The 57164-nt window shown below is 62.5% G+C and carries 52 protein-coding genes, 1 pseudogene and 1 riboswitch (1 of these 54 running past the window's edge); of the genes and pseudogenes, 33 read left to right on the forward strand and 20 right to left on the reverse strand.

Going from position 1 to position 57164, the window contains the following annotated elements:
* Nucleotides 1-146: 146 nt before the first annotated feature.
* Nucleotides 147-551 carry a DUF5319 domain-containing protein gene (locus R4P64_RS05880; protein ID WP_033231326.1) on the reverse strand — a complete coding sequence of 135 codons (405 nt, stop codon included), beginning with the start codon at nucleotides 549-551 and terminating at the stop codon, nucleotides 147-149.
* A 245-nt stretch (nucleotides 552-796) separates the two neighbouring features.
* Here R4P64_RS05880 and guaB point away from each other — a divergent pair, with 245 nt between their 5' ends.
* From guaB to guaA, 4 genes are all read left to right on the forward strand, one after another.
* A complete protein-coding gene (guaB, locus tag R4P64_RS05885) occupies nucleotides 797-2320 on the forward strand; it encodes an IMP dehydrogenase (RefSeq protein WP_033231537.1) in 1524 nt (507 codons plus the stop codon).
* Nucleotides 2321-2361: 41 nt separating this feature from the next.
* Nucleotides 2362-3501, forward strand: a complete 1140-nt coding sequence (locus R4P64_RS05890; protein WP_033231325.1) for a GuaB3 family IMP dehydrogenase-related protein — start codon at nucleotides 2362-2364, stop codon at nucleotides 3499-3501.
* A 176-nt stretch (nucleotides 3502-3677) separates the two neighbouring features.
* Nucleotides 3678-5420: a GMC family oxidoreductase gene (locus R4P64_RS05895; protein WP_317819774.1), complete on the forward strand. Its 1743-nt coding sequence runs from the start codon at nucleotides 3678-3680 to the stop codon at nucleotides 5418-5420.
* 104 nt (nucleotides 5421-5524) lie between these two features.
* Nucleotides 5525-7096 carry a glutamine-hydrolyzing GMP synthase gene (gene guaA, locus R4P64_RS05900; protein WP_317819775.1) on the forward strand — a complete coding sequence of 524 codons (1572 nt, stop codon included), beginning with the start codon at nucleotides 5525-5527 and terminating at the stop codon, nucleotides 7094-7096.
* Between the two features lie 70 nt (nucleotides 7097-7166).
* On the opposite strand, the gene R4P64_RS05905 is transcribed toward guaA, so the two are convergent.
* On the reverse strand, nucleotides 7167-7403 hold the full coding sequence (locus tag R4P64_RS05905) for a hypothetical protein (protein WP_045070771.1): 237 nt from the start codon (nucleotides 7401-7403) through the stop codon (nucleotides 7167-7169).
* Nucleotides 7403-8731, reverse strand: a complete 1329-nt coding sequence (locus R4P64_RS05910; RefSeq protein WP_033231321.1) for a PspC domain-containing protein — start codon at nucleotides 8729-8731, stop codon at nucleotides 7403-7405. Before R4P64_RS05910 ends, R4P64_RS05905 begins: the two co-directional genes overlap by 1 nt.
* 105 nt (nucleotides 8732-8836) lie before the next feature.
* On the opposite strand from R4P64_RS05910, the gene R4P64_RS05915 reads away from it, so the two are divergent.
* From R4P64_RS05915 to R4P64_RS05925, 3 genes are read left to right on the forward strand one after another with little or no spacing between them, the layout of a single operon-like run.
* Complete coding sequence (locus R4P64_RS05915) at nucleotides 8837-10156, forward strand: PspC domain-containing protein (RefSeq protein WP_317541213.1); 1320 nt, start codon at nucleotides 8837-8839, stop codon at nucleotides 10154-10156.
* Entirely contained in the window at nucleotides 10153-10812 is a 660-nt protein-coding gene (locus R4P64_RS05920; protein WP_033231319.1) for a response regulator, read from the forward strand. Before R4P64_RS05915 ends, R4P64_RS05920 begins: the two co-directional genes overlap by 4 nt.
* Nucleotides 10813-10852: 40 nt before the next feature.
* Nucleotides 10853-12307, forward strand: a complete 1455-nt coding sequence (locus R4P64_RS05925) for an MFS transporter (protein ID WP_033231536.1) — start codon at nucleotides 10853-10855, stop codon at nucleotides 12305-12307.
* An 8-nt stretch (nucleotides 12308-12315) separates the two neighbouring features.
* On the opposite strand, the gene R4P64_RS05930 is transcribed toward R4P64_RS05925, so the two are convergent.
* From R4P64_RS05930 to R4P64_RS05955, 6 genes are all read right to left on the reverse strand, one after another.
* Nucleotides 12316-13521 carry an MFS transporter gene (locus tag R4P64_RS05930; RefSeq protein ID WP_317819779.1) on the reverse strand — a complete coding sequence of 402 codons (1206 nt, stop codon included), beginning with the start codon at nucleotides 13519-13521 and terminating at the stop codon, nucleotides 12316-12318.
* Nucleotides 13522-13607: 86 nt separating this feature from the next.
* Nucleotides 13608-15014 (reverse strand): HAMP domain-containing sensor histidine kinase, encoded by a 1407-nt coding sequence (locus R4P64_RS05935; RefSeq protein ID WP_317819781.1) that lies wholly within the window; start codon nucleotides 15012-15014, stop codon nucleotides 13608-13610.
* Complete coding sequence (locus R4P64_RS05940) at nucleotides 15011-15709, reverse strand: response regulator transcription factor (protein WP_045070762.1); 699 nt, start codon at nucleotides 15707-15709, stop codon at nucleotides 15011-15013. Before R4P64_RS05940 ends, R4P64_RS05935 begins: the two co-directional genes overlap by 4 nt.
* A 53-nt stretch (nucleotides 15710-15762) precedes the next feature.
* Nucleotides 15763-16404, reverse strand: a complete 642-nt coding sequence (locus R4P64_RS05945) for a phosphatase PAP2 family protein (protein ID WP_317819784.1) — start codon at nucleotides 16402-16404, stop codon at nucleotides 15763-15765.
* Nucleotides 16405-16406: 2 nt separating this feature from the next.
* Entirely contained in the window at nucleotides 16407-17021 is a 615-nt protein-coding gene (locus R4P64_RS05950) for a M15 family metallopeptidase (protein WP_411742641.1), read from the reverse strand.
* A 111-nt stretch (nucleotides 17022-17132) separates the two neighbouring features.
* Nucleotides 17133-17810, reverse strand: a complete 678-nt coding sequence (locus R4P64_RS05955) for a winged helix-turn-helix transcriptional regulator (RefSeq protein ID WP_045070756.1) — start codon at nucleotides 17808-17810, stop codon at nucleotides 17133-17135.
* Nucleotides 17811-17936: 126 nt separating this feature from the next.
* Between R4P64_RS05955 and R4P64_RS05960 the strand changes: the two genes are divergently transcribed.
* Together R4P64_RS05960 and R4P64_RS05965 are read left to right on the forward strand one after the other, a co-directional pair.
* Complete coding sequence (locus R4P64_RS05960) at nucleotides 17937-18788, forward strand: class I SAM-dependent methyltransferase (protein ID WP_233363590.1); 852 nt, start codon at nucleotides 17937-17939, stop codon at nucleotides 18786-18788.
* Entirely contained in the window at nucleotides 18785-20188 is a 1404-nt protein-coding gene (locus R4P64_RS05965) for an FAD-binding oxidoreductase (RefSeq protein WP_033231311.1), read from the forward strand. Before R4P64_RS05960 ends, R4P64_RS05965 begins: the two co-directional genes overlap by 4 nt.
* Before the next feature lie 7 nt (nucleotides 20189-20195).
* Here the strand turns inward: R4P64_RS05965 and R4P64_RS05970 are convergent, their stop codons facing one another.
* Complete coding sequence (locus R4P64_RS05970; RefSeq protein WP_045071208.1) at nucleotides 20196-21395, reverse strand: serine/threonine-protein kinase; 1200 nt, start codon at nucleotides 21393-21395, stop codon at nucleotides 20196-20198.
* 297 nt (nucleotides 21396-21692) lie between these two features.
* Between R4P64_RS05970 and R4P64_RS05975 the strand changes: the two genes are divergently transcribed.
* From R4P64_RS05975 to R4P64_RS06000, 6 genes are all read left to right on the forward strand, one after another.
* On the forward strand, nucleotides 21693-22418 hold the full coding sequence (locus R4P64_RS05975; protein WP_317541688.1) for a hypothetical protein: 726 nt from the start codon (nucleotides 21693-21695) through the stop codon (nucleotides 22416-22418).
* Nucleotides 22415-23968, forward strand: a complete 1554-nt coding sequence (locus R4P64_RS05980) for a DNA polymerase Y family protein (RefSeq protein WP_033231310.1) — start codon at nucleotides 22415-22417, stop codon at nucleotides 23966-23968. The genes R4P64_RS05975 and R4P64_RS05980 overlap by 4 nt, the downstream gene beginning before the upstream one ends.
* 21 nt (nucleotides 23969-23989) lie before the next feature.
* On the forward strand, nucleotides 23990-24745 hold the full coding sequence (locus tag R4P64_RS05985; protein WP_045070748.1) for an alpha/beta fold hydrolase: 756 nt from the start codon (nucleotides 23990-23992) through the stop codon (nucleotides 24743-24745).
* A 178-nt stretch (nucleotides 24746-24923) separates the two neighbouring features.
* Entirely contained in the window at nucleotides 24924-26531 is a 1608-nt protein-coding gene (locus R4P64_RS05990; protein WP_411742655.1) for a sulfatase-like hydrolase/transferase, read from the forward strand.
* A gap of 66 nt (nucleotides 26532-26597) precedes the next feature.
* Complete coding sequence (locus R4P64_RS05995) at nucleotides 26598-27554, forward strand: R2-like ligand-binding oxidase (RefSeq protein WP_045070744.1); 957 nt, start codon at nucleotides 26598-26600, stop codon at nucleotides 27552-27554.
* Nucleotides 27555-27658: 104 nt separating this feature from the next.
* The gene (locus R4P64_RS06000; RefSeq protein ID WP_317819794.1) at nucleotides 27659-29149 is read left to right on the forward strand and encodes an HNH endonuclease signature motif containing protein; all 1491 of its coding nucleotides are present in this window, start codon (nucleotides 27659-27661) and stop codon (nucleotides 29147-29149) included.
* On the opposite strand, the gene R4P64_RS06005 is transcribed toward R4P64_RS06000, so the two are convergent.
* Nucleotides 29122-29952, reverse strand: coding sequence for an alpha/beta hydrolase (locus tag R4P64_RS06005; protein WP_317819796.1), 831 nt, complete (start codon nucleotides 29950-29952; stop codon nucleotides 29122-29124). The genes R4P64_RS06000 and R4P64_RS06005 overlap by 28 nt on opposite strands.
* Before the next feature lie 116 nt (nucleotides 29953-30068).
* Here R4P64_RS06005 and R4P64_RS06010 point away from each other — a divergent pair.
* The 3 genes and pseudogenes from R4P64_RS06010 to R4P64_RS06020 all read left to right on the forward strand — a co-directional run bounded on the left by R4P64_RS06010 (nucleotide 30069) and on the right by R4P64_RS06020 (nucleotide 32119).
* Nucleotides 30069-30606, forward strand: a pseudogene (locus tag R4P64_RS06010) (hypothetical protein).
* Complete coding sequence (locus tag R4P64_RS06015) at nucleotides 30606-31178, forward strand: YdeI/OmpD-associated family protein (RefSeq protein ID WP_033231305.1); 573 nt, start codon at nucleotides 30606-30608, stop codon at nucleotides 31176-31178. Before R4P64_RS06010 ends, R4P64_RS06015 begins: the two are co-directional and overlap by 1 nt.
* Nucleotides 31179-31192: 14 nt before the next feature.
* Nucleotides 31193-32119 carry a sucrase ferredoxin gene (locus R4P64_RS06020; protein ID WP_317819799.1) on the forward strand — a complete coding sequence of 309 codons (927 nt, stop codon included), beginning with the start codon at nucleotides 31193-31195 and terminating at the stop codon, nucleotides 32117-32119.
* A 13-nt stretch (nucleotides 32120-32132) separates the two neighbouring features.
* Here the strand turns inward: R4P64_RS06020 and R4P64_RS06025 are convergent, their stop codons facing one another.
* From R4P64_RS06025 to R4P64_RS06035, 3 genes are all read right to left on the reverse strand, one after another.
* Nucleotides 32133-32255 (reverse strand): hypothetical protein, encoded by a 123-nt coding sequence (locus tag R4P64_RS06025; protein ID WP_255285219.1) that lies wholly within the window; start codon nucleotides 32253-32255, stop codon nucleotides 32133-32135.
* A gap of 112 nt (nucleotides 32256-32367) precedes the next feature.
* Nucleotides 32368-34488 (reverse strand): MMPL family transporter, encoded by a 2121-nt coding sequence (locus R4P64_RS06030; protein WP_317819802.1) that lies wholly within the window; start codon nucleotides 34486-34488, stop codon nucleotides 32368-32370.
* Nucleotides 34489-34625: 137 nt separating this feature from the next.
* The gene (locus tag R4P64_RS06035) at nucleotides 34626-35126 is read right to left on the reverse strand and encodes a hypothetical protein (RefSeq protein ID WP_033231302.1); all 501 of its coding nucleotides are present in this window, start codon (nucleotides 35124-35126) and stop codon (nucleotides 34626-34628) included.
* Nucleotides 35127-35264: 138 nt separating this feature from the next.
* A riboswitch (cobalamin riboswitch) is annotated at nucleotides 35265-35412 on the forward strand.
* Between the two features lie 175 nt (nucleotides 35413-35587).
* Between R4P64_RS06035 and R4P64_RS06040 the strand changes: the two genes are divergently transcribed.
* The 9 genes from R4P64_RS06040 (at nucleotide 35588) to R4P64_RS06080 (ending at nucleotide 49376) form a co-directional block, all read left to right on the forward strand.
* A complete protein-coding gene (locus R4P64_RS06040; protein ID WP_317820501.1) occupies nucleotides 35588-36541 on the forward strand; it encodes an ABC transporter substrate-binding protein in 954 nt (317 codons plus the stop codon).
* Nucleotides 36538-37578, forward strand: a complete 1041-nt coding sequence (locus R4P64_RS06045) for an iron ABC transporter permease (RefSeq protein ID WP_317819805.1) — start codon at nucleotides 36538-36540, stop codon at nucleotides 37576-37578. Before R4P64_RS06040 ends, R4P64_RS06045 begins: the two co-directional genes overlap by 4 nt.
* Nucleotides 37575-38342, forward strand: coding sequence for an ABC transporter ATP-binding protein (locus R4P64_RS06050; RefSeq protein WP_095886626.1), 768 nt, complete (start codon nucleotides 37575-37577; stop codon nucleotides 38340-38342). The genes R4P64_RS06045 and R4P64_RS06050 overlap by 4 nt, the downstream gene beginning before the upstream one ends.
* Nucleotides 38339-39109 carry a (2Fe-2S)-binding protein gene (locus tag R4P64_RS06055; RefSeq protein ID WP_052683634.1) on the forward strand — a complete coding sequence of 257 codons (771 nt, stop codon included), beginning with the start codon at nucleotides 38339-38341 and terminating at the stop codon, nucleotides 39107-39109. The genes R4P64_RS06050 and R4P64_RS06055 overlap by 4 nt, the downstream gene beginning before the upstream one ends.
* Nucleotides 39110-39229: 120 nt before the next feature.
* Complete coding sequence (locus R4P64_RS06060) at nucleotides 39230-42517, forward strand: error-prone DNA polymerase (protein ID WP_033231531.1); 3288 nt, start codon at nucleotides 39230-39232, stop codon at nucleotides 42515-42517.
* 47 nt (nucleotides 42518-42564) lie between these two features.
* On the forward strand, nucleotides 42565-42747 hold the full coding sequence (locus tag R4P64_RS06065; RefSeq protein WP_317819810.1) for a hypothetical protein: 183 nt from the start codon (nucleotides 42565-42567) through the stop codon (nucleotides 42745-42747).
* A 553-nt stretch (nucleotides 42748-43300) separates the two neighbouring features.
* The gene (locus tag R4P64_RS06070; RefSeq protein WP_317819812.1) at nucleotides 43301-47407 is read left to right on the forward strand and encodes a Pls/PosA family non-ribosomal peptide synthetase; all 4107 of its coding nucleotides are present in this window, start codon (nucleotides 43301-43303) and stop codon (nucleotides 47405-47407) included.
* On the forward strand, nucleotides 47404-48144 hold the full coding sequence (locus R4P64_RS06075) for a BPL-N domain-containing protein (protein ID WP_080711574.1): 741 nt from the start codon (nucleotides 47404-47406) through the stop codon (nucleotides 48142-48144). The genes R4P64_RS06070 and R4P64_RS06075 overlap by 4 nt, the downstream gene beginning before the upstream one ends.
* Nucleotides 48141-49376, forward strand: a complete 1236-nt coding sequence (locus tag R4P64_RS06080; RefSeq protein WP_317541224.1) for a heparan-alpha-glucosaminide N-acetyltransferase domain-containing protein — start codon at nucleotides 48141-48143, stop codon at nucleotides 49374-49376. The genes R4P64_RS06075 and R4P64_RS06080 overlap by 4 nt, the downstream gene beginning before the upstream one ends.
* On the opposite strand, the gene R4P64_RS06085 is transcribed toward R4P64_RS06080, so the two are convergent.
* Nucleotides 49333-50109: a BPL-N domain-containing protein gene (locus tag R4P64_RS06085; RefSeq protein WP_317819817.1), complete on the reverse strand. Its 777-nt coding sequence runs from the start codon at nucleotides 50107-50109 to the stop codon at nucleotides 49333-49335. The genes R4P64_RS06080 and R4P64_RS06085 overlap by 44 nt on opposite strands.
* Before the next feature lie 166 nt (nucleotides 50110-50275).
* On the opposite strand from R4P64_RS06085, the gene R4P64_RS06090 reads away from it, so the two are divergent.
* Entirely contained in the window at nucleotides 50276-50587 is a 312-nt protein-coding gene (locus R4P64_RS06090; protein WP_045070729.1) for a rhodanese-like domain-containing protein, read from the forward strand.
* Here R4P64_RS06090 and R4P64_RS06095 read toward each other — a convergent pair.
* Nucleotides 50584-51669: a TDT family transporter gene (locus tag R4P64_RS06095; protein WP_095886621.1), complete on the reverse strand. Its 1086-nt coding sequence runs from the start codon at nucleotides 51667-51669 to the stop codon at nucleotides 50584-50586. The genes R4P64_RS06090 and R4P64_RS06095 overlap by 4 nt on opposite strands.
* Nucleotides 51670-51760: 91 nt before the next feature.
* Here R4P64_RS06095 and R4P64_RS06100 point away from each other — a divergent pair, with 91 nt between their 5' ends.
* A complete protein-coding gene (locus R4P64_RS06100) occupies nucleotides 51761-52672 on the forward strand; it encodes a LysR family transcriptional regulator (protein WP_045070727.1) in 912 nt (303 codons plus the stop codon).
* 3 nt (nucleotides 52673-52675) lie between these two features.
* Here R4P64_RS06100 and R4P64_RS06105 read toward each other — a convergent pair whose 3' ends face one another.
* A complete protein-coding gene (locus tag R4P64_RS06105; RefSeq protein WP_033231525.1) occupies nucleotides 52676-53140 on the reverse strand; it encodes a tRNA (cytidine(34)-2'-O)-methyltransferase in 465 nt (154 codons plus the stop codon).
* A gap of 120 nt (nucleotides 53141-53260) precedes the next feature.
* On the opposite strand from R4P64_RS06105, the gene R4P64_RS06110 reads away from it, so the two are divergent.
* Together R4P64_RS06110 and R4P64_RS06115 are read left to right on the forward strand one after the other, a co-directional pair.
* A complete protein-coding gene (locus R4P64_RS06110; RefSeq protein ID WP_317819821.1) occupies nucleotides 53261-53911 on the forward strand; it encodes an excalibur calcium-binding domain-containing protein in 651 nt (216 codons plus the stop codon).
* A 45-nt stretch (nucleotides 53912-53956) separates the two neighbouring features.
* On the forward strand, nucleotides 53957-54565 hold the full coding sequence (locus R4P64_RS06115; RefSeq protein ID WP_033231293.1) for a pentapeptide repeat-containing protein: 609 nt from the start codon (nucleotides 53957-53959) through the stop codon (nucleotides 54563-54565).
* Between the two features lie 23 nt (nucleotides 54566-54588).
* On the opposite strand, the gene R4P64_RS06120 is transcribed toward R4P64_RS06115, so the two are convergent.
* Both R4P64_RS06120 and R4P64_RS06125 read right to left on the reverse strand, forming a co-directional pair.
* Nucleotides 54589-54864 (reverse strand): DUF1905 domain-containing protein, encoded by a 276-nt coding sequence (locus R4P64_RS06120; RefSeq protein WP_317819824.1) that lies wholly within the window; start codon nucleotides 54862-54864, stop codon nucleotides 54589-54591.
* Between the two features lie 22 nt (nucleotides 54865-54886).
* Nucleotides 54887-55366: a GNAT family N-acetyltransferase gene (locus R4P64_RS06125; protein WP_411742656.1), complete on the reverse strand. Its 480-nt coding sequence runs from the start codon at nucleotides 55364-55366 to the stop codon at nucleotides 54887-54889.
* Between the two features lie 64 nt (nucleotides 55367-55430).
* Between R4P64_RS06125 and R4P64_RS06130 the strand changes: the two genes are divergently transcribed.
* Nucleotides 55431-56288, forward strand: coding sequence for a bifunctional methylenetetrahydrofolate dehydrogenase/methenyltetrahydrofolate cyclohydrolase (locus R4P64_RS06130; protein WP_172936014.1), 858 nt, complete (start codon nucleotides 55431-55433; stop codon nucleotides 56286-56288).
* A gap of 4 nt (nucleotides 56289-56292) precedes the next feature.
* Nucleotides 56293-56577, forward strand: coding sequence for a DUF3017 domain-containing protein (locus R4P64_RS06135; RefSeq protein ID WP_033231289.1), 285 nt, complete (start codon nucleotides 56293-56295; stop codon nucleotides 56575-56577).
* A 25-nt stretch (nucleotides 56578-56602) separates the two neighbouring features.
* Here the strand turns inward: R4P64_RS06135 and R4P64_RS06140 are convergent, their stop codons facing one another.
* Nucleotides 56603-57164, reverse strand: the 3' portion of a protein-coding gene (locus tag R4P64_RS06140) for an SWIM zinc finger family protein (RefSeq protein ID WP_317819829.1). It continues 11 nt past the right edge of the window; the window shows 562 of its 573 coding nt (coding positions 12-573); its start codon lies off the right edge, out of view; its stop codon occupies nucleotides 56603-56605.

A 57164-nucleotide genomic window follows, 5' to 3' on the forward strand; every position in this document is an offset into this window, starting at 1 on the left:
GCGCCGGAGTGGCCCCCGGGGGGGGGGGGGGGGGGGTTCGGTGGGCCCCCCACCAGAACCCCCGGCCTATGGTGGTACAGCCCACCCGACAAAAACACCCGGGGCGGGGCTGGGGGCGGGCGGCCCCCCCCACTGTTGTCAGTCTGTCAGGCGTCGAATCCGTCGCCGTGCATCGCTTCGTTCATGGATGCGTCGGCGTATCCACGGCAGTAATCCCACGTGACATATGCCTCAGGCATGGGATCGTAGGCGGGTTCGTGAGGCCGAACCGTGCCGTCGACGAGGAGTTGAAGCAGGTTTGCCCGCAACATGTCCCAGTCGTGGTAGTGGTCCTGTTGGCAGTCCTCGCAGCACACCACGAGGCCGCGGATGCCACGATGAGCGAGGAGAGCCTCGTATACGGCGAGGTCAGCGAGATCTTCCTCGACTGCCTGCCGTTCTTGGGGGTCGAGTGGTTGACCCGGCTCGATGGCATCGAGTGCCGCGGAAGGGTCAGCGGGGTCGCCGGCAAAGGGATCTGGCGGCAGACCGGGAGGCAGTTGATCACGCACAGCACCACGGTACGCAGGTCAGGGGGGTCAGCGCCACTCGTTACGCGTACTTGCAGCGTGGGTGGGATGGTTCGGACCAATGTGCGGCCCGATACCATGGTGTTCAACGCCGGGAAAAGGTGCCAGGAATATCTTTCTGTGCAGGTGCCTTCTATCCGATATCCAGCTTTCGTAATCCGCTTCGAGGCAGCTGTTACAGCGGCTGCCGAACAGGCGAATCTAGGTCCATGGAGGGTCCTGACCGCATGACTAGTTCTGCAGGGCATGTACACACCGGAGGAGACGACCCCAACAAGGTCGCGATGCTCGGGCTGACATATGACGACGTACTGCTGTTGCCTGCAGCGTCCGATGTCATTCCGAGCCAGGTCGATACGTCGAGTCAGCTGACCCGCGATATCCGTCTGCGAATCCCGTTGGTCAGTTCGGCGATGGACACGGTCACCGAGTCGCGGATGGCCATTGCCATGGCCCGCGCGGGCGGAATGGGCGTTCTGCACCGCAATTCGTCCGTGGAGGTCCAGGCCGGCCAGGTCGAGACCGTCAAGCGTTCGGAGGCCGGCATGGTCACCGATCCGGTCACGTGTAAGCCGTCGGACACGATGGGTGAGGTCGACGCGAAGTGCGCTCGCTTCCGCATCTCGGGTCTGCCGGTCACCGACGACGCCGGACAGTTGGTCGGCATCGTCACGAACCGTGACATGCGTTTCGAGGTCGACCAGAATCGTCCGGTCGCCGAGATCATGACCAAGATGCCGTTGATCACAGCGCAAGAGGGCGTCACCGCTGACGTCGCGCTTGGTCTGCTTCGCCGTCACAAGATCGAGAAGCTTCCGATCGTGGACGGGAACGGCAAGCTCACGGGCCTGATCACGGTCAAGGACTTCGTGAAGACCGAGCAGCATCCGTTTGCCACCAAGGACCGTGACGGTCGTCTGCTCGTCGGTGCTGCGGTCGGTGCGGGCGACGATGCCTTCCAGCGTGCGATGGCGCTTACCGACGCCGGTGTGGACGTACTGGTGGTGGACAGCGCACATGGGCATTCGTCCAATGTTCTCGACATGATCGTCAAGCTCAAGCACGAATTGGGCGAGCGGGTTCAGATCATCGGTGGCAACGTCGCTACGCGCTCGGGTGCATTGGCACTCGTCAACGCAGGCGTCGATGCCGTCAAGGTCGGCGTTGGTCCTGGTTCCATCTGCACGACCCGTGTCATTGCCGGCGTCGGTGCTCCCCAGGTCACGGCCATCCTCGAAGCAGTCGCGGCATGCAAGCCTCTCGGCATTCCCGTGATCGCCGACGGTGGTCTGCAGTTCTCCGGCGACATCGCCAAGGCGCTTGCCGCCGGTGCGTCGACGGCCATGCTCGGCTCGCTCCTTGCCGGTACGGCCGAATCGCCGGGTGAACTGATCCTGGTGGGCGGCAAGCAGTTCAAGAGCTATCGCGGTATGGGCTCACTGGGCGCGATGCAGTCGCGCGGTGAGGCCAAGTCGTACTCCAAGGATCGCTACTTCCAGGACGACGTTCTCTCCGAGGACAAGTTGGTTCCGGAAGGCATCGAGGGTCGTGTTCCGTTCCGCGGACCGCTCTCGCAGGTGACGCATCAGCTCACCGGCGGTTTGCGTGCGGCAATGGGTTACACGGGCTCTGCGACGATCGAGCATCTCCAGAACGCTCAGTTCGTCCAGATCACGGCTGCGGGACTCAAGGAAAGCCACCCGCACGACATCACCATGACGGTCGAAGCGCCCAATTACGCTGCCCGCTAAGTTCAGTTCGCTAGTTCACCAGTCACGAGAAAGGGGCGCGCGTGCGCGACCTCGTTGAAATCGGAATGGGTCGTACGGCCCGTCGTACCTACGAACTGGACGATGTGAACATCGTTCCCTCTCGGCGGACTCGTTCGTCGAAGGAGGTGTCGACGACGTGGCAGATCGACGCGTACAGGTTTGACATTCCCATCCTCGCTCACCCGACGGACGCGTTGGTCTCGCCGACGTTCGCAATCGAATTGGGCAAGCGCGGCGGGCTCGGCGTCATCAACGGCGAGGGCCTGTGGGGCCGTCATGCCGATGTCGAGGCCAAGCTGGCTCGTCTTGTCGAGATCGCCGAAACCGACGGTGGCGTCGACGCCGCGATCCGCTACCTGCAGGAACTGCATGCGGCGCCGTTGCAGGCGGAATTGCTGGCAGCAGCGGTCGCACAGGTTCGTGACGCGGGGGTCACGACGGCGGTTCGCGTCAGCCCGCAGAATGCGCGCGCCCTGACGCCGGCACTGGTCAAGGCCGGAATCGACCTGCTGGTCGTTCACGGCACGATCATCTCCGCCGAGCATGTCGTGCGCACGGAGGAAGAGCCGCTCAACCTCAAGACGTTCATCTCCGAGCTCGACGTTCCGGTTATCGCCGGTGGTGTGAGTGACCACCGCACGGCGCTGCACTTGATGCGGACCGGTGCGGCGGGCGTCATCGTCGGCTACGGCTCTTCCGAGGGTGCAACCACGACGGGTGAGGTTCTCGGTATCGGGGTGCCGATGGCTACCGCTATCGCCGATGCCGCTGCGGCTCGCCGCGACTACCTCGACGAGACGGGTGGGCGTTACGTCCACGTCATCGCCGACGGTGACATCGCTACGTCTGGTGACCTGGCAAAGGCGATCGCGTGCGGCGCGGACGCTGCTGTTCTCGGCACGCCGTTGGCTGTGTCGGCTGAAGCTGCAGGCGGCGGTTGGTACTGGCCGTCCGCTGCTGCGCACCCTTCGGTTCCTCGTGGCGCGCTCCTTCCGGTTTCCTACGGCGAGCGGCCTTCGCTGGACAAGGTTCTGGCCGGGCCGTCCGACGATCCGTACGGTTCGCTGAACTTCGTCGGCGGTTTGCGCCGTTCCATGGCAAAGGCCGGCTACTCCACTCTCAAGGAGTTCCAGAAGGTCGGACTGACAGTCCGCGCCTGATTTGTCTGTATCTGTGGCCCTGGCTTCCTATGGGAAGTCAGGGCCACAGGTCTATGTTCAGGACTTTCGCGCGTTGGTGATACTTATGGTTACGCTTAGGGCACCCTTGTGGTGGCAGTCACAGCATTCGGGTGCATACTGACGGGTAACTACGTTTTCACGGTGGAGGTGTCCTGATGGGCAAGCAACGCGCGACGGATTACGACGTCCTGATTGTCGGATCCGGATTCGGCGGAAGCGTGAGCGCGCTTCGTCTTGTGGAGAAGGGCTACAAGGTAGGTGTCATCGAAGCGGGTCGACGGTACGCCGATGCAGAGTTCGCGAAGACGAGCTGGGATCTGAAGAAGTTCTTGTGGGCGCCCAAGCTGGGTTGCTTCGGTATTCAGCGGGTTCACCTGCTGCGCGACTGCTTGATTCTGGCCGGCGCGGGAGTGGGCGGTGGTTCGCTGAACTACGCGAACACGCTCTACCAGCCGCCGGAGCCGTTCTTCCAGGACAAGCAGTGGGCGCACATCACCGATTGGCGCAGCGAGCTCACTCCCTACTACGAGCAGGCGCAGAAGATGCTCGGTGTTGTGCGGAACCCACACATGACGCCGGCCGACGAGATCATGAAGTCGGTCGCAGACGACATGGGCGTCGGGGACACCTTCATTCAGACGCCGGTCGGGGTGTACTTCGGTGAGCCGGGCAAGAAAGCCGCCGACCCGTACTTCGGTGGTGTCGGTCCCGAGCGCACCGGGTGCATCGAGTGTGGCGAGTGCATGACCGGCTGCCGCCACGGCGCCAAGAACACGCTCCTCAAGAACTACCTCGGCTTGGCCGAGACCGCGGGCGCCGACATCATTCCCATGACCACCGTCTCGGGACTTCGCGAGCACCATGACGGCACGTGGGATGTGTTCACCGAGCGCACTGGTGCATACGCGCGCAAGAACCGTCGGACGTACACCGCCGCTCATGTGATTCTCGCGGCCGGAACCTGGGGAACGCAGCACCTGTTGTTCGACATGAAGGACACCGGAGCGCTACCAAAGCTGTCCGGCACACTGGGCGAACTCACGCGCACCAACTCCGAATCCATTGTCGGCGCAGGCAAATACAAGGTCGATCCCAATCTCGATCTCACGCACGGAGTTGCGATCACGTCGTCGTTCCACCCCAGCGAGGACACGCATATCGAGCCGGTTCGCTACGGCAAGGGTTCCAATGCGATGGGCCTGCTGCAGACGCTGATGACCGACGGCGGTGGAGACAAGCCACGGTGGGTCAAGTTCCTCGGTGTGGTCGCGAAGAATCCGTATCAGATGCTGCGCATGCTCACGGTCAAGGACTGGAGCGAGCGAACCATCATCGCCCTGGTCATGCAGAACCTCGACAACTCCATCACCACGTACACGAAGAAGGGCCTGTTCGGCCGTCGCAAGGTCACCAGCAAGCAGGGCCACGGTCAGCCGAATCCGACGTGGATCCCCGAGGGCAACGACGCGACGCGTCGGGTTGCCGAGAAGATCGACGGCGTTGCCGGCGGCACGTGGGGCGAGATCTTCAACGTCCCGCTGACGGCGCACTTCCTCGGCGGTTGCGCTATCGCCGAGGACGCCGATCGCGGCGTGATCGATCCGTATCACCGCGTCTTCGGCTACCCGACGCTCAGCGTCGTCGACGGTGCCGCGGTGTCCGCGAACCTCGGTGTGAACCCGTCGCTGACCATCGCGGCGCAGGCCGAGCGCGCGGCGTCGCTGTGGCCGAACAAGGGGGAGGCAGACCTTCGTCCAGCTCAGGGCAGTGGCTACGAGCGGTTGACGCCGATCGCTCCCAAGTCGCCGGTGGTACCGGCGTCGGCACCGGCGGCACTGGTTCTTCCGATTGTGAAGATCACGGGTGGAAAGAAGACTGCAGCGCCGGAAGTGGCATAACACTGTGGCGTAGCGAGGTGATCTTCGTCGCCCCCTGACTCTCGTATGCTGCGCAGAGTCCGGGGGTGCGCAGGTTCGCTAGCTGGGGCGATTAGACTGCACGTGTGGCAGATATCGAGCAGCAGAGACCAGTTCTTGTCGTCGACTTCGGTGCGCAGTACGCGCAGCTGATCGCACGTCGAGTCCGTGAGGCCAAGGTCTACTCGGAGGTGATTCCGCACACCATGACCGTCGAGGAGATCGTGGCCAAGAAGCCCTTGGCTGTGGTGCTCTCCGGCGGGCCGTCCAGCGTGTATGCCGACGGCGCTCCGAAGCTCGATCCGGCACTGTTCGACCACGACATTCCGGTGTTCGGCATCTGCTACGGATTCCAGGCGATGGCCGGAGCTCTCGGCGGCACCGTGGCCGAGACCGGCACCCGTGAATACGGCCGCACCGACATCTCGGTGTCCGGTGGCCTGCTCCACGACGGACTTCCCGCGACGCAGCCGGTGTGGATGAGCCACGGCGACGCCGTCACCGAAGCGCCTTCGGGATTCGAGGTCACCGCGACCAGTGACGGCGCTCCCGTCGCAGCGTTCGAGTATCGCGCCCGTAAGCTCGCCGGCGTTCAGTACCACCCCGAGGTTCTGCATTCCCCGCACGGACAGCAGGTTTTGAGCCGCTTCCTGCACGAGATCGCCGGTATTCCGGCAGCGTGGACGGCGTCCAACATCGCCGACGCGCTCATCGAGCAGGTGCGTGAGCAGGTCGGCGACGGCCATGCCATCTGTGGTCTGTCCGGTGGAGTCGACTCCGCTGTTGCGGCTGCATTGGTTCAGCGCGCTATCGGCGACCGGTTGACCTGTGTGTTCGTCGACCACGGTCTGATGCGTGCCGGCGAGCGCACCCAGGTGGAGAAGGACTTTGTTGCCGCGACGGGCGCTCGCCTGATCACGGTCGACGCCGCCGACACCTTCATCGGTGAACTGGCCGGCGTCACCGATCCCGAAACCAAGCGCAAGATCATCGGCCGCGAATTCATCCGCAGCTTCGAAGGCGCTGTCAGCGATGTCCTGGGCGAGAACGCTTCTCAGGGCGCAACCGTCGATTTCCTCGTTCAGGGCACCCTGTACCCGGACGTCGTGGAGTCCGGTGGCGGCACCGGCACCGCAAACATCAAGAGCCACCACAACGTCGGCGGCCTGCCGGAAGATCTGCAGTTCAAGCTGGTCGAACCGCTGCGCCTGTTGTTCAAGGACGAGGTCCGCGCAGTCGGCCGCGAACTCGGCTTGCCGGAAGAGATCGTCGGACGCCAGCCGTTCCCCGGACCGGGCCTTGGTATCCGCATCATCGGCGAGGTCACCCGTGACCGCCTCGAAATCCTCCGCCAGGCGGATTCCATTGCGCGTGAAGAACTCACGTCCGCAGGCCTCGACGGAACGATCTGGCAGTGCCCGGTTGTCCTCCTCGCCGACGTGCGCAGCGTGGGCGTGCAGGGCGACGGCCGGACCTACGGCCACCCGATCGTCTTGCGTCCGGTCTCGAGTGAAGACGCGATGACCGCAGACTGGACGCGCTTGCCGTACGAGACTCTCGAGCGCATTTCCACGCGCATCACCAATGAGGTTCCGGACGTCAACCGCGTTGTTCTCGACGTGACGAGCAAGCCGCCGGGAACGATCGAGTGGGAGTGAGCTGATTGCTGTGCGCCTTCATCAACCGACCGCGGTTGATGAAGGCGCACAGTGTTATTTGTGGTTCGAGCTATTTGCGGTTCGGCAGAATCACCAGCAGTAGGCCGGCGATGACTGCTGCTCCCACGAACAGCCACCGGAATTGAATGTCTGCTGCCGGGGCAAGGGAGAAGGGTCCGAGTAGTGCCCATCCGCTGACCAGGAATGCCGCGATTCCCGCGATGAGCAGAAGTGCGGACGGACGCTTGGATTTCGAGGTTTCCTCGTGTTCTTCGGTGCTGTTGCCGATGTCGTCGTAGTCGCTCATTACTGGTGTACCTCCAAGGCTCCGAATGTGGCTTTGGCGTTGATCGTCACGGTGGGGGCATCAGGTCCGGCCGCTGCGCCGGCGTGGACTCCACCGTCGAGGCAACGGGATCCGTCACCCATCACGACTGTGCAGTCGTTCTGTGCCTTGACCGTCGGCGGCAGCAATACCTTGAACTCGCCGAATGCCGCCGAGACGTCGATGGTCTTGTCCTCGGTGAACGTGAGCTCGCTCAGATCCAGTGTGAAGCTGCCGAAGCCGCCGGAGTACGAGGACTGAATCTCGGACACGCTGGCCGGTGTCCACTTCTGCTCACCTGACGCGTCGAACTCGAGCGGGTAAACCAGCGACGCGAGGATCACGAAGCCGACGAGCGGTCCGGTGACGATCAGCAGCCCGTATCCCTTGCGGAAGAACGCCCCGAAGATCAATCCGAGTGCGATCACGGCAAGTCCGACTGCCCCGACACGGCCGGGGGTGAACCAGTCGTTGCCGGTTGCTGCGCCTGCGGCACCGACTGCGGTGGCGGCGATGATCGCCAGGCCCAGGACGGTCAGGGTCCAGCGGGAGCGTCGACGGCGAGGCGGAAGCGGTAGCAGGGGAGGGTTCTTGGTCACGGGGTCGGGGAGATCCCAGGCGAAGGGAGCAACGCCGAGCGGGTCCCACGCGGGCGGCGTGATGGCGGGCTCGCTCTTCGAAAGATCAACTGCTGGTGCCGATTCCGATGACGAAGTTGCTGCGGCTGGATCCGTGGGAACGTAGCTGTCAGGAAGCTTGGTATACGGCGTGTACGTCGGCGGCTGGTTCGGGGCGAAGTATCCCGGGGTGAATGGTCCCGGGGTGAATCCTGTTCCGGGATAGACCGTTCCGGCGCCGATGTGCTGCGTGGACGAAGGTGGCAGCACCGGTGGGACAGGTTGGCGTTGGTAGAGCAGCCACAGGCCGCCGAGCATCAGCATGACGCCGATCAGTCCGGAACCGCCCTGGCCGGCGCCGAGCGGACCGATCGTAGTCGCGGCGATAGCAAGGGCTACCACCAGGACGATGGTTTTGGTGTGCTTGTCCGAGCGGTGGCGACGACCCGGCGCCGCTGCGGTTTGGCCGATGTCGGCGCGCGGGAAAGTCAGCCAGGCCACGACGTACAGCAAGATTCCCGAGCCGCCGAAGATGGTGGAGATGACAAAGGCAACGCGCACGAGGATCGGGTCGACACCGTATCGGTATCCGATTCCTGCGCATACGCCGGCAACGTGACCCTGGTCCGGTAGACGCACGGGGCGGGTCCGCCACAGATCGTTGATCTGTTCCTGGAAGGTCGGATTACTCATGGCTCCATCGTGGTGTGTTCGGGGGTGTTGCCGCATCAGGGGTGAACCCTGATCTTTGGCGCGCTCCTGGCCTGACTTCAGGGTTGGACCCTGATGTGCTCGAGCATGGTTCGTGCCAGTATCGACTATGTGCAATCTGTGTCTGATCCCGCGCTCGTGAGTGCGCCGCTGCCGATACGAAAGTTGGAGCGGCGCTCCGGCGGTCGAATTGTGGGTGGTGTTGCCGGCGGTATCGCGGATCACCTTGGTATCGACGCGCTGAAGGTCCGTGTTGCGTTTGCGATTCTGGCTGCGATGGCCGGTGCGGGCATCGTCGCGTACGGAATTCTCTGGGTTTTCGTGTCGGCGGGTACCGACACCGAGAAGCCGAGCGCGGCAGAGCGTCAGCGTGCTTACGGTCTGGCCGTTCTCGGTCTGGGCGGTGCGGCGGCGTTGTCGTGGTTGTTCAGCGGCACGGCGGGTTCTGTACTGGCGCCGTTTTTTGTTGTTGCGGTCGGTGCGGCACTGGTGTGGCGGGAGTTCGATTCCGAAGGCCCTCGTACCGTCATCGGGTTGCCGGCGCGGCCGACCGTCCTGACGTGGACGCGCGTGGTCGGCGGCGCATCGATGATCGTGCTGGGGTTGGCGGTCGTGGTGTTGGCGCAAGTCGACATCGACGCGTTGCGGTCGTCGTTGTTGGCCGTCGTCGTGACGTTGATCGGCGCCGGTTTGCTGACGGTTCCGTTGTGGTTGCGGATGTGGCGGGCGCTCGGGGCTGAGCGGGCCGCTCGAATTCGCAACGACGAGCGTGAAGAGATCGCGTCACACCTGCATGATTCGGTGTTGCAGACGTTGGCGTTGATCCAGAAGCAGTCCGACAATCCGGTGGAAGTGGCGCGGCTTGCCCGTGGGCAGGAGCGCGAGCTTCGGAAGTGGTTGTTCAGTGGCGGCGAGATCGACCACACGAGCCTGACCGAAGGGCTCAAGATCATCGCGGGTGAGGTGGAGGATCAGCACGGTGTGACGGTGCGTCCGGTGACGGTGGGTGACGTGCAGTTGGACGGCGAGGACGGTCTGCCGAAGGAAGCGTTCACCGCACTTCTCGGCGCTACGCGTGAGGCTCTGGTCAACGCCGCGAAGCACTCCGGCGAGAAGGAGATCAACCTGTTTGCCGAGGTGGAAGGTGATCAGGTGAGCATCTTCGTTCGAGATCGCGGTGTCGGATTCGACGTCGACGCGGTACCAGAGGACCGTCAAGGTCTGGCCAAGTCGATTCGCGGCCGGATCGAGCGTCGTGGTGGCCGCGTCGTGGTTCGCTCCACCATCGGCAAGGGGACGGAAATCCGGGTACACATGCCGCTCGGGGGCAAGACGAGCACCGACTCTGACTTACAGTGGGACGAGCCCGCCGACCTTGTCGACAACCCGGAGGAAGCGCCCCAGTGACAGTTTTGCCCACACCCCCGTATCGCGTATTCCTTGTCGACGATCACGGGGTGTTCCGCTCCGGGGTTCGGGCCGAATTGTCCCGTGAAGACGACATGGAGATTGTCGGTGAGGCCGGCGGGGTGGCCGAAGCGATCGCCGGGATCAACTCCACGAAACCCCACGTGGTCCTGCTCGACGTACACATGCCGGACGGCGGCGGAGTGGCTGTGCTGCGCGGGATAGATTCCGGTCCGGTGTGCTTGGCACTCAGCGTTTCCGATGCGGCTGAGGACGTCATCGCGGTAATCCGGGCGGGTGCTCGGGGCTACGTCACCAAGACGATTTCGGGTGCCGAACTGGCCGACGGTGTCCGCCGGGTCGCAGGCGGCGACGCCGTCTTCGGGCCCAGGCTGGCGGGTTTTGTGCTCGACTCCTTTACCGGTCGATCCGCGGCACCGGAACCACAACTCGATCCGGAACTCGATTCACTGACTCCCCGTGAACTCGAAGTCCTGCGGTTGCTCGCGCGGGGGTACACCTACCGCGAGATTGCGGAGGAGTTGGTGATCTCCGTGAAAACCGTCGAGACGCATGCGTCCAATGTCCTGCGAAAGACTCAGCAGTCCAATCGCAATGCGCTGACACGCTGGGCTCATCGCCGCCAGATCGACTGAACTCTTCCGCGAGCGTCCACGAACGCGCACCATGGACCACATGACAGAACCACTGGCGCTGGCGTCGAGTCGTGGGCGTTGGGTTGTTGCCGCCACGGTTCTCGGTTCGAGCATGGCTCTTCTCGACGGCACGGTGGTCAACATCGCGCTGCCGCACATCGGCGAGGAGTTGGGTTCCGGGGTAGCGGGCCTGCAGTGGACGCTCAGCGGGTACACGTTGGCTCTGGCGTCGTTGATTCTGCTCGGCGGCGCTCTGGGGGACCGGTGGGGTAGGCGCCGGGTGTTCGTGTGGGGCACGGTGTGGTTCGCGGTGGCGTCGCTGCTGTGCGGCATTGCTCCCGACATCACATTTTTGGTGGTGGCGCGAATCCTGCAAGGCGTGGGTGCGGCACTGCTGACGCCGGGCAGTCTGGCCATCATCTCGGCGTCGTTGCGTGAGGAGGATCGGGGCGCTGCCATCGGTTTGTGGTCTGGACTCGGGGGAGTTGCGGGAGCGATAGGTCCGCTGTTCGGTGGCTGGCTCGTTGAGGTCGCCGGGTGGCGGTCGGTGTTCTTCCTGAACTTGCCGCTGGCTGCTCTTGTCGTGTGGGCGAGTGTGCGGCACGTTCCGGAGAGTCGCGACCCGCATCCTCCGGAACGTCTGGATGTTCTCGGATCTGCCTGTGCGGTAGTCGGTCTCGGTGCGTTGACCTACGGGTTGATCGAGATGAACCTGGTCGCGGGAGTGGTCGGCGCTCTCGTGTTGTGCCTGTTTGTCGTTGTGGAGCGACGGTCGCCGAGTGCGGTGGTGCCGCCGTCGCTGTTCCGGTCGAGAATGTTTGTCGCCGCCAATCTGGTGACTCTGGCGGTATACGCGGCGCTTGGCGGTGTGTTCTTCCTGCTGGTGCTGCAGTTGCAGCTGGTCGCGGGCTATTCGCCGGTGGCAGCGGGGGTCGCTACGGTGCCGATCACGGTGGCGCTACTGCTCTTTTCCTCGCGCGCCGGTAGGTACGCGCAGATTCACGGACCCCGGTTGCCGATGACCGCCGGGCCGGCAGTGGCTGCAGTGGGATTGGTGTTGATGACGAGGATCGGGGTCGACGCGTCGTACCTCACCGACGTGCTACCCGGAGTTCTCGTGTTCGGATTGGGTTTGTCGGTGATGGTGGCGCCGCTGACCGCGGCTGTGCTGGGTTCGGTTCCGGTGGAGCAGTCGGGAATTGCGTCGGGTGTGAACAACGCCGTTGCGCGAACCAGTCAGCTCCTGGCTGTTGCCGCGTTGCCGGGAATCGCGGGGATCAACACCGAAGCTCTGGCGGATCCGGCGCTGTTCTCCGACGGATTCACGATCGCGATGTACATCTGTGTGGGACTGCTGTTGCTCGGTGCGGCTATCGCGGCGGTACTGATCCGCGCTCCGGCGGCGCCGCCGATGCCGGAAACGGATTCGGTTGCCTGCAAACCACATTGTGATCTGACGGGGCCTGCGGTACAACCGAGTCGGGCCCAGGATTAGGCGCTGGACTAGACGCTGATATCTCGATCGTGGCTCGGTACCAACGGGATTGCCGCGGCGGGGAAGGCGGCGACTATCGCAAACGCGATGGGATACCCGACCACACCGATGAGTGCGCCGACCACCGGCCCCACGGCGGACGCGGCAATGAATTGTCCGGTGTTCTGAGCGCCCAACGCTTTTCCCTGCCAGGTAGGCCCGGCCGCTTCGGCGACGGACGTGAACGCCAAGCCGTTGTCCGCGACACTGACAGTGGTAGCGATCAGCAGCACCAACGCCGGGATTCCCCACGGGGCGGCGTCGGCGGCAGCCATGGCCAGCATGACAACGGCGGCAGACATCGACACCAGGCGAAGCGGGCCGACCCGGCTACCGGCGCGGTCACTCCACATCCCGACGACGATGCGTCCCAGCGCCCCGACGAACTGCGACGCTCCGATGAGCAGGCCGGCCGGGGCGGCCTCCCAGTGTTGTTCGTTGATCAGCCAGACCAGTCCGAATGTCGACAGTGTGAACTGCGGAAACACCAGGAGAGCTGACGCCAGGTGGATCCGCCACAGGAAGGAGTTCGAACGGTAGGGGTTGGCGGCCGCGACGGGTGCCTGTGCGGTGGTGGCAGGCCGCGGGGGATTGACCAGGGCAAGTGCGCAGACCACTGCGAGCGCGCCGTTGAGAATCACGGACAGAGCAACCGCCGAACCGATTCCCGAGTGCGCAGCCAGCGTCGGAACGGTGAGCGACGCGATGGTGACGCCCAAGGGTTGGGACATCTGCCGGATGCCCATCGCCAATCCGCGGCGGTCCTTCGGAAACCAGCCGACAACCACGCGTCCGCTGGCGGCATTGGTGCTGGCGGCCGACATGCCGCCGAACAGGAACGCGATACCGAGCAACGCGTAATTGTCGGTGGTGGTGGCAGCCAGGGCCGCAACGGCGGTCAAGGCAAGTCCGATCGAGATGACCCACTTCTCTCCGAATCTGTCGGCCAACGCTCCCCAGGCCACGAGCGTGAGGACCATACCGAAAGTGGGCGCTGCAGCCAGAGTTCCGGCCTGCGCCAGTGAGAGACCGTGCTCGGAATGCAGGAGTGGGATCAGGAAGGCGGGAGTGCTGACGAAGACGGTTCCGGCGGCTTGGGCGGCAACACCGAGGGCAAGCATCGTCCATGCCCGCGGTGTGACTACCGATTTTTCCAACCGTGACGCCTCAGTCATGGTGAGCCTCCCGATCCTTCTTGGCTTGAGGGCTCTGACGGTACTCCGACTGTTTCACATGCTGAAACTAGAATCCCAAAATGTGGTCACGCCTCGTGGCCGGCAGTGGGGAGGCGAACGGTGAAGACCGTGTCTCCGTCCACTGGGTCGACGCTGATGGTGCCGCCGTGCAAGTGGATGTTCTCGACTGCGAGGGAAAGTCCCAATCCGCTGCCCTCACTGCGTCCGCGTGCGGTGTCTACCTTGTAGAACCGGCGAAAGATTGCCTGCCGGTCCTGGGGCAAAATGCCGGGTCCGTGGTCGACGACGGCGATGACGGCGTAGCCGGGTTCGGCGCTGAGTTCGACGCGTACCGGGGGTGAACCGTGCCGCAGTGCGTTGCCGACGAGGTTGGCGACGACTATGTCGATCCGACGCGAATCCACTCTGCTGCTGATGCTTTCAGGCGCGTCGAGCTCGACGGTTTCGGTCCAGCCGCGGCTCTCCAGCGTGCGCTCGGTCAGTTCGACGAGATCGACGTCGTCGAGGACGAGGCGTGCCTGTTGTGAGTCGTGGCGAGACATCTCGATCAGATCCTCGACGAGTCGAGTGAGTTTGCCGATCTCACTGCTCACGATGCGTGCGGCGGCACCGGCGTCGGGCGGAAGGTTGGGGATCTCTTCGCGCAGTATTTCACTGACCGGCACCAGTGCGGCCAGTGGCGTTCGCAGCTCGTGAGAGACGTCGGCGACAAACCGTCTTGCCTGCTCTTCGGATTCTTCGAGACCTTTGATCACCGCTTCGTTGCGCGCGACCATGTTGTTGAATGTTGTTGTCACCTGGGCAAGTTCGGCTACTCCGTTTTCCGGAAGGCGGACGCTGAGATCGCCGTCGGCGGCACGGGCGGCGGCCGCGTCGAGACGCTTGAGCGGACGTACCAGCGTCGACGCGATCCAGAAGCCGAGCAGACCGCTGACCAGCACGCCGGCAGCGAGGGTGAGACCGACGACTCGGAGCAGGTCGTCGAACTTGTCCTGTACCCCCACCAGTGGCCGGACGGTGACAGCTTTCACCAGTGTCTGGTTGTCGTAGCCGTCCTCCGCGGTCGTGTCCGTGACGTTGACGGACATCCCCAGCAGGATGCGCTCGGAGTCGAGTCTCTCGAAGCGGATCAGTTTCGAACTGTCCAAACCGTTGTCGAAGCTCGGCGGGATCGTCGCGGGATCGACGGATCCTTGGCGAACTACTTCACCGTCTGTGATCAGCGTCAGGTCGGATGGGAAGACCTGTGAGAGGTTGGCGGGTGTCAATCCGTCCACCGGCATGCCGTCGAGGGACTGTAGCTCGTCGCGAAATTGTGCCGTTGCCACGTCCTGAGCATTGGAATAGATCCACGACCGCGCCATGAGCGATACCGCGCCGGCTGTTCCTCCGGCGATGATCAGGACGATTGCGATGAACACCAGCACGAGCCGGGTCCGCAGACCGTCGACGCGCAGCCAGGCCGGTCTCATCGACCTGAGCCGGTGTTGAAGCGATATCCGAAGCCACGCACGGTTTCGATGACTGTCGGTACGGCCGGGTCGTCCTCGATCTTTCCACGCAGTCGCTGCACCGCTGCGTCGACGATTCGGGAATCGCCCAGGTACTCCTGGTCCCAGGCTGCGGACAACAACTGTCGACGACTGAGAACCTGTCCGGGATTCTCGGTCAGTGCCAGGATCAGTCGGAGCTCGGTCGGGGTCAGGGTCAGCAGCGTTCCGCCCTTGCGGACCTGCAATGACGATCGATCCAGTTCCAAGTCGCCGAATGTCTCTGCCGCCGGTACTGCATCTGTTCGCGTCGTTGCGGGCGCCGACCGACGCACGACGGCTTTGATGCGAGCGTCGAGGACACGCGGACTGGCCGGTTTGACGACGTAGTCGTCGGCGCCGGCCTCGAGGCCGGCAACGGTGTCGATATCGTCGGATCGAGCGGTGAGAATGATGATCGGGATCGAACTACGCGTGCGGATGCGTCGACAGATCTCGTAACCGTCGGCACCCGGGAGTCCGAGGTCGAGCAGGACGAGGTCGGTGGTGGTGAGTACGTCGTCGAAATCACTGTTGCCGTCGGGGCGATGGCTGACGTTGTGCCCGAGTCGGTTCAGTCCCAACGTGATTGCCTCGGCCACGGCTGGATCGTCCTCGATGAAAAGGATATTCACCATGATTAGGGGCCTTCCGCGGTCGGAGCAATCTCGGTCAGCCCACGGTACAGGTGTCACACTTTCGAGAGCCGTTCGTTGCCGGAGTTTGCCAGTACCGCGTGCCGTGCGGCGGTGGTGTTCAACGGAAATGCCGACACGGCGAGGGTGTAGCAACCGACGAGGAGTAGTGCACCCAGCACGTCACTCGGCCGGTGCCATTGCAACACGACTACCGAGATTGCGGTCCCGATGGTGATCAGTGCGCCGTTGACGGCGACGACGCCCCGCCACCTGGCGGGTGTGACGAGCACTATCGCGCAGACCAGAGCAGCGATGGCGGTGAGAGTCCCGCTGGGGAAGGAATTATGCATGACAAGACCGTTCAGGTCTGGTCGATCCAGCGACTGTTTGAGAACCCAGGCCGTCGTGATGGGGCCGAGGGTCACGACGGCGACGCGCAGTGCCAGCGCAATCGGGTTGTTGCGCAACGTGATCATGAGTACCACGAGCACTCCTCCCACTATCAGGATCGGGGTGAGCAGGCCGATGAACTCAGTGGAGAACACTCCGAGGACTTCAGACGTGGCCGCGCCCACCATGAGTTGTTGATCGACGATCTGGCCACCGGCAGTGTTGACCGCCAATTCGAACTCGATTACTCCGAGGATCAAGAGTGCCAGTGCGGCAAACAGTCTCGCTGGTTTGACTCGTGTCATGGTCAGCCTTCCGGTCTTTCGTCCGAGGGGTTGCTGCGTTGGGGTGGGCATTCGCCACCTGGAGTGGTCGCCAGTTCGAAATGCCACATCTCGTTTGCATAGGTCTGACAGAGGCCGTAGTCGCTGCCGTGCTGGATAAGCCAGTCGTCGGCATCCGTCGGTCCGATGTCTACTGCCTGTCCGCTGACATGCTTGGACAGACTCGGGGAGTGCACCCACTTGGACGCTTCGTCCACGCTGCCGTACTTGGCTACGGCTTCGTCGAACAGTCGCTGTTGGTATGCGGCTGATCGCCAACCCGACGTGACATGCATGTCCACCCCGGATGCCCGCGCATCCGCTGCGGCCATCTGCAGCGCCGCGAGAAGTGCGGAATCGAGGCGGGCCAGCGCGGGCATATGGGTGTCCGCCGCGCTGAGGCCGTCCGCGATCTCGCCGCCTGAGGGTCCTGAATCAGGTTGAGTGGCAAGGTAGTGATCGCTCTTGGGCGTGGCCGCCTCGGTGTACGAACACGCGCTGAGCATGAGCGCCCCGAGTGTGACTGCTCCGAGTGCGACTGCTCGGTGTGCGACTGCTCGGTGTGCGACGGGGCCGGCGATTCCGCGGTGGCTGGGCATAGTGCAGAGACTGCTCGGTCAGTGTCACCAGGAGGTCGTCACTGTTCGTCGACGGTGTCACGGTCTGCAACAGCTCTGTAACAGGACGGAACGAGCCTGGTGGGGCGTGCGCTAAGCGGGTCGGGGAACGGATGCAAAGGTGGACAGTTCGAACCACGAAGGCAAACTGCGACGCAGGGCTTCCGGCCCGGAAATGGTGACCTCACCTGATCGAATGGCGTCGGACCACGTCAGGTCGCCGCGCCAGATCTCGGTCAACGGCCTGAGCCCGGCAGATACGGACACGGTGACCTCGAAACCCGGGTCGAGGTCACAGACGTCGACCTCGTCGGAGTTGATGACCAGCCACCAGTTTCGTGACTGCCGATCGATTTCGGAAAAGACGAAGTGCACCACTGTTTTTCCGTCGGGCACAGCGGAGTGATCCACCCGTCGATGCATGTCCCACAGCAGGAGTTTGGGATCGAGATCCTGGTCGCCGAGTTCGCCGATCCAGCGGGTGCCCCAGATCCCCAGGGCTTCGACGACGGGGCGGAGTTCGCGTCCGGCGTCGGTGAGGCGGTAAGTGACGACACCGTCGGTGTTGTCTCGGTAGGTGATTCCGGCGGCAGTGAGTTGGTGCAGACGTTTGGACAGCAACGTCGGAGACATGCGGGGAAGGCCGCGTCGTAGGTCGTTGAAATGGGTACTTCCCATCATGAGTTCGCGCAGGACCAGGAGCGTCCAGCGCTCGTCGAGTAGCTCCATCGCCTTGGCGACGGGGCAGAACTGGCGGTACGACGACCCCACTTGTCAATCGTAGGCCGATGCGTGGGGCTGGTACAGATCCAGTACTGGATCGGTGACACTCGATGGTCGTAACGTCGAGGTCAGAGTGGAAATCGGTACTGCGAAAATTGATGGAGGAGAACGATAATGACTGAAGCAGTGGATGTGGACCGAGCCCTTAAATCCAAGCACCGGGTGATGTGGGGGTTGGGCAATTATCCTGCGGTGGCAACGGAGGTCATCCCGGAACTCGGGCCTGTTGTGGCGGCGGCAGGCGGCGTGCGCGCCGGTGATCGGGTTCTCGACATCGCGGCAGGTTCCGGCAATGTGGCTATTCCTGCGGCGGCACTCGGCGCGCAGGTGGTGGCAACGGACTTGACTCCCGAATTATTCGATGCGGGAAGGAAGATGGCAGCCGACGCGGATGTCGAACTCGAGTGGCGGGAGGCTGATGCCGAGGATCTACCGTTTGAAGACGGTGAGTTCGACGTGGTGCTCTCGTGCGTCGGCGTCATGTTTGCGCCGCATCATCAGCGGGCAGCGGACGAGCTTGTTCGAGTGTGCAAGGAAGGCGGCAGGATCGCTGTACTGAGTTGGACACCAACAGGTTTCATCGGCGAGATGTTCAAAGCCATGAAACCGTATGCACCTGCGCCACCTCCTGGTTCGCAGCCACCGCCGTTGTGGGGTGAGGAGAGTCATGTTCGTGAGCTGTTCGGTGACCGAGTTCGCGACCTGACTGCGCGTCGAGAAGTGCTGCAGGTGAGCAGGTTCCGTGATCCGGAAGACTTCCGCGACTTCTTCAAGGAGAATTACGGACCGACCATCGCCGTCTACCGCAATATTGCGGGCGACGACGCCAAGGTGGAGGCCCTCGACCGCGATCTCGTCGACTTGGCTCGCAAGTACAGCGCAGGAGGAGATTCCAGCGCCGGAGGGGATTCTCCGGGTATGGACTGGGAGTATCTACTCGTCACCGGTGTCAGGAGTACGTCATGACAAGCATTGATATTGCGCCGTTGAGATCGTCCGTCACCGGCCCGGTTTTCGGCCCGGAAGATTCGGGCTACGACGACGCGCGGGCCATCTGGAACGGCTCGATCGATCACCGCCCGGCTGGGATCGCCAGGTGCCTTTCGCCGTCGGATGTGGCTGCGGCACTGGGTTATGCCAGAGAACATGACTTGGAGGTGTCTGTCAGAGGTGGTGGGCATTCGTATCGTGGGGCCTCGGTGTGTGAGGGCGGTCTGATGATCGATCTCAGTGCACTGAACAACGTCACTGTTGATCCGTCGGCGCGTAGGGCGCGCGTAGGTGGCGGGGCGACGTTGGCGAACCTGGACGCCGCGACGCAGGAACACGGCCTGGCTGTGACAGGTGGGGTGATCAGCGATACCGGAGTGGGCGGTCTGACACTCGGCGGCGGCATGGGGTGGCTGACGCGAACGCTCGGATTGTCGATCGACAATCTGGCGTCGGCGGAGGTTGTGCTTGCCGACGGTGAGGTCGTGCGCGCGTCGGAAGAGAACCATCCCGATTTGTTCTGGGCGTTGCGAGGCGGGGGAGGTAATTTCGGTGTGGTGACCGAGTTCGAGTACCGGCTGAGCGCGATCGGGCCGGAAGTGCATCTCGGGTTCTTCTTCTGGGGGATGGACGACGGACCGGATGCGCTGCGTCTGTGCCGCGACGTGGTGCCGGCTCTGCCCCGCAACACGGGTGCGTTGATTGCTTCGAGCCTGTCCGCGCCGCCCGCGGCGTTTGTACCGGAGCAGTTCCACTTTCATCCCGGATATGCCTTGCTGGTGGCAGGTTTCGGTTCCGCCGAGGAGCATGCGCAGGTGATTGCGCCCATCAGGGAAGGGCTGCCGCCGCTGTTCGAGTTCGTCACGCCGCTCCCGTACACGGGGTTGCAGTCGATGCTCGACGATGCCGAACCGTGGGGTGCGTACGCGTACGAGAAAGCTCTGGACCTAGGGGATCTCTCCGATGACGTGATCGGTGTTCTGACCGAACATGCGGTGAAGAAGTCGTCACCGATGTCGTTCATCCCGATCTTTCCGCTGCAGGGTGCGTTCACCGCCGTCGGCGACGACGATACGGCGTTCGGTGGTTCCCGTGCCCCGCACTACGTGTGCAACATGACGGCTACGGCGACGGATGCCGGGACTCTGGATCTGGATCGAACGTGGGTGCGCAATATCTGGGAAGCGTTGCGTCCCTTGTCGACCAATCCTGGTGGTTACGTCAATTTCATGACCGATGTGGACGAAGAGCGGGTTCGCAGTTCGTACGGATCCGGCAAGTATGCACGCCTGTCCAGGATCAAGGCACAGTACGATCCGCACAACCTGTTTCATCTCAACGCCAACATCAGGCCGGCTGCGTCGGCGCTGAAGTAGCAAATATTTAAACCGTGAACACCAGTACAAGCACGATCAGTATGGCCGCGATGATGATCGCCACCATTGCGGTCATGGCCAGTGGCGCCCAGGCGACCACTTTGTCCCGGGTGCTCGCGTCGGCGGGGCCGGTGGGTATCCGAGGGGGCCACGAGAACAGGTCGAGCGGGCTGGGGACAGAGCCGAGTGGCGTATTCTGTTGCACTGCAGGCAGTCCGGTGACCGTGGGGCCCACCAGTCGATTGCGTCGGTGCGGGTCGGGGAGCTGGGTGGTGCGGTGTGCCCACGCCGGAACCGCTCCGTCGGACGAGAACACGGGGATGTCGATCAGCTGATCGACGGAACCGCCCCCGGTTGCTACCGCGGCGAGTGCGTCGCGGGCCTTGGCCATGGTGGGCCGACGTGTCGGGTCCGGTTCGAGAAGTTGGAGCAGCACGTCTGTGAGCGGTCCGGATTTGGTGGGACGGTAGATCTCGGCTTTGGCGACTCGGTGCAGCAATGCAATTGCGTCGGAGTCGATTCCGAAGGGTGGTTGTCCTTCGATCACCGTGAAGAGGGTCGAGCCGAGGGAGAAGACGTCGCTCGCTTCGGTGGGATCGTCGCCGCGGGCCACTTCGGGGGCGAAGTATGCGGGGGTGCCGGTGATGACTTCGTCTTGACGGTCCGATCCGTCGCCCTTGGCGCGCGCGATTCCGAAGTCGCTGATCTTGACGATGCCCAGGGAGTCGCCGCGATCGGCAATAAGAATGTTGCCCGGTTTGATGTCTCGATGCACAATTCCGGCAGCGTGCGACTCTGCGAGTGCTGCGGCGATCTGAGCGCCGATCTGAGCAACTTCGAGGGGTGGCAGAGTGTCGGCGAGGTTCATGGCCTGTGCGAGGCTGCGGGATGGGAAGTACTCCATGACCAGCCACGGTTCACCGGCTTCGAGAGCGACGTCGTACATGCCGATGGAATGCGGGTGCGAGAGTTTGGCGGCGTTGCGGCCTTCACGAAGTGTTCGAGCGCGGATCTCCTCGGCGCTCTCGTTGTCGAGTCCGGCGGTGGTTGTGACCTGTTTCACCGCGACATCACGGCTGAGGAGGGTATCGCGGGCCAGCCAGACGGCGCCCATGCCGCCGCCGCCGATTTTGGATCGGAGTCGGTACCGCCCTGCCAGCAGGTATTCAGGGCCGATGCCCCTCCCTGTCTGCTCTCGAGATGTCACCACTCCAGGTTAGAGGATTGATACGGGTGTGACCCTCGAGGTTTGTGTGAACTTCGGACTTTTGTCGCTGCTTGACGGGTCCTCAGGGGCAGGCTTTACTGGAAACGAATCGAAACTATGTTCGATTGTGTTGTCTGTTCGATGCGTGTCAGACCCCGACTTCCCCGTGGTTTGCCGGCTTGAAAAAGATTGCCGGAAGTATCGCAGGACGGGGATGACGAAGTGACGGTGGTAGAGAGCGTTGCCGAGGCGGCGGGCGTGTCCCGCCAGGAGCGGTTGGCGGAACTCCGCAGCCGGATGGCCTCCATCCCGGCTCGCGGTGACGGGCAGGTTGTGTCGTCGATTCCCGTCGAGGCTGCAGTAGGAGTGACCGGGGATCGGGCGGACAAGGCGGGAATCCTGCCCGTGCCGGCCGGTATCGCAGAGTTGCTGCCGCAGGGCGGGTTGGTGCGGGGAACCGTGGTGTCCGTATCCGGGGCCGCGTCGTTGCTGGTGGGGTTGGTGGCCTCGGTGACCGCGTCCGGTGGAAATGTTGCCGTTGTCGGCAAGCCGCAGTTGGGAGTGTTGGCCGCGTACGAGATGGGTGCGCAGTTGGAGCGTCTTGCGTTTGTCCCGGATCCGGGGCCCGATCCGGTCGAAGTTGCCGCAGTGCTGCTCGACGGTATGGATCTGGTGATTCTGGGATTGGCGGGTGCGTCCGTGCCCCCGTCGCGGGCTCGGGCAGTGGTGGCCCGCGCCCGCAGTAAAGGTTCCACTCTTGTTGTGACGGATGGTCATTGGGATGGTGTGGAGGTGCGGCTGGAGGCGCAGGTCAACGGTTACGGCGGTTTCGGGTGCGGACGCGCGCTGGGGCGGGGACGGCTCGAATCGCTCAGCCTTGCCGTGCGTGCCCGAGGGCGCTCGTTCCAGCCGCGCACCACCCGTCTGGATATTTGCAGCGCAGCGGGACGGGTGGAATGGAAGCCTGCACTCGAGGTGGGCGCAGCGCAAGTGGTGGCCGCAGCTCAGGTGGTGGCACTGTGAGCAGGGTTCTGGCGCTCTGGTGTCCGGACTGGCCGGCAGTGGCGGCTGCTGCTGTAGCCGACCTTCCGGCTACTCACCCGGTTGCGGTGACGTCAGGCAACAGGGTGATCGCGTGCAGTGCGACGGCCAGATCGGAAGGAGTGCGCCGTGGGCTGCGCCGACGCGAGTCGCAGGCGCGGTGCCCGGAACTGTATGTGGCGGCGGCAGATCCGGAGCGGGATGCCCGATTGTTCGAGCCGGTTGCAGCGGCTGTCGATGCGGCTGCGCCCGGTGTGGAGGTGCTTCGTCCTGGCCTGCTGGTGTTGAGTTCACGCGGTGCCAGTCGCTATTTCGGCAGCGAGGAGGCCGCGGCAGAACGGTTGGTGGATCAGGTTGCTGCCGTGGGAGTCGAATGCCAGATCGGGGTGGCCGATCAGTTGTCGACCGCGGTGATAGCTGCACGACGAGCCGCGCTGGTGCCGCTCGGCGAGGGCGCTCGGTTTCTTGCTCCGCTGCCGATGTCGGAGTTGGCGGCCGAGCCGAGTTTGTCCGCACCTCATCGCGGTGAGCTGGTGGATCTGCTGCGCCGGCTCGGGATCAGAACCATCGGCGCCTTTGCGGACTTGCCGGCCGTCGACGTGGCGTCGCGGTTCGGTACCGATGCGGTGTTGGCGCACCGGGCGGCGCGCGGTGAACCGGAACGACCACCGTCGGCCAGGGCGTTGCCACCGGATCTCGACGTGGAGCAGCATTACGATCCGCCTATCGAACGAGTGGACGCCGCGGCCTTCGCCGGGCGCGCCCTGGCGATTTTGCTGCATGGCACGTTGTCCGGCGCCGGCGTCGCCTGCACGCGATTGCTGATATCGGCGAGCACCGAAAACGGCGAGAACCTCTCTCGCACGTGGCGCTGCGCCGAGCCGCTGACGCCGGAAGGAACGGCTGATCGAGTGCGGTGGCAACTCGACGGGTGGCTTACCGGCCGCAGTGAGGACAAGCCAACCGCAGGAATTACCGTGCTGCGCCTCGAACCGGTGGAGGTGGTCAACGCAGGCGCCCTGCAATTGGGACTCTGGGGCGGAGTGGGTGATGAGGACGAACGGGCCAAGCGAGCGTTGGTGCGAGTGCAGGGGCTCTTGGGCGGCGAGTCGGTCCAGGTGGGTGTCCTCAGTGGTGGGAGGGGGCCGTCGGAGCGAATTACATTGGTGCCCTTGGGTGATGAGCGGGTAGCAGCGCATGATCCGGGGGCTCCGTGGCCGGGGCTGCTACCTCAGCCGTCACCGGGATCGGTGTACGTCGACAATCCGCGGGTGTGGCTGACAGACGCGTCGGGCAAAGCTGTGTACGTCACGGAACGCGGAGTGTTCAGCGCGCATCCGGCGAGGCTGAAGTGGGGGAGTAAGGAATGGGCGGTGCAAGGATGGGCAGGTCCGTGGCCGGTCGACGAGCGATGGTGGGATTCGGCCGCGGTGCGAACGGCGGCGCGGGCGCAGGTGCTGTTGGAACAATCACGCGCGTTGTTGATGATCTGCGAGGGTGGCGAGTGGTCGGTGGAAGGTGTGTACGAGTGAGTACGGCTAATCTGGAACATCGTGAGTATCGCTAACGTGCGCAGTGCCGGTGGAATCGAGATCAGCTACCGCGATTCGGGGGCCGGTTCCGGGACTGCCGAACTGCCTCCTGTCGTCCTCGTGCACGGCATGGGCGGCGACAGCGGCACATGGGATCGATTCGCCAGAGCATTGCGGTCCCGCGATCGACGGGTTGTCTCGGTGGACCTTCGTGGGCACGGGCGCAGTGCCCGGGCGTCGTCGTACCTGTTCGAGGAATTTGCCGCGGACATCATGGACGTCTGTGATCACCTGGAACTCGATCACGTCGACTTGGTGGGGCACTCGCTCGGCGGGCACGCCGCGTCGTTGATCGCGCAGCGGCGAACGACCGGCGTTCGCAAGCTGGTCATCGAGGAAGCGCCGCTCCCACTGCGTCCCGGCGATCCGGAGCAGGTATTTTCCCGCAAGCTGCCGAGCATGTCCGAACTGTGGCACGCAACAACAAGTTTGGTGCGCCATCCGCGGGCGGCTCTGGCCTTCGACAAGTCGATGACGGGGTCGGCGCTGACGCAGTTCCGTCAACCCGATCAACTGTGGTGGGAATCGTTGCCGCTGATCGAGGCGGACACCTTGTTCCTGCGCGGTGGCCTCGGCGGCATGGTGGATTCCGACCGGCTTCGCGAGGTCAGCGCCACTGTCAAGCGGTGTGAGGTCAGGTCATTTCGCACCGGTCACAGCGTTCATCGGGACGGCTACCGTGAATTCGAGGCCGCGGTGGTGCCTTTTATTTCGTAAACCGGGCGTCCAGATGTGTAGAGAGCGCGCCGACGGTCAACTCTGTGCAGACGCACTGCTCTAGCAGACACATGCTCTAGCAGACACATGCTCTAGCAGACACACTGTGAGAGGACGTCATCACGTGAGCCCAGAACCCGCGAACGTCCCCCAGTGCAGTCACGGATTGCCGCGTCGGATGTTCTTGGGCGGGATGGGCGCTTTGGCTCTTGCCGGTATGACGGATATCGGGTCGGCGGGCGCCGCGGTCACACCGTCGCGGGCAGCGCCCAGCGATTCGTTTCCCGCTCAGCCCAACATCGTGGTCATCATCACCGATCAGGAACGACGGCCGATGTACTGGCCGCAAGGGTGGGCGGAGCGGAATCTTCCTCATCGCCAACGCATTGCGCGTCACGGATTGACTTTCGATCAAGCGGTCTGCAACACGGCGATGTGTTCGCCCAGTCGGAGCACGTTCTTTACCGGGCTGTATCCCGCGCAACACGGTGTGACCAGAACCCTGACCGAGGGCGGCACCGTATCTCCCACCGAACCGCAGTTGCAGACGTCGGAGCAGAACATGGCGAAGATGCTGGCATCCGCCGGGTACAACGTCCAGTACCGGGGGAAATGGCATCTGAGCAAGGGAGCATCCGGTGGTGATCCGTCCAGTGACGACGTTGCCGCATTCGGTTTCGGCGGGTGGACACCACCTGATGCCGGACAGGACACAAACCCAGACCATTTCGGCGGCGGATGCGCCGATCACGACCGCCGCGCTGCCGAGGAAGCCGTCGAATTTCTCACCGGACCGGATGCCAAAGGGGACAAGCCTTTTGCGCTGATCGTATCGTTCGTCAATCCGCACGACGTCCTTGCATATCCCCAGTCGTGGGATGCGATGAGTGGTACGTGCGACAACTACGGGTCGGATGCGCCGGGAGCTTTCGAGCAGGGCATCGAACTCCCACCGACCTACGACGAAATCCTTGCCTTCAACTACAAACCGAGCGCTCAGGTGCAGTCGGAATTGTTGCTCGCCGCCGGACTCGGTCCATTGCTCGGACCCGATCAGGCCAGGCGATACATCAACTTCTACGCCTACATGCACAAGGTCGTGGATGAGCGCATCGGCAGTGTTCTCGACGCCTTGGAAGCCACTCCGGGGCTGCTCGACGACACCGTCATCGTGCGTATGTCCGATCACGGTGAGATGGGAATGTCGCACGGAGGCTTGCGGCAGAAGGTGTTCAACGCGTACGAGGAAACTCTGCGCGTCCCACTCGTGATCAGCAATCCGTTGTTGTTCCCGAAGCCCGTTCAGACGGACGCGTTGGCGTCGTTGATCGACGTGATGCCCACTCTGGCCAACCTCGCGCAAGTGCCGGATCGTGCGTCGTGGAACTTTCTCGGCACCGATCTCACCCCGGTGCTCGTCGATGCGGCGGCGTATCCGGACGCACCCAGCGTGCACGTTCAGGACACGATTCTCTTCACGTACGACGATCAGAACTGTGCGACGCCCGACGGTCAGAACATCGTCACGCAGCCGAACCATATTCGTTGCATTCGCGACAGCAGGTGGAAATACACGATGTACTTCGACCCGGCGGGAACTGCTGCGCCCCAATACGAACTGTACGACCTGATTGCCGATCCCCTGGAGACGAACAACCTGGCCAACCCGTTCAATTTTGCGTCCTACCAGCCCGCCAAAGCCGCCGAGATGAACGCACAACTCTTTGCCGCGATGCAGGCAAAGGGTGTTTCGCTGGCAGAGTCGAGCAATATTCCGCAAAACTGATTCACGACGGAGTTCTGCGGGCATTCCCCTCGGACATATGTCTTCGTTTCGGGAAGAAGGAATGTCATGACCGTCACCTCGCCGGGGCGAGAAGGATTCAGTTCCCTCCGATCAGGAGGGTTGAACTGGGATTGTTTTCCACTCCGATTGTTCACCAAGGGAAATGCCAAATTTTGGAACCCGGCAGACCTCGATTTTTCGAAAGATGCTCGAGACTGGCAAGAGTTGACCAGCGAGCAGCAGCGCAGCGCAACGTATCTGTGCGCGCAGTTCATCGCCGGTGAAGAAGCAGTGACCGAGGACATCCAACCGTTCATGCAGGCGATGTCCGCTGAAGGCAGGTTCAGCGACGAGATGTACCTGACCCAATTCTGTTTCGAGGAAGCCAAGCACACACAGGTTTTCCGGCTCTGGATGGATGAGGTCGGACTCACCGACGACCTGCATTCCTACGTCGCCGATAATCCGGACTACCGACAACTGTTCTACGAGGAGTTGCCGGCGTCGCTGCGGATTCTCCAGACCGACCCCAGCCCGGTCAACCAGGTGCGGGCGAGCGTCACCTACAACCATGTCATCGAAGGCAGCCTTGCGCTGACGGGTTACTACGCCTGGCAGAAGGTATGTGCCACAAGGGGAATCCTGCCCGGGATGCAGCAGTTGATCAAAAAGATCGGCGACGACGAGCGGCGCCACATGGCGTGGGGAACTTTCACGTGCCGCCGACACGTGGCTGCGGACGACGCCCTGTGGGATGTCGTGCAGGCGCGCATGGGCGAGTTGATGCCGATGGCTCTCGGTCTCATCAACTGGGTCAACGATCAATTCGAAGTCCAGCCTTTCGGTCTCGACAACCAGGAATTTCTCGAGTACGCGGCTGATCGTGCTCAGCGACGGCTCTCGGCAATCGAGTCTGCGCGGGGACGTGACGTGGCCGAGATCGACCTCGACTACTCACCCGAGACGCTCGAGGAGAAGTTCGGTGCCGAAGACGCCGCAGTGATGATTGAGGCCGGTAGCTAGGTCAAAAGCTAAGCCGCCCTGAAGTTTCCAGTCAATATTCAGACTTTTCCGACTGGTTTCAAGGAGCCCTCGCAATCGAACAGGATTTCGATTAGGGTGGGGGAATGTTCGATTCGGGGGTGGGAAGTTTCGGTATCTCGGCGCAGCTGAGTGGTACCGAAACCGATTGCGCCCTGGTTGATTTGATGGCCGAGTTGCATTCATGTGAAGCGATGCTGGTCGAGCGGAAACTGGCCGTGGTGGCGGAGTTCTTCACCCGCCGCAGCGCCGAGCATGTCGAGGGTGGCACGTGGACGTCGTCGGCGCACGAGCTCGCCGAATCCGAGGTCGGCGCGGTCCTGACGATGGGGCGCGCTGCTGCCGGAAAACTCATCGGGTTGGGGTTTGCTTTGAAGACGCGGTTGCATCGCACGCGGGCGGCGATGGCCCGCGGTGAACTCGACTTCTACCGGGTCACGTTGATCGAGTCCGCGACCGCGAATGTCGGTGACGAGCTGATCGACGAGGTCGAACGCTTGCTGCTCGAGCAGGTTCTCGCCCCACAGGTGGACGGCGGTACCGGGTTGACGGGTCGGCGGTTGACGGCGACCATCGACCGGATCGTCGCCCGCGTCGATCCGGAAGGCATGCGGGAACGACGCCGCCGGGCCCTCGCCGATCGGTTTGTCGGAGTCAGCGCCGCCGAAGACGGGATGGCCCGCATCCTCGGCAGCATCCCGGCGGAGCAGGCCCGCGCCTTCGACGGCCGGTTGCGGGAATTGGCCATGTCGGTGTGTCGCCGTGATTCGCGAACCTATGAGCAGCGGCGCGCGGATGCGTTGGGCGCGTTGGTGAGTGGTTCGACGGTGTTGGTGTGCGACTGTGACCGCGGTGATTGCCCGCAGGACCGTAGCGGTGTTGTCATCATTCGCCGGCCACTCGTTCATGTCGTGATACACGATTCCGCACTGCACGCAGGGTTGGATGAACCCGCTCATCTCGACGGGTACGGCGTGATCAGCGCCGAACATGCCCGCGACATCGCAAAAGACGCCACTGTGCGGGAAGTGCGAGTACCGGAAACACCTGAGCCCGACTCGGCATCGGTGTACCGCCCCGGCGCGGCACTCGACACGTGGCTGCGGGTCATCTCGGGCAGCTGCCAGTGGCCGCACTGCGATGTCCCGGCCTGGAACTGCGACCTCGACCACAACGATCCGTTCAACCACGCGGACCCTGCGAAGGGCGGGAAAACCGTCGCGTCGAATCTGAGCGCGTTCTGCCGCAACCACCACCGCCTCAAGCACTCCGGACACTGGTGGCTCCACCCGAACCCGGACCACAGCATCACCCTGACCTCGCAGACCGGTCATTGCTACCGCACCAGAGCTGCCGGACTACTCGCCGGAATGCAGGAAACACCGCCACCGGAAGGCGGCAAACCGCGACGAACACGACTCGAGAACAAAGCTGCCCGCATCCGAAGCGAACGCAAACACCGGCACATCAAGATTCAACACCGGACGGCACAACTCTCCACACCCCGAAAGCATGTGCCTCGAAAGCACGTGCCCCACAGACCCGTCGACTACGGCAACGACCCACCACCGTTCTGAGTGCCTGCTGTGTTGCGGCTCAACCATGCCAAGCTGTAGTCCGCAATTTCACGCCAACCGTGATCGATGGTGAGTGAGTGACCACGGTCGTCGAATACCTTGTACTCGTTGACCGTTGGCGCTTTGTGATACATCTTGAACGAACTGTCGGTGCTGGCTTTCGGGACCGTTCGATCTTGTCCGCCGCCGATCATCAGCAGTGGGCCGCGTTCGGTGTTGAAGTCGACGTGGGCGGGGCTGTGGGGATTGAAGTTGGCGAGCGCAGCCTCGAAGAGTGGTTGCCCGGGTGCCGGAATTACGTATCGCTCGTAGAGAGCGTCGGATTCACTCTTGGTGATCGCACTGGCAAAGGACTTGTGAAAGGAATCTCTGGTGTGCGAGTACGTCTTCCGATAGTTGGCGGGATTCGACAAGACCGGGAGAACGGTACGGAGCTGAACGAGGGGAAGTTTCAGGACGCCTTTTGGTTGTGCGGGGTCGATTGCTATTGCAGCGGAAGCTAATTTCCGACCCAGAAGTTTCTGTGCGATAAGCCCGCCGAAGGAATGTCCGACCACGATCGGTGGAGCATCCAAGTCGGCGATCACCTTGGCATAGTGTTCGGTGATCTCGTCGATTCCGTGTCCCGCAATGTTTTCGGGGTGTTCTCGGGATTCCCCGACGGTGGCGCCGTCGCCAGGCCAACCGGGCGACATGGTGCCGTATCCGCGTTCGGCGAAGGCCTGGGCCCAGGGGTCCCACGCGCTGGGATGCATCCACAATCCGTGGATGAAAAGTACCGTCGGTTTGGCGGCAGTGGGCATGAGGACTCCTGTGATCGATCAGTTCTGATCGTCAGGGAATGCCCATTTTTGTCCAAGTCATTCACCCGGACGCCGCCACTGACGTGAAGCCGCACACAACTGGCAAGATTGCTGACATGTTCAGAACTTCGAATCAGCGATCCATGGCTGTGTGGTCCGCGGTATTTTGTTCTCTCCCAGGCGAATATCGTCAGACTTCTGGGGCCGGTGGGTCCGCGGGTTCTGGAGGTGCAGACGGCATTCTCCGCACGTCGGTACCGCGAGGTTCTGGCGAAGATGGACGGCGCGGAGACGGCGCGGTTCCGCAGTCACTACTACCCGGACTTTGTTCATCCGGCGATCTACGCGGTCGCATTGCGCGCCGCCGGCCGACGGTTGGGGGAGCGCACCCCGCTCTCACCGGCGGTTCGCAGGGCGCTTGCCGCGGCGCCAGTGTTGTCCGCTGCCGGTGACTACGTCGAGAACATCACCGGGCTGTATCTGCTCGATCATCGTGACAACATCACCGACAGGACGGTTCGGATCACCACAGCGGTGAGCATCAGCAAATGGGTGCTTGCACTGGGAACTCTCGGATATCTGTCGCAGGGATTTGTCAGAGTATGGGTAGCTCAGTGGCCGGGTGGCCGTAGGAATCGGGTAGAGGAGTACTGATGGCGCCGGAACTGGATATCGAATACTTTGCGGACGGCGCGGAATTCCGTCGGTGGTTATCCGAGAATTACGACGTGAGTCCAGGGGTGTGGCTGAAGATGGCCAAGAAGTCATCACCCCATTCGTCGATCGACTACGACCAGGCGCTCGATGTCGCTCTGTGTTTCGGGTGGATCGACAGTCTGCCGAGGAAGGTCGACGATAACTTTTTCTTGCGGAAGTTCTCGCCGCGCACGACGCGTAGCCCGTGGTCGAAACGCAACGTGGAGATTGTCGCGAGGCTCGAGAGCGAAGGATTGCTCGAACCCGCGGGCATTGCTGCAATCGAGAAAGCCAAAGCCGACGGCAGGTGGGAGCGCGCGTACGAAGGATCCGCGAAAGCCGAGGTGCCGCAGGATTTCCTCGACGCATTGGCCTTGAATCCCCAAGCACAGGCCTTCTACGAGACGTTGAATTCGACTAATCGGTTCGCGATCTTCTATCGCCTGTTGGAAGCGAAGCGCCCGGAGACCAGGACCCGCCGGATACAGAAGTTCATCAGCCAACTCGAGGAGGGTAAGAAGTTTCACTGACGAGGGCTGACACAATGGCACTTGTGACCGAAGCCAAGACCTGCTCAGCGTTGTCTGCCGTCGACGAACCGTTGGAAGGCACGGCGGCCGTTGTGCGTGGTTGGGTGTGCCTCGAGTTTGTCGGTGCCTGGGGTCGGGATGTTCTCGACGGCACGGCTCTCGGGGAGGAACTTGCCACCGAATTGAGTCGACGCGCGGACGCTGCGGACGTGCGTGTGATGTTCATCAGACATCCCGGTCGACACGAGACACTGTCTGCCGGTCGCGCACTGTCTGCCGGTCACACGGTGCTTCTTGCTCGTTCCGATCCCGATGATTCGTGGTGTGAACGACTGCAGATCGATTCGCCGTTCGATCTTCTCGACATCGACTTCGCTCTGCTCAGTGGGCCGGCCCCAGGACTGGGTGTCAGGGTCGAGGAACCCGTGGTGCTGGTGTGCGCGCACGGAAAACGTGATCAGTGTTGCGCCGTTCTGGGCAGGCCGATTGCGGCGGAGTTGGTTCCGGCGTTCGGTGAGAATGTATGGGAATGCTCGCATACGGGTGGTCATCGGTTTGCGCCGTCGATGATCCTGTTGCCCAGTGGCTATACCTACGGCCGACTGTCCGGGGCGGAAAGCCTTGCGGCGGTGGAGTCAGCGGTCAGCGGTCAAGTTCATCTTCCTGGGCTGCGGGGCCGGAGTCCGTGGAACTCGGTGGGACAGGTCGCGGAAATTGCTGTCCGGCAGTACATTCCCTGCGGCATCGACGATCTGAGGGTAGACGATCTGGGTGGTCAGTTGTGCATCGTCGAGCACGTCGACGGTCGGAGTTGGGAAGTGGAAACGCAGACGTCGGAGTTGGCTCCGCGTCCACCCAGCTGTGGGGTGGATCCCAAACCTGTTCGGTCCGTTGTTGCCACGTCGGTTCGCGAACTGGGTTCGGGCCTGATTCTTAATTAGTCGCAGTCGTGCATCAGTTCACCAGGATTCCGTCGTCGGCGTCGAAGTCCAGTCCCGCCGTGACGATGCCCGAGAACAGGAATGCCCCGCCGACGGCGATGGCGGGGACGGTGAGAATCCACTCGAAAATTGTCATGCTTCAAGTCTGACGACCCTGGCGCCGAAGAACATCGCCCCAGAGATCCATTTACGTGATCGGGTAGTCATCCTCGAGGATGACTACCCGATCGGGGAAAACCAGGAGCGGGTCAGTGCCCGATGCCGACCTTCGCGTGGATTTTCTTCATCCACGCCGGCGCCCACCAGTTTGCTTCGCCCATGAGCTTCACCAGGGACGGAACGAGGAGCATGCGGATGATGGTCGCGTCGACAATCAGTGCCACGATCATGCCGACTCCGAGGAACTTCATTACTCCAAGACCTGACATGGCAAAAGCGCCCGTCACGACGATGAGGAGCAGTGCTGCGGCCGTCACGATGCGGCCCGTTCTCTCGGTGCCGAACTTGACGGCCTCTTCCGTTGTCGCGCCGTCGTTCTTCGCTTCGACCATGCGCGACATGAGGAACACTTCGTAGTCGGTGGACAGTCCGAAGACAACGGCCAGGATCAGGACAACAAATGTTGCTTCGAGCGGTGTCTGGCTGACACCGAGAAGTTCGACGCCGTGGCCCTCCTGGAAGACGAAGGTGAGGACGCCGAAGGTGGTTGCCAAACTCAAGGCAGCCATCAGCACAGCCTTGATGGGCAACACAATTGATCCGAAGGCGAGGAACAGCAGAATCAGGGTCGAACCGACCATGATCAGAATCATGACCGGCAACCAGTGCAGGACAGCGTTGTTGCCGTCGTCGACGGTGGCTTGCCCGCCGCCGACCAATAATTCGGCGCCGTCGGGCGCAGGGATCTCGCGTAGGTCGGTGACAGCGTCACTTTGGGACTGCGGCGTGGATCCTTCGCTGTAGAACGCTTGGATTGCGATCAGCGAGTTGGTGCTCGCGACGACGGTAGCCTGCGCGATGCCCTCGACTTGGCTTGCGGCTTCGGCTACTGCCGTGCCTTCGGCAGGGTTGAGCACGGTATCGCCCTCCGCCTGCAGGATCAGTGTCGCGCCGTTCCCTGTCTGGGGAAATTCGTTGACCAGCGTGTCCATTGCAGTACGAGCGGGGTCGTCGGTGGGCAATGCGGTGTACGAGAGTTCGCCGAGTCGTGCGCCCAGCAGCGGCGACGCCAGTACGAGAAGCAGGGTGACAATCGTGATCGATACGGCAACAGGTCGTTTCATCACCCACGTGACGACGCGACCCCAGAACCTGCGTGAACGTTCTTCTCCGCGTTGGGCTGCGCCCTTGCGCCACGTCAACGAGTTGATGCGGTGGCCCAGAATGGCAAGCAAAGCGGGTACCGCGGTCAGCGACAGTACTGCCGCGCTCAGCACGGCGGCGATGGCGCCGAACCCGAGTGACCGAATCACAGCTTGTGGGAACACAAGCATGCCGCTGAACGCGCAGATCAGCAGCAGCCCCGAGAACATCACGGTACGACCGGCCGTCAGGACGGTGCGGGTGGCTGCGGCACCTGGTTCGGAACCGGAGTTCAGTTCCTCGCGGTATCGCCCGACGACAAACAATCCGTAGTCGATGGCAAGGCCGAGCCCCAGCAGTGAGGCCACGTTGATCGAGAACGAACTGACCTCGGTGACCGACGTCAGAACTCGCAGTACAGCCAAGGCGCTCAGCACGCTCAGAACTCCGACAAAAACCGGTACGGCTGCAGCGACAAGTCCGCCGAAGATGAAGACCAACAACACGAGGGTGATCGGGATGGCTATGGCCTCCGCGACAATAAGATCCTTCTCCAGCGTGGTGTTGAAGGCGACACCCACTACCGTGTTTCCAGCGAATTGTGCTTGCGCGCCTTCCACTTCGAGCGTGGGGAGCAGATCGGAAAATGTGGCGGAGGTGACTCCGGAGTCCGGTGCCAAGGTGATGGCAACCGCGCCCATCGTTCCGTCGTTGGAGACCAGATTTGCCTTGGTCGCGGCGTCGGCGGTCCAATACGACTTTACCGAGGCCGTCGGCACGTTGGCCGTGAATTCGTCGACGGTGGCTGTCACCGCCGGGCCGATGTCGTCGAGACTTCGGCCGTCGGTCGGTGTGTAGATCGCAATGATGTCCGCGGTTTGCGGTCCGAGGTTTTCCTCGACGATTGCTGCGACCTTCGCGGAGTCGCTACCCGGGTCGACAAAGCCTCCTTGGCTGAGCTTTCCGAATACTCCGAGACCCCACACGCCACTGATCAGCACGATGAGAACTGCGAGCGAGAGCACCCACCATTTTCGGGAAACGACGGTTTGGGCCCAGCGTGTCATTGATCAACTCCGGTGAAATTTTCGGACATGGCCGTACCGACTGTATCGGTGGGGAGGGATTCTGGGCATGACACACCGTTGCCGCTGAACGTATGTCACGTTCAGCGGCAACATCGGCTAATACCTGGTGCGTGGAGTCAGCGATTGTCCTTCTTGGCCTGACGCCGTGCACCGGCGGCGATACTGGACGCTTCGAACTTCTTCTTGCCCGGAGAACTACGAGTTTCGTCGACGCGAGCCTTGCCCGCGGACGCGACCTTTCCGTTACCCGTGTCGATGTCGCTGAAGGACGGTGCGTCCTTGCGAGCGCGGCCCAGCCGCTCGTCCTTGAGTTCTCGGGCGCTTTGGCGCGAGACCGCTGCCAGCCGGCGGCTCACTCTGCTGAGCGCGTCTTCGAAAACTTCTGCTTTGCCGGCGTTGCGCGCATTTGCCGACTTACCGGATCCGCGTCCCTTCTTCTCGGCCACTTTTGCCGAACCCGCACGTCGGTACAACTTTGTGTACTTGTTGCGGGCTCGACGAATGCGCGTGTGCAGGGCGATCAGTTCGTCTTCGTCGAGTTCGGCAATCTGATCCTTTTTGGTCTCGAGGATCAACACGTATTCGTCCTCGGAAAGGGAATTCAGAATCTTTTTCACGTCTATTCCGATCTGTCCAGAGTTTCCGAATTTCGGTGGTACCGCATGCTAATCCTTTTTCGAGGTCCGTGGCGGAATACCGTGCTCTGGAGAGAGTCCGGAATGTACGCGGCGAGGCCGCCTGCGATTCGGTTCGGATGTGTCAGGCATACTGCTGGAAGCACTTGCAAGCCATGCGTGTGGGGGAAGCCGGTCCAATTCCGGCGCTGACCCGCAACGGTAGGTTCGTTCTCGAATCATCGAGAATGAATGAGCCCGAATGCCCGCCGCGTGGTGTGCGACATCCATTCGTCGTGGTCTACGAACCGGAAGTCCAGCGAGAGCACTGCCCGCGGATTCCCTATACGTGGTGGGTGTTCTCCCAGGATTCTCATTCGTGGCTCTGAGCCCTTTTGCGAGGTCCCGTGTCACTCAAGATTTCCCCCACCCGCGCCGTTGTCGTGTTGATCGCGACTGCGTTGATGGCCGCCGGTTGTTCGAAAGGTGAGGCAACCGAAAACTCCGCGTCGACGGAGTCGTTCGCTCAGCCGGTCAGCATCACCAATTGCGACCGTGAACTGGCTTTCGATTCACCGCCGCAGAGAATTGTGTCCTTGAACGGCCATGTCACCGAAGCACTTATCGAGATCGGCGCGGGGGACCGCATTGTCGGACGGGCATACAGCGACAACCCGCCCACCGCGGAGACAGCCGAACAGTTCAACAAGATCCCCAGTCTGTCCGATACCTTCCCGAGCGCCGAGCAGATTCTGGACGTGGATCCCGACTTCGTTGTCGGCGGAATGACCAGCGCATTCAACGAGAAGCAGGGAAGATCACGCGACGCGTTTGCCGAGAAAGGGATCAATACCTTCCTCTTCTCGGAATACTGCGGCACCGGTTTCCCCGATATCGGACTGCTCGAGAACGACTACACCCAACTCGGCCGGGTCTTGGGCGTCGAGGATTCCGCTCGCGCCGTAGCCGAACAGATCAGCTCTGGCCTTGCCGCAGTCCGCGCGTCGATCGGCGATGCCGCGCCGGTATCCGCGTTCTTCTACGACAGCGGTGAGGATGTTCCGACCACGATCGGTGGCGTCGGCGTCGGGCAACTGGTTGCCGAGTACTCCGGCGTGACAAACATCTTCTCCGAGGGTGCCAAGCCCTACATCGATGCAAGCTGGGAGGCTGTTGCCGAGCGCGCGCCCCAGGCGATCGTCGTCATCGACTACGGAGACAAGACAGCGGATCAGAAGATCGACTTCCTGCGGTCCCAGCCGTTGATGGCAACCACTCCGGCTGTCGCGCAGAACCGATTTGTCGTGGTGCCTCTTGCTGATCTCTTCGAGAGTTCCCGTTTGGTGCGCTCGGCACAAACCATTGCGAGCGCTTTCCATCCGGGTGCTGCTACTGCAGGCACTGACCCGGCGAAGTGACACTTTCACGTTCCGGTTACGGCGCTCTGCTGGCCGGACTGCTGGTAGCCCTGGCAGCCATGCTGGGGTTGGCGGTGTCGTTCGGGTCGGTGCGCATTCCCGTCGGTGACGTGTGGGCGATAGTCGGAGCACGCTTGGCGCCAGGGACTTTCGAGACCTGGTGGACAGCGGCGCGGGAGTCGATAGTGATCGACTCCCGCCTGCCGCGCGCCCTCACCGCTGCCGTGGTGGGTGCGTCGTTGGCGCTCTCAGGTGCGGTGGCGCAGGCGGTCACCCGCAATCCGTTGGCCGATCCGTACCTTCTCGGTGTGTCGTCCGGCGCGGGTTTCATGGTGGTGCTGGTTTCCGTGCTGGGTATCGGTGTTGGTGTCCTGGGCGTTTTCACGATTCCCGTCGCGGCCTTTGTCGGCGCGATGATCCCGCTGTTCCTCGCCCTGGTGATCGGTGGCAGATACCCTCAGCCCACGGCGATCATCCTGGTGGGAGTTGCTCTGGCCCAGATCTTCTCGGCGCTCATCACGTTCTGCATTCTGGTTCTGGCCGACGATCGGCGCGTGACGTCCGTGATGCACTGGATAGCAGGCGGATTCGGCGATTCGAGATGGTCGACGCTGATCTTCCCGACCGTCGCGCTTGTTGTCGTCGGAGTTGCGTTGCTGCTCAGCGCGCGTTGGATGGACGTCCTGCAGACCGGCGACGACGGCGCCGCAGCCTTGGGTATGAACGTGCGACGCTTCCGCGTGTTGTCACTGCTTGCGGTGTCCGTCCTGGCCGGCGCTGCGGTGAGCGTCGCAGGCGGCATCGGTTTCATCGGATTGCTGATTCCGCACCTTGCGGGATTTGTGGTGGGTACCAGAGCAATCCGTCTGCTTCCCGCCGCCGTATTGCTGGGCGCAGTGGCGATGGTGGCTGCTGACACGGTGGCACGCTCGGTGTCGGAATCGACAGAGCTCCCGGTGGGTGTGATCACTGCCTTGGTGGGAGCGCCGATATTCGTCTGGATGCTCTACCGGCAGTACAGGAGGTTGGAGCAGTGATTCTCGAACTCGTCGACACGCGGGCCCGGCTCGGAAATCGTGAGGTGTTGCACGGCATAGGTTTCCAGGCTTCCGCAGGTGAGATTCTCGGCTTGGTCGGTCCCAACGGTAGTGGCAAGACGACGGCGCTGCGTTGCTGTTACAACGCGCTGACCCCCAGTGGTGGTGCGGTGCTGATCGATCGGGTGGACGCGACGGCATTGTCGCGCAGGGAGATTGCCCGAACCGTCTCGGCCAGTGTTCAGGAACCGGCGGTGTCCGGTGGGCTTTCGGTGCGTGAATCCGTTGCTCTCGGACGCACGCCGCACCGGAATTGGCTGGATCGCACGACGGAGCGAGACGGCAACATCGTGGATCGGTGCATTGAACAGGTCGGTCTAGAGGCACTGGCCGGTAGGGACGTCGCGACGCTCTCCGGTGGTGAGCGTCAGCGCGTATCCATTGCCCGGGCGCTGGCGCAGCAACCGAAGATCCTGTTGTTGGACGAGCCGACCAATCATCTGGACCTGCGGCATCAGCTGATCGTGATGGAGCTGCTCACGGAGTTGGCGTCGCAGGGGTTGGCCGTCGTGGTCACGATGCATGATCTTCGCCTGGCCGTCGAATATTGCGATCGACTGGCGGTGCTCGAGGCGGGAAACTTGCGGGCATGTGGGCCCACCGCTGCGGTGCTGGAAGAATCGTTGCTGGCCGAGGTATTCGGGATCAAGGCCCGCGTGGAGCACGGGGTGCGTCCGCGGATGGAGATTGTGGGGCTGGCGTGAATGACGAGATAGGCGCGATCTACGCGCGGATGGCGGCGGCGGTTCCGTTTTTCGAAAGCCTCGACGCTTATCCGGCGACCATCCCGGCCGAGGTGATGACGGACCCGGACTGGATGGCAGCGCGCGTCGCGGATACGGCAAAGCGGTGGGGGAGTGACGAGAGCCGGGTCAACGGCACTTTGTGGTGGTATTCGGCCAGTTCCACGTTGACCGGTATCCCGCTCGGAACGGGGTTGGTCACCGGTTTTGCCGCCGATCCGTCGCTGTCCGGGGCCCGGATTTTCCTGCGTGACGACGGCTATCTCGGGGGATTTGTTGCTGCTTCTCTCATCCCGATCACAGTCGGTGTTGACGAGTTGGCTCGGGCGATGCACGAGGCATTGACGCCTGTCATCGAGGTGCTGGCCGAGGTGTCCGGAGTGCGCGCGAAGGCGTTGTGGGCGATCACCACCGATTCCATTGCCAACCGCGCGCTCGATGCGGCAGGCGTACGCCGTGAGCGCGGAAGTGCCTGCGCTGCTGGATTGATCGATGCCCTCCGTAGTGCGGGCGCGCCCATTCCGCGGCCTCGTTTTGTGGATGTGAACGCGGGGGCGAACGCCGCGCGAGTGGAGAATCCGTTGACATCGGTGCCGGCGGGTCGACGACGGTTCACCCAGCGTGCGTCGTGTTGCCTGATCTACGAGGTGCCGGGCGAAGCCAAGTGCACCAGTTGCCCCAAGCGTGCGCCCGAGGATCGTGTGGGGTTGCTTGCCGCTCTTGTTTGACGGATGGCGGGTGAGCTGCCAAACTTGGAGGCATCGAACATAAGTTCGATGCACGATGCGTCTTCCCTCCCAGCATCGCGACTGTTCGCAAAGGCACTGTTCGCAAGCGGTGAGGCAAGTATGGGCTGGGGTAATGGACCGCCGACGTGGTCCGAGATGGAACGAGTTCTGTCGGGACGCGCCGGCCGAGTCGAGCACGAAGATCTGTTTCCCGGCGACGGAAACGACAGCCCGGCATGGTCACGCAAGCGTGGGGAGTACACCGCCGGTGAACTCGCTCGCGGCAACAGCACCGTGCCGTATGCCGAACTTCACGCCCATTCTGCGTTCAGTTTTCTCGACGGCGCCTCACCTCCGGAAGAGTTGGTGGAGGAAGCCGTCCGACTGGGCCTGGAAGCTATTGCCGTCACCGATCACGACGGTTTCTACGGAGTGGTGCGGTTTGCCGAGGCTGCTCGAGAATGGGGAATGCGGACGGTGTTCGGGGCGGAGTTGTCCTTGGACTCCACACCGCGAGTGGGGGCGGCCGATCCCGGTGGGACGCACCTGTTGGTTCTCGCGCGCGGGCAGGAAGGCTATCGCCGGCTCTCCCGTGAGATCGCGGCAGCTCACCTGGCCGGTGGTGAGAAAGGGAAGTTGCAGTACAACTTCGACACCTTGACCGAAGCTGCGGGTGGGCACTGGCAGATCCTGACCGGGTGCCGGAAAGGTCATGTGCGGCAAGCTCTCACCGCCGGCGGGAAAAGCAGCGCCGCTGCGGCTTTACGGGATCTGGTCGAGCGTTTCGGTGCCGACCGGGTGGCGGTGGAGCTCACCCATCACGGGTTGCCGGAGGACGACGAGCGCAATGCTGTTCTGGCACAGCTTGCCGCCGAACAGGGATTGCGAACCGTGGCGACCACGGCGGCGCATTTTGCGGCGCCCCCGCGTCGCCGGTTGGCCATGGCGATGGCTGCGGTTCGCTCCCGGCAGAGTCTGGACGACGCCGCCGGATGGTTGGCTCCGACGGGTGGGGCGCACTTGCGTTCGGGTGAGGAAATGGCGTCGTTGTTCTCGCTCTACCCGGAGGCGGTCAGCGGAGCTGCCGAACTGGCCCGTGAGTGCGCTTTCGATCTGAGGCTCATCGCCCCCAAACTGCCGCCGTTCGACGTACCGCCTGGCCGCACCGAGGCGTCGTGGTTGCGTGAGCTCACGATGGCGGGGGCGTTGGATCGTTACGGGCCGCCCGAGGGTGCGGAGAAGGCGTATCGACAGCTGGAACATGAGCTGGCTGTCATCACGTCCTTGGACTTCCCCGGGTATTTCCTCGTCGTCCACGACATAGTTTCGTTCTGCAAGAACAACGACATCCTGTGCCAGGGACGAGGTTCCGCGGCAAATTCGGCGGTGTGTTACGCCATCGGCATCACCAACGTCGACCCGGTTCGTAACGAGCTCTTGTTCGAGAGATTCCTCGCACCCGAGCGCGACGGTCCGCCGGACATCGACGTGGACATCGAATCCGACCGCCGCGAAGAGGCAATCCAGCACGTGTACACCAAGTACGGCCGCGAGTATGCCGCACAGGTGGCCAACGTCATTACCTATCGAGGGAAATCGTCGGTGCGGGATATGGCTCGGGCACTGGGCTTTTCGCAAGGACAGCAAGACGCGTGGAGTAAGCAGGTCGGACGGTGGGGCGGCATCGACAAGAACGCCGAGACGGATATACCGCGCCCGGTGCTGGAACTGGCCGCACAGATCGAGGGGTTTCCCCGGCACCTCGGTATCCACTCCGGCGGCATGGTCATCTGCGACCGCCCGATTGCCGACGTCTGCCCGGTGGAGTGGGCGCGCATGGCCAATCGCAGTGTCCTGCAGTGGGACAAAGACGACTGCGCTGCCGCAGGTCTGGTTAAATTCGACCTCCTGGGCCTGGGAATGCTCTCGGCCCTGCACTACATGATGGATCTGGTAGCCGAGCACAAAGGCGTCACCGTTGATCTGGCGCAGTTGGATCTGCAGGAAACTGCGGTGTACGAGATGCTCCAGCGGGCAGATTCCGTGGGAGTGTTCCAGGTGGAATCGCGTGCGCAGATGGCGACGCTGCCGCGTCTCAAACCGCGGAACTTCTACGATCTGGTGGTCGAGGTCGCTCTCATCCGGCCCGGTCCGATCCAAGGTGGGTCGGTGCACCCTTACATTCGTCGGCGCAACAAACTCGAACCTGTCACCTATGATCATCCCTCGCTCGAAAAGTCCCTGAAGCGCACACTCGGTGTTCCGTTGTTTCAGGAACAGTTGATGCAGATGGCCGTCGACGTCGCGGGATTCACGCCGTCCGAGGCAGACCAACTGCGTCGAGCCATGGGGTCGAAGCGTTCCACCGAGAAGATGGAACAACTGCGCGCGCGGTTGTATCAGGGAATGCGCGACCTTCACGGAATCGATGACGCAGTTGCCGACCGTATCTACGAGAAGTTGTACGCCTTTGCCAATTTCGGTTTCCCGGAAAGTCATTCGCAGAGTTTTGCGGCACTCGTCTTCTACTCGTCGTGGTTCAAACTGCATCATCCGGCAGCGTTCTGTGCCGGACTGCTCCGGGCTCAACCGATGGGGTTCTATTCACCGCAATCACTTGTCGCCGACGCCCGCAGGCACGGGGTGCGAGTGCACGGTGCGGACGTCAACGTCAGTCTGGCGCATGCCACCGTCGAAGCGGCGGGGCTCGAAGTGCGATTGGGGCTGGGCGACGTGCGCAGTATCGGTGACGCACTGGCCGAGAAGATCGTAGAACAGCGCACTCTCGGCGGGCGGTTCACGTCATTTCTCGATCTGACCGGAAGAGTGGAACTCACGACGGCACAAGCGGAATCGCTGGCGACGGCCGGTGCGCTCGGTAGTTTCGGAATTTCGCGAAGAGAAGCGTTATGGGCTGCGGGCGCTGCAGCGGGGGAGCGCCCTGATCGACTACCCGGGATGGGGGCATCGGTCACTGCCCCCACCTTGCCCGGTATGAGCGACGTCGAACTGGCGGCGGCCGACGTGTGGGCTACCGGAGTATCTCCCGACACTTATCCGACGCAGTTCCTCCGCCCGCAACTCGACGCACTCGGCGTGGTCCCGGCGTCCGGGCTGCTCGACGTTGCGGACGGTGATCGAGTGTTGGTCGGGGGAGCGGTCACCCACCGTCAACGCCCGGCAACCGCGGGGGGTGTTACGTTCATCAACCTCGAAGACGAAACCGGGATGGTCAACGTGGTGTGTTCGGTGGGGTTGTGGGCCAAGTACCGAAAGCTGGCCAATACGGCGCCGGCGCTCCTCATCCGGGGGAGAGTGCAAAACGCAGAAGGCGCTGTGACCGTCGTGGCAGACCGGATGCAGCGCATGGACCTCCGTGTCACGGCGAAGTCTCGGGATTACTGCTGACAGCGCAAACGATTAGCGTATCCAGCGCATGTTTGGCAATTTAGTTGATGAAATTCACCCCCGATATCACCCTTTTGGTGATTGGCGTCGACGTGGTGTCATTCACCCCCGGTTTCATCCTTTCTTTCTCATTCTTTGCCTTGTTGTTCGAGTATCTTTTCGGTGTCCATGGACTCGTCGAGGCAACTGTGGGCGTCCGTCGGGAAATTTTCGCCGCAGCGCGCGCATGATGAGGTTTCGGGCTTCCCGCTAGGGACCTTCGGCGATGGTCGACCGTTCGCGGTGGTGTGGTGCAGCGTGGTGTGCGGGTAAGTGGTCTTCGACCGAAATGCGGTTTAACTGGTCTTTTACGCGAAAATGCAGGACAACCCGGCGGCGAATATCAGTCCGATGGGCAGGCCGGAGTTGGTACAGAAGTGAGTGTCGCCCAAAAAATGGGACGAAAGTCACATTGACGGCAAATGGTCCTAAATCGGGCATGGGAGGAGGCGTTTCCTCTGGCAGTTGTCTGCGAGTTACCCGTGAATCTGCTGGCAGTGGGTATTTCTTGATAGCGCGTCGATTTGTGCGGAAAAGAAATACGGCACTTTTGGATTCTAAACTTCTGGAATCGAGCAATTTTCGCGCTGGTTTTTTTAATAGGAACGACGTAGCGTCCATCCGTGCAATCAATCAGCTAGTTGAGTAGTGAAGTACAGGCAAGTGAAGTACAGGGCCGGGTTCCGGACTGGGGAAGCCGGAACACGGTGCGAAGGGGCGGGATTCATCCCGCGGAGGGAAATCATGTCGGAACACAAGGGCCTGTGGGCTGACGCCTGGTCCGGGTTGGGGACCACGCACGGCGCTCGGCCTACGGTTCGGCCTACACGGCCTCGCCGCCTGAATCACGTATTCGAAGCAAGTGCGGACTCCGTTCCGGACGCAATCGCGCTCGAGTGCGATGGATTTGCGATCACCTACCGCCAACTCGAAGATCGATCGAATCAGTTGGCGCACATGTTGATCGGTGAGGGTATCGGGGTCGGCTCACGTGTAGCGATCTTCCTGAACCGCTCGGTAGATACCTATGTAAGCCTATTGGGCGTGCTCAAAACCGGCGGCACCTTCGTGCCGATCGATCCAGGCGCACCGTCCGATCGCGTTGCGTACGTGGTCGAAGATGCCGGAGTTCAGCTTGTGCTGACCTCGACAGAGTTGGAGCCGAACGCCGAGGAATGCAACGTCGCGCGGCTTACCCTCGACACGAACGTGGCGGTGTTGAACTTCCAGCCGCAGCATCGGCCCGTCCTGGACCTTGCGTCGGACCCTGACCCGGCCTGCTACATCCTGTACACGTCTGGTTCGAGTGGTCGACCCAAAGGCGTCGAAGTTGCCCAGTCGAGTATCTGCAACTTTCTCGACGTGGTTCCCGACGTCTACGATGTTCGGCCGAATGATCGTGTCTACCAGGGTATGACGATTTCCTTCGACTTCTCGATCGAGGAAATCTGGCCCACCTGGGCCCGCGGCGCAACCATCGTCGCCGGACCGACGGACAGTCGGCGACTGGGCGGCGAGTTGGCGGATTTCCTCGAAGAACGCGCCATTACGACGCTGTACTGCGTACCGACTCTGCTCGCCACGATCCCGCGCGATCTGCCCAAGATTCGAAATCTGCTGGTCGGCGGTGAAGCGTGCCCGCGTGAGCTGGTGGAACGGTGGGCGCGTCCGGGCCGCAAGATCCTCAACACGTACGGGCCCACCGAGGCAACGGTCACTGCAACGTGGGGTGAACTCCTGCCAGGTCGGACGGTGACGATCGGTCGCCCACTCCCGACGTACTCCGTCGTCATTCTCGACGAAGCTCGCGGGCTGGTACCCCACGGTGAGGTGGGCGAAATCTGCATCGGCGGACGCGGTGTTGCGCGTGGCTATGTCGGACGCCCCGACCTGACCGCCGACAAATTCATCGATCACTTTTCCGTGCCGGCGGGCCAGAAGCTCTACCGGACCGGCGATCTCGGACGCTGGACGTCCGACGGCGAGATCGAATATCTGGGCCGCGCCGATGCCGAGGTCAAGATTCGTGGTCACCGAGTTGATCTCGGTGAGATCGAAAGTGTTCTCCTGGAACACCCGTCGGTGTCGGAAGCCGTGGTGGCGCTGGTCGCCGCATCGGAAAACGAGACGCCGTCGGAACTGTGCGCGTACATGGTGCTGGTCGACCCGATCGAGGACGAGTACCTTGTCGGGGAACTCGCGAAAGCAGTGTCGCAACGACTTCCGGCGTACATGGCGCCCGCATTTGTCGACTTCATCCCCGCATTGCCCGTGATGCCCAGCGGCAAAGTAGATCGATCGAAGCTCCCGGAACCGACCCGGCGACGTTTCTCGGCTCCTACCGGCCCGGTAGTCGAACCCCGGAACGAGCAGGAAGCAGCGGTTCGCGATATTTGGGCGCGGGCGTTCGGCATACCCGCAGACGAGATGTCGGTCGAAGCAAACTTCTTCGAAGATCTTGGTGGCCATTCGCTGCTGGCAGCAACGGTTATCTCTGCTCTGCGTGAAAGTGGCATCGGCGCAACTCCCTCGATCCGAGATCTGTACAGCCATCCCACTGTTCGCTCGATCACGCACGCGCTGGCAGCAGTGGGCTCCCAGCATCCGATTGCCCCGAATGTTGCTGTCAAACACACGGATACGGAAGTGGCTCGCGCCGGGGGCATCCAGTTGGCAGTGATCTATGTGTTCTTGCTGATCACGACGCTTCCCGTCTCGTACGTCTACACGAAGAACGACGGTTTTGTGTCGGTGCCGGTTCTGTTCGAGATGTTGGCAGCCATCATGCTCACGTATCTCTGCGTGCGCTGGTTCCTTCCGGTGATCAGTGCGCGCCCACTTGCCGCAGGAATCAAGCCTGGGCGATACAAACTCTGGGGTCCGACGTATCTGCGGCTGTGGACACTCGACCTGCTCCTCGCGGTCGGTGCTTTGCCTGTGGTCAGCGGATCGCCGTTGATGTCGATCTATCTCCGCATTCTCGGTGCGCGCGTCGGGCATCGCACTACCATCGCGACGTCCTCGATATCGTTGCCGACACTGGTCGAGATCGGAGACGGCGCATCGATCGGTTACGGTGCGACCATCCGGCCGTGGCGCGTCGAATCCGGTTCGGTGACGGTAGGGAAGATCGTCATCGAATCAGGTGCATTTGTCGGTGCAAACGTGGTGCTCGAACCTGGATCGACCGTCGGGGTGCGCGCCGCACTCGGTGATCAGTCGCTGCTTCCGTCCGGGCACATCGTGCCGCAGGAGGCCAGGTGGGCAGGATCGCCGGCAGTGCCGACCGAGTTCTTGGATCCGGCGGTCGAAACCATGATGCGAGCCGAAAGTGTCCGTGCCCGTTGGAAAGTGCGTCATATCCTGGCAGCACTCGCCGGTCTGACGGCACTCGAAGTGGGTGCCATCGCCCTGATGGTTCCCGGTATCGCACTGGTCTGGGGCGCCCTCCTGGCGTGGGGTGTTTTGGCGGGACTGGTGGCGACGTTGTTTACCGGACCCATTTTCGTGATCACCGTCTGTGTATTCGTTGCCGTGAACAAACGACTCGTTCTTCGCAACGCACCTGCCGGAATGCATCCTGTTCGCTCGGGTCTCGGTATCCGCAAGTGGATGGTCGACAAGTTGCTCGAGTTCAGTTTGCTGTTCACGAACTCGCTGTACGCAACGCTGTACACCGCGCCGTGGTTGCGGTTGCTCGGGGCGGACATCGGTCGCGGAGCGGAAGTCTCCACCGTGTCGCATATCGACCCGGACATGCTCACCGTCGGCAAGGACAGCTTCATCGCCGACATGGCCAGCGTGGGAAGTGCGAGCTTCGCAAACGGCCGGATCATGTTCCAGCCCACTCGAATCGGCGAACGCACCTTCATCGGTAATGCTGCGGTTATCCCGTCGGGTATGGAGATCGGCGACAATGCGTTGATCGGTGTCGCGACGGTGCCGCCTGTGAACGGTGTTCCGGAAGGCACGTCGTGGCTCGGTTCGCCCGCTATCTACCTGCCGAACCGTCAGGACAGCGGAGATTACGACGACGCCCTCATCTATACGCCGCCGCAGGATGTAGTGCGTGATCGCTACGTGATCGAGTTCTTTCGCGCCACCTTGCCACCCACAGTTCTCGGCGTGAGCTTCTACCTTTATCTGTTGGTCTTGTCCTCCTTGGCATTCGGGCGAGCACTTCCCGTTCCGGCCCTCGTTGCGCCGCTGGTCGCGATGGCGTCGAGCCTTGCGGTGATCGGATTCTGCGCGGCTGTGAAGCGAAACACCGTGGGACGCTACGAACCTCGGGTTGAGCCGCTGTGGAGTAAGTTCGTCCGACGGTCCGAATTTGCGACCGGGCTCTATGAAAGCGCTGCTGTGCCGATTGGCGTCGGGATGCTGGTGGGTACCCCGTTCCTGCCGATGGTGCTGCGCTGGTTCGGCACGACAATCGGCAAGCGAGTGTGGTTCGGAACCACCTATCTCACCGAATTCGATCTCGTCCACGTCGGCGACGACGCCACTATCGGAACCGAGTCGTCGCTGCAGACACACCTGTTCGAGGACCGTGTCATGAAGATGTCCACGATCACCATCGGCGATGGCGCCAGCATCGGGACACGATCGATCATCCTCTACGACACGGTTGTCGGCGAGGAAGCCTCACTCAGTCCGCTGTCGTTGCTCATGAAGGGCGAAGAGCTTCCGGCGCGGACGAGTTGGCGCGGAATTCCCGCTGAGGGGATTCGCGCCGACGACAGCTCGACTGTTCTCCTCGAGAAAGCTGTCCTCGAGAAAGCTGTCCTCGAGAAAGCTGTCACCGACCAAGCTGTCACCGACATCGTCGTCGCGCAAGGAGTGTCCGCATGAAATGGGTATCGCTGTCTCAGAACAAGACCCGTCGAAGCACGACCTACAGCACGCGGCCGCACCCGCGGGCGCTCGTGTACCGCGGCCCCGCGTCGTTACCGGGGTGCCCGGAAGCCGTCGCAGATCTGTTGTCGTCGAGCGCCTGGAACTTCGACGTGCGCTTCGTCGGACCGGACGAGGAGTTGCAGATCGACGATTCCACGCTCCATTCGGCGGCGCTGTACGCACAACCCGGCGGCGGTGACCTGGACAGGGCGTTCACGCACCTGCGCCGCCATGTTCCGGCGATTCAGCAATTCGTCCGATCCGGTGGACGGTACTTGGGATTCTGCCTCGGTGGTTACCTCGCGGGCCGCAGCCCCGGGTTCGAACTGTTTCCCGGTGATGCAGACCAGTACGTCGCGTTGCAGAACGCCGAAGTGCACGACACAAAAGGTGCTGTACTCGAGGTGGATTGGAGCGGCCAGATCGAGGAAATGTACTTCCAGGACGGACCGTACTTCTCACTCGACCGGCATTACCGGGATTACTACGATTCCGAGGCAGCGATTCTCGCGCGGTATCAGAACGGAAGTATCGCGGCTTTGAAGATCGACTACGGCAAAGGTCGGGTCGGGGTAGTCGGGCCGCATCCTGAAGCCGACGAATCCTGGTATCAGGGTGACGGTTTGCGGGCACCCGAGCACCTCGCCACCGACCTGGGGTACCGCTTGATCAACGCAGTGATGACCCGATGACAGCCAGTCCGCTCGCGCCGACGGAGCAGATCCCGGTAGTGGAAAAACAGCGACTTCTCGGGATCGACGCCGCCCGCGGTATTGCCCTGCTTGGCATGATGGCCGTCCACTCACTGATCGCCGTGAGCGACGACGGATCGCCCACGCTGTCCTACGGCATTTCGGCAGGGCGATCGTCTGCGTTGTTCGCAGTCCTGGCCGGTGTGGGAATTGCCTTCACGACCGGGCGCGCGCGGGTGGAACGCGGTGATCGCGGTGCCACAGCAGCGTCACTGGCAGCGCGTGCAGCGGTGGTCGGCGTCATCGGATTGATCATGGGATACACGCACGCGGAGCTCGCCGTGGTGATCCTGCCGTACTACGCGATCCTTTTCCTTATCGCTATTCCGCTTGTCTTCTTGCCTACCCGTGCAGTTGCAGCGCTCGGCCTGCTGATCGCACTTGTCGTGCCGGCCGTCATCGAATTTTTCGGGACATCGCTCCCCGCACCGAGCTTGGACAACCCGACGCTGGTCGGCATTATCGAGAATCCACTCGGATGGACCGTCGAACTGCTGTTGAACGGGGAGTTCCCGGCTCTTCCGTGGACTGCGTACATCTGTGCCGGTATCGTCATCGGCCGGTTGAAGCTGACATCTGCGAACGTGGCCGGTTGCTTGTTGGTGTACGGCGCTGCACTTGCAGTCGGCACGCGAATTCTGTCCGAGGTCTTGATCTTTCATCTCGGCGGACTGGAACACCTCATGGCGGGCAGCGAATTGTCGCGCGAGGAAATTCTCGACATCATCGCCTACGGCGCCGACGGTTCGGTGTTCGGTTCGACGTGGTGGTGGCTTGCCGTCGACGGCCCGCACAGCAGTACGCCGCTGGACCTGTTGGGGACGATAGGGTCGTCAATGGCCGTGATCGGGGCGATGCTGTTTCTCGGCCACCTGGCGGGGACAAAACTGGATACGTTGGTCAAGGTCGTGATGGTGCCCTTGGCTGCCGCCGGATCGATGACCTTGACGCTGTACGTGCTTCACATCTGGTTCATCAATTCGAACTACGACACGTACGGCGCGTGGACGGGGTACATCCTGCAGGTTCTGGCCGCTTTTGCCATCGGACTTTTTGTGAAGTTGACTACCGGGCGTGGACCGTTGGAAGCGTTTGTGACGATGGTGGCAAATCGAAGCAAGCGGGCTGTTACGGAGAGGGCGTCCACAACTTCTCCGGCGCACCACGCCTGACCGTATCGATCAGATCGTGGCCCAGGTCGAATCGGATTCCGTCCGGATTGGTGAGACCGCGTGTGTACCAGGACCGCTCGGCTTCCGGGTGTGGTCCGACAACGCCGACGCGTCCGAGGCCGAAGTCGCTGACCACGGCTGCGACCTTGCCGTTGCGGTAGCGGGCCAAGACCTCCACCGGGGCGTCGTCGCGCAGTACGAAGATAGGGCCGTCCTGGAAGAACATCGTGCGTTCCTCCTCGCGCCAGGTGACGTTCACGATCGTGTTGCCTGTTGTGTCGATCTCGGACTTGCGGGACGAGATATATCGAGCGGTGTCTCCCGGCAGCAGTCCGAAACCCGGTGTGGCCCCGGCCAAGTAGCCGCCAAGGCAGAAGCCGAGATAGTGTCCGCCGGTTCGGACCCACTCGCGGATCGACTCCGCGTGTTGTTCCATGTGGACCCATGCCGCCGACAGTTCCCCGCCGCCGGGTTGTGCATAGAGCGATGCACTCGCCAACGCTGCTGTCGTCAACGGAACAACTTCGTCCGGACCGCAGAACGTCACGTCGTACGGATCGGACGAGGATTCGAGTAACCGACCAACCGCCTCGGGACAACCGGGTGATGATGCCGGCCCGCGGTAGACCAAGGCGCGCCGGGGACGGATTCGGGTGGAATCGGCTGACGCGACAACAGTTCCGCCGATGGTGATCAGCGCAGCGGCCGAGACGAGGAAGGTGCGGCGATTCATCGCGTGATCAGTTCAGCTTCGCCCGGCAATCATGGGTTCACTTTATCGAACTCGTGGTTCGGCCAGGTCGTCGCGTCCGCTGCCGGTGGCACCCGCGTACCGTTACGGCAGAGCTAGGTTACCGAGGAAACCGGGAACCGCCGATACGAGAGTAGGACTGCGCACAATGTTGGAAGTCGATATCACTGCACTGGAAGCGGCACTGGCGGCAGGTGAGCCGTTGATCGATGTGCGGGAGGCAGACGAGTTCGCCCAGGTGCGTGTTCCCGGTGCCGTACTGATCCCGATGAGCGAGTTCGTCTCGCGGATGGGGGAGATCCCTGATGCCGAGACGGTGTACGTGATCTGCGCAGTCGGTGGCCGCAGTCTCCAGGTTGCCGAGTACCTCCAGGGTCGCGGCATCAACGCTGTGTCCGTACGTGGCGGAACGATGGAGTGGCACCAGTCCGGGCGCGAGGTCGAAACCGGCGCCGTCTAAGCGGGCGCGGGCAACGCTCCGCTACGGATGGAGTTCACGGTGCGCGCTGCCACTGTGGCCCAGATCGGGATGAGTGCAAGCAGCAGCGCAGCGGCAACCGCGAGGATCAGTTGTGAATCGGTGGCGATACCAAAAGCGTTGGCGCCGACGGCACAGGCTCCGATCGGGAAGGTGAAACTCCACCAGCCGAGCGAGAACGACAACCCGCCTCGCAGGGCTCGGATCGTGACCGTCGTGACGGCGATGAACGCCACCACGCCGAGTGCGCCGACTACGGTGCCGTACACAAGCCCGAAGGTGTGCAGGGCGTCGGCGGTGTCTGCGGCGACGGCGTGGCGTGCTGCGTCGGCCAGGAGATTGGCGGCGCCGATCGACTGGCCGATCACGCCGAGCGGGATCCACAGTGACGGAATAGCATTGAACGGAATTGCGTCGACGCCGCGAGCACGGTTGTCGGCGAACTGCCGAGCGACGGCTGTGGCGATGATCAGTGCGGCCGAGAGCGCCAGCGCGAACATCACGTAACAGAACACGAGAACCGACGTGCGGAGGGCACCTTCAGTCAGGTGTGTTGTCACCGCCGCTCCTGTCGTCGCGGAAACCATCGGTGGTACGACGGGCATGAGCCAGAACGGCATGGCCGTCGCCATGCCGGCGTCGCGGACCAGACGGACCATCATGACGACATAAGTGCACAAGCCCAGGGTTGTGCCCAGCACCCAGAGAGTTATCGAGATTGTCACCGCCGCGCTGTGGCCGAGATAGTTGGCGCCCGTGACGCCGGTCGCGGACCCGACTGTCACCAGGGCCATTGCCACCGCGCCGTAGAACGGGAACATCGCGGGGCTACGGAGGTAGGCGAGTGCGAGATCGCGGTGGGTGATCCAATGCGCGGCAAACGCGCCGATCAAAGCGATCAGGATGGCTGCGGCGAGGAACCAGAAGAGATCCGCCACCACGTGTAGTGCCGCGACCTCATGTTGGAGAGACGCCGCTGCCACCGACACGATTCCCGTTCCCATCGCCGCCGCAAACCAGTTCGGGGTGATGTGGGCAAATGCGGACGGGGTAGCGGTGCTCATGCATTCCAGTGTGTCGGTGTCGGGTTTGCCGACGGTAGATGGCCTGTTGTTGAATGCCCACAAATGGCGCTTGTGGGTCTAATCTGAACGCATGTCGCTGTCCCCGCGAGTCCCGGAACTCAGCGCCCTCGACGTCCTTCTGTCTGTGGGCCGCCTGGGAAGCATGGGCGCTGCAGGTCGGGAGCACGGACTGAGTCAACAGGCGGTCAGCGCCCGGGTTCGATCGGTTGAACGCCAACTCGGGATCAAAGTCTTCGATCGTGCCGCAACCGGTGTTCGCCCGACGGCTGAAGGTGGGCTGATTCTCGAATGGGCTAGTCACATACTCGTTACCGCAGAAGAGATGGCATCCGGTGTTGCTGCGCTGCGCGGCGAACGTGACGCGGCTGTCACGGTTGCGGCAAGTATGACCATCGCCGAGTACCTCGTACCGGGGTGGACGGTAGCCATGCGCCACAAGTTCCCCAGCGTCGTAGCTTCGGTCAGTCTCCACAACTCTTCCGACGTCTCCGCGCAGGTTCAGGCCGGCCGAGCCGACATCGGTTTTGTCGAAGGCCCGGACGTGCCGAGCTCACTCGCGTCCTGTGAAGTGGCGCGTGACCATCTGGTTGTTGTCGTGCCGCCAAACCACGAATGGGCCAACGGCGCTCCCGTTCCGGTGGAGGAGTTGGCCCGCACGCCCCTCATTCAACGGGAATCGGGATCCGGCACTCGAATGACACTCGAAAATGCCGTACCCAATTGTGCGCCACCACTTCTCGAGCTGACGTCGTGCACTGCCGTCAAGGCTGCTGTCGTTGCGGGCAACGCGCCGGCCGTGTTGTCGTCCTTGGCTGTTGCCGCTGATCTCACCGACGGCCGGTTGGTTGCCGTGACCGTCGAAGGTCTGCGGATGCCCCGCAGATTGCAGGCAGTCTGGGATCCGGTGCGAGGATTGCGCGGCGCGGCGCGGGATTTCCTCGACATCGCACTCGGTTCCAACACTGCTGTTCACTCGCGCTGAGGCTCAGACAGCACCCTTGAATCCGTGTTGACGCCACGCTTCATAGGTGACCAACGCCGCTGCGTTGGAGAGATTGAGTGAGCGTCGGCCGGGAAGCATCGGGATACGCAGACGCTCGGTGATGTGCTCGTCAGCCAGGACTTCTTCGGACAAACCCGTCGGTTCGGGACCGAAGAGCAGAACATCACCGGGTTCGTACGCGATATCGGTATACGGGACGGTTGCATGTGCGGTGAAGGCAAACACCCGTGCCGGGGTTACGGCCTCCCACGCTGCAGTTAGGTTCTCGTGGACAGTCACGGTCGCCAAGTCGTGGTAGTCCAACCCCGCTCGCTTGAGCTTCGGTTCGGACAGGTCGAACCCGAGTGGGCCCACCAGGTGTAGTTCACAACCGGTTCCCGCGACCATGCGGATCGCGTTACCGGTATTGGGTGGGATACGGGGCTCGTGGAACATGACTCGGAACACCACAAAACCCTACCGCGCATGCCATTGGCGGCCGCGATGTCGGGGTTTTTCCCATTCAGTTACCAAACTGCAAAGTTTGTGGGAATCTAATTGCCGCATTCTTCTCAGAACGGACATTTGATGAATACTCCTGCCGGTTGGAATCCCGACCCCTTCGATCCGACGATCGACCGCTACTGGGACGGCCAGCAGTGGACGGCTCAAACCCGTCCCAAAATTGTCGACGCCCCGACGCAGGTGTTCGGAGCACCAGGCTCGCCGCAGCAGGATCCCACCGCACCGGACGATCAGAAACGCCGTAAGTGGCCGTGGATCGCGGGCGTTGCCGCAGCCGGGGTCGCAGTGATCGGAATTGCCGCAGGGACGGGAGGCTCCGAAGAGTCGAAGACCCCGGCGGCGACTTCCTCGACGACAGTGGCAGCAACCACTACACAAGCGACGACAACGACCACAGTCAAGCCCACAACCACGACCGCCGCGCCGGCGACCACCACGACGGTGGCTCCGACTACGACGACAACACTCGCCATAGTCCCGTTGGTGCCGCAAGTAACCACAACGACCCAGTACGTTCCACCGCCTCCCGCCTACGTGCCGCCGAAGACGACTGAGCCCGCGTACATTCCGCCGCCGGTCAAGGTGCCTGATGCCGGGGTGTATTACGCGAACTGCTCAGCGGTAAAGGCTGCTGGTGCAGCGCCGATCTACCGCGGTGACCCGGGCTATTCCTCGAAGCTCGACCGTGACAACGACGGCGTGGCCTGCGAGTAGTAGGCGGTCGAGTTGCTGTCGGTAGTGCGGGGCAGTATGTAGGTCATGCCCCTCGAAGAATCCGACAACGTAGTCGGCGAAGACTATTCCGATGCTCGATTGCCGGGAAAGGTGTGGCGCCAGCGCACGTTCACCAATTGTGTGTTCCGTGACGCAGACCTCACGGGCATGACGACGGAATCGGTGGTCTTCGACAATTGTGATTTCACCGGCGCAGATCTGGGGGAGTCGGAGCACATCGGTAGCGCGTTTCGTTCATGCAACTTCGCGCGGACCAGCCTGTGGCACAGCACTTTCCGAAACTGCACTTTGATGGGATCGACGTTCGACGGATGTCGGATCCGGCCGTTGACGCTCGACGAGGTGGACTTCTCGCTCACCTCGTTGGGTGGCGCGGATCTGCGGAGGATCGACTTCACGTCGTGCCGCTTCCGCGAAGCGAATCTCGTGCGTACGGATATGCGTGATGCGATTCTGGTGTCGGCGGATCTGTCGGGCGCTCGTACCGGTGGACTCAAACTCGACGGCGCGGACCTGCGCGGCGCGCGCGTCGATCCGGGTCTGTGGACGTCTGCAGTCGTGGCAAACGCCAAGATCGAATTGATGCAGGCGGTGGCGTATGCGTCGGCGCACGGTTTGGTTGTCGACCTGTAGACGCAACCGATCAACAGCGGGAGTTACCGCTCGAGGCGTTCCTCCAGCCGAATCGTCACGACGTCACCGACGTCTTTGCCGATGGCTGTGCGGATGTCGGCCTTGACCGGGAGCTTGTGAGTGCCGTCGCCCAAGGCCATGAACGAACTCTGAAACGGATGTCCGTCGATTGTTCCGCGCACCTTGACCAGTCCACGGGTACGGAAGTATTCGGCGGACTCCGGCCAGATCACGTATGTCCAGCCACCTTTCGCGTCACTTTTGCGCAGTGTGGCGGTGAATACCTTGTCCAAAAACATGGTGGCATGCCCTTTCGGTTGGTCAGCGAATGAACTCTCGGGCCAGCAGATCCATGAGCAGTCCGTCCTTCCACTCGCCGTGGCGATCGCGTGAGTACTCGCGCATCACCCCGACGTCCCTGAACCCGACCGATCGATAACACGCGATTGCTGCCGTGTTCTCCACTTCCGGATCGATGATCAATCGGTGGAACTTCAGATCGTCGATCAGGTGCGCACACAGAACGCGTATCGCCTCACGACCGAATCCGCGGCCGTGGACAGCCGGATCGAGAAAGAGATCGAGACCGGCGTGGCGGAAATCGGGGTTGTCGTCGTCGGCGTACCACTGAATGAATCCGATCAGGTTCCCGTCGTGGAAAATGCTGTAGCGAATGGTGCCGGACTCCGGAGCGGCAGGCCAGTCGTCGGTCGGATTCTGCCACCATTCGGCCACATCGGGATGCAGATGGATGGCCCGCAGACGGGCATGATGATCGGCGGCGACGGGTGCAAGAACCACCCTCGGACCGCGTAGTTTCGGAGCCGTTGTCACGCATCGACCCTAACCTGGAACAATGGTCGCCGTGACTGCAACGATCCTGGACGGTAAAGCTACCCGCGACGAAATTTTCGAAGACCTGAAGGTGCGGGTGAACGCGCTGAAGGCAGCGGGTATCACGCCCGGACTTGGCACCATTCTCGTTGGTGACGACCCGGGATCCGCAGCGTACGTGCGCGGCAAGCACAACGACTGCGCCAAGGTCGGTATCAACTCCCTGCGCCGTGACCTTCCTGCCGACATCACACAGGAGCAGCTCAACGCCACCATTGACGAACTCAACGCCAATCCCGAGTGCACCGGATACATCGTGCAGTTGCCGCTGCCCAAGCACCTCGACGAGAACGCAGCGCTCGAGCGCATCGATCCCGACAAGGATGCCGACGGCTTGCACCCGGTGAACCTCGGCCGTCTGGTTCTCGGCAAGGAAGCTCCGCTGCCGTGTACGCCGCGCGGAATCCTGCACCTGCTCCGCCGCTACGAGGTGCCGATCGCCGGCGCTCACGTCGTTGTTGTCGGCCGCGGTGTCACCGTCGGTCGCCCCATCGGACTGTTGCTGACGCGTCGTAGCGAAAACGCCACCGTCACGCTGTGCCATACCGGTACCCGCGATCTGGCTGCTGAGGTTCGTCGTGCAGACATCGTCGTTGCGGCCGCCGGCGTTCCCGGACTCATCACCGCCGACATGGTCAAGCCGGGCGCTGCTGTGCTCGACGTCGGAGTGAGCCGCACCGACGACGGTTTGCGTGGTGACGTTGCTGCCGACGTCAACGACGTTGCGGGCTTCGTCTCGCCCAATCCCGGTGGAGTGGGCCCGCTGACCAGGGCGTTCCTGATTACCAACGTGGTGGAGCGCTCCGAGCGAGTTCTGGCCGGAGCCTGACGACATGACCTCACCGGTTGGCCTCGTGAAGAAGAATTTGCCGATGATCACGGTTCTGGCCGTGATCGCGGCGGCGGTTGTTCTTGTCCTGGCCGACCGGTGGCGTCGCGGTTCGCTGGTCTTGGGGGTGGCGGTCATTATCGGTGCAGCTGCCCGCTGGTGTTTCCCACAGAATCGCGTGGGACTGCTCGCGGTGCGCGGCAAGAAGTTCGACACGGCGGCCATGGGCGTCATGGGTGCGTTGATCGTCTCGCTTGCTCTGACCATCGATCCGCTCGGCACGGACTGAGTCAGTCCACTGGGCACGGACTGAGTCAGTTGTAGAACGACCCGACGTCTATCTCGCGCAACGGAATCCACTCTCCCTGTAGTTTCTTTGCGGCGGAGTTCCGCCTTTTCGCCTGTTTGGTTCGAAGCGTGACGGCAAGTGCAGGTTCTTCGTCGATCCGGCCTGCCAGTGCGTAGATCGCAGCAAGATGGTGAACGCAGGGCGTGCGCCGACTCGAACAGTCACACGTGGCCGTGCATTCGGAAAGATTCACGGCCACAGTGATATCGCGCGCCTGTAGATCCGCGACGACGCTGTCAGGTAGCTCTCCGGTCGATACGGACCGGTTCTTGGTACCTAACGTCCGAATCATGCGGGCTGCGGTGTCGGATTGTGTCTTGTCCCAGAGCGGTACGGTGACAACAACAGTCGAGGTCTTACCCTTGGCGGTGACCTGGGCGGAAACCGTACCGGCAGAAATGTCCGTGAAGGTGACACCGCCGTTGCGGGCCAGTGTGCGTGCGGTGGGCAAGGCGGGGTTTCGTCCGGATGTCGACGTTTGCTCAACCGTCCGCAACCACACACGGCCCCATGCGGTCACTCCGAAT

This window comes from Rhodococcus sp. IEGM 1366, from assembly GCF_033142425.1.
Classification (GTDB): Bacteria; Actinomycetota; Actinomycetes; order Mycobacteriales; family Mycobacteriaceae; genus Rhodococcus_F; species Rhodococcus_F globerula.

Excerpts from the sequence above, each read along its gene's own strand:
- guaB (WP_033231537.1), top strand. The coding sequence starts at position 797 with ATGACTAGTTCTGCAGGGCATGTACACACCGGAGGAGACGACCCCAAC.
- R4P64_RS05895 (WP_317819774.1), top strand. The coding sequence starts at position 3,678 with ATGGGCAAGCAACGCGCGACGGATTACGACGTCCTGATTGTCGGATCC.
- R4P64_RS05905 (WP_045070771.1), bottom strand. The coding sequence starts at position 7,403 with ATGAGCGACTACGACGACATCGGCAACAGCACCGAAGAACACGAGGAA.
- R4P64_RS05910 (WP_033231321.1), bottom strand. The coding sequence starts at position 8,731 with ATGAGTAATCCGACCTTCCAGGAACAGATCAACGATCTGTGGCGGACC.
- R4P64_RS05915 (WP_317541213.1), top strand. The coding sequence starts at position 8,837 with ATGGTTCGTGCCAGTATCGACTATGTGCAATCTGTGTCTGATCCCGCG.
- R4P64_RS05925 (WP_033231536.1), top strand. The coding sequence starts at position 10,853 with ATGACAGAACCACTGGCGCTGGCGTCGAGTCGTGGGCGTTGGGTTGTT.
- R4P64_RS05930 (WP_317819779.1), bottom strand. The coding sequence starts at position 13,521 with ATGACTGAGGCGTCACGGTTGGAAAAATCGGTAGTCACACCGCGGGCA.
- R4P64_RS05935 (WP_317819781.1), bottom strand. The coding sequence starts at position 15,014 with ATGAGACCGGCCTGGCTGCGCGTCGACGGTCTGCGGACCCGGCTCGTG.
- R4P64_RS05940 (WP_045070762.1), bottom strand. The coding sequence starts at position 15,709 with ATGGTGAATATCCTTTTCATCGAGGACGATCCAGCCGTGGCCGAGGCA.
- R4P64_RS05945 (WP_317819784.1), bottom strand. The coding sequence starts at position 16,404 with ATGACACGAGTCAAACCAGCGAGACTGTTTGCCGCACTGGCACTCTTG.
- R4P64_RS05950 (WP_411742641.1), bottom strand. The coding sequence starts at position 17,021 with ATGCCCAGCCACCGCGGAATCGCCGGCCCCGTCGCACACCGAGCAGTC.
- R4P64_RS05960 (WP_233363590.1), top strand. The coding sequence starts at position 17,937 with ATGACTGAAGCAGTGGATGTGGACCGAGCCCTTAAATCCAAGCACCGG.
- R4P64_RS05965 (WP_033231311.1), top strand. The coding sequence starts at position 18,785 with ATGACAAGCATTGATATTGCGCCGTTGAGATCGTCCGTCACCGGCCCG.
- R4P64_RS05975 (WP_317541688.1), top strand. The coding sequence starts at position 21,693 with ATGGCCTCCATCCCGGCTCGCGGTGACGGGCAGGTTGTGTCGTCGATT.
- R4P64_RS05990 (WP_411742655.1), top strand. The coding sequence starts at position 24,924 with ATGTTCTTGGGCGGGATGGGCGCTTTGGCTCTTGCCGGTATGACGGAT.
- R4P64_RS05995 (WP_045070744.1), top strand. The coding sequence starts at position 26,598 with ATGACCGTCACCTCGCCGGGGCGAGAAGGATTCAGTTCCCTCCGATCA.
- R4P64_RS06000 (WP_317819794.1), top strand. The coding sequence starts at position 27,659 with ATGTTCGATTCGGGGGTGGGAAGTTTCGGTATCTCGGCGCAGCTGAGT.
- R4P64_RS06005 (WP_317819796.1), bottom strand. The coding sequence starts at position 29,952 with ATGCCCACTGCCGCCAAACCGACGGTACTTTTCATCCACGGATTGTGG.
- R4P64_RS06015 (WP_033231305.1), top strand. The coding sequence starts at position 30,606 with ATGGCGCCGGAACTGGATATCGAATACTTTGCGGACGGCGCGGAATTC.
- R4P64_RS06020 (WP_317819799.1), top strand. The coding sequence starts at position 31,193 with ATGGCACTTGTGACCGAAGCCAAGACCTGCTCAGCGTTGTCTGCCGTC.
- R4P64_RS06025 (WP_255285219.1), bottom strand. The coding sequence starts at position 32,255 with ATGACAATTTTCGAGTGGATTCTCACCGTCCCCGCCATCGCCGTCGGC.
- R4P64_RS06030 (WP_317819802.1), bottom strand. The coding sequence starts at position 34,488 with ATGACACGCTGGGCCCAAACCGTCGTTTCCCGAAAATGGTGGGTGCTC.
- R4P64_RS06040 (WP_317820501.1), top strand. The coding sequence starts at position 35,588 with ATGGCCGCCGGTTGTTCGAAAGGTGAGGCAACCGAAAACTCCGCGTCG.
- R4P64_RS06060 (WP_033231531.1), top strand. The coding sequence starts at position 39,230 with ATGGGCTGGGGTAATGGACCGCCGACGTGGTCCGAGATGGAACGAGTT.
- R4P64_RS06065 (WP_317819810.1), top strand. The coding sequence starts at position 42,565 with ATGAAATTCACCCCCGATATCACCCTTTTGGTGATTGGCGTCGACGTG.
- R4P64_RS06070 (WP_317819812.1), top strand. The coding sequence starts at position 43,301 with ATGTCGGAACACAAGGGCCTGTGGGCTGACGCCTGGTCCGGGTTGGGG.
- R4P64_RS06075 (WP_080711574.1), top strand. The coding sequence starts at position 47,404 with ATGAAATGGGTATCGCTGTCTCAGAACAAGACCCGTCGAAGCACGACC.
- R4P64_RS06080 (WP_317541224.1), top strand. The coding sequence starts at position 48,141 with ATGACAGCCAGTCCGCTCGCGCCGACGGAGCAGATCCCGGTAGTGGAA.
- R4P64_RS06085 (WP_317819817.1), bottom strand. The coding sequence starts at position 50,109 with ATGAATCGCCGCACCTTCCTCGTCTCGGCCGCTGCGCTGATCACCATC.
- R4P64_RS06090 (WP_045070729.1), top strand. The coding sequence starts at position 50,276 with ATGTTGGAAGTCGATATCACTGCACTGGAAGCGGCACTGGCGGCAGGT.
- R4P64_RS06095 (WP_095886621.1), bottom strand. The coding sequence starts at position 51,669 with ATGAGCACCGCTACCCCGTCCGCATTTGCCCACATCACCCCGAACTGG.
- R4P64_RS06100 (WP_045070727.1), top strand. The coding sequence starts at position 51,761 with ATGTCGCTGTCCCCGCGAGTCCCGGAACTCAGCGCCCTCGACGTCCTT.
- R4P64_RS06110 (WP_317819821.1), top strand. The coding sequence starts at position 53,261 with ATGAATACTCCTGCCGGTTGGAATCCCGACCCCTTCGATCCGACGATC.
- R4P64_RS06115 (WP_033231293.1), top strand. The coding sequence starts at position 53,957 with ATGCCCCTCGAAGAATCCGACAACGTAGTCGGCGAAGACTATTCCGAT.
- R4P64_RS06120 (WP_317819824.1), bottom strand. The coding sequence starts at position 54,864 with ATGTTTTTGGACAAGGTATTCACCGCCACACTGCGCAAAAGTGACGCG.
- R4P64_RS06135 (WP_033231289.1), top strand. The coding sequence starts at position 56,293 with ATGACCTCACCGGTTGGCCTCGTGAAGAAGAATTTGCCGATGATCACG.